Source organism: Shinella sp. AETb1-6, from assembly GCF_009826875.1.
Lineage (GTDB): Bacteria > Pseudomonadota > Alphaproteobacteria > Rhizobiales > Rhizobiaceae > Shinella > Shinella sumterensis.
On sequence record NZ_WUMM01000011.1, the window covers coordinates 1 to 57,320 of the forward strand.

50 protein-coding genes and 5 pseudogenes (1 of these 55 running past the window's edge) are annotated in these 57,320 nt (G+C 60.0%); 34 read left to right on the top strand and 21 right to left on the bottom strand.

What is annotated here, in order from left to right; genetic code table 11:
- The 3 genes from repA to repC all read left to right on the top strand — a co-directional run.
- A partial coding sequence (gene repA, locus GR158_RS18565; protein ID WP_202402354.1) for a plasmid partitioning protein RepA occupies positions 1-1,218 on the top strand: 1,218 nt, incomplete at its 5' end.
- 222 nt (positions 1,219-1,440) lie between these two features.
- A complete protein-coding gene (gene repB / locus GR158_RS18570) occupies positions 1,441-2,454 on the top strand; it encodes a plasmid partitioning protein RepB (protein WP_160872130.1) in 1,014 nt (337 codons plus the stop codon).
- A gap of 209 nt (positions 2,455-2,663) precedes the next feature.
- Complete coding sequence (repC, locus tag GR158_RS18575; RefSeq protein ID WP_160872131.1) at positions 2,664-3,998, top strand: plasmid replication protein RepC; 1,335 nt, start codon at positions 2,664-2,666, stop codon at positions 3,996-3,998.
- A gap of 11 nt (positions 3,999-4,009) precedes the next feature.
- On the opposite strand, the gene GR158_RS18580 is transcribed toward repC, so the two are convergent.
- Entirely contained in the window at positions 4,010-4,936 is a 927-nt protein-coding gene (locus GR158_RS18580; RefSeq protein WP_160872132.1) for a recombinase family protein, read from the bottom strand.
- A gap of 158 nt (positions 4,937-5,094) precedes the next feature.
- Between GR158_RS18580 and GR158_RS18585 the strand changes: the two genes are divergently transcribed.
- Both GR158_RS18585 and GR158_RS18590 read left to right on the top strand, forming a co-directional pair.
- Positions 5,095-5,460 carry a type II toxin-antitoxin system RelE/ParE family toxin gene (locus tag GR158_RS18585; RefSeq protein WP_085421391.1) on the top strand — a complete coding sequence of 122 codons (366 nt, stop codon included), beginning with the start codon at positions 5,095-5,097 and terminating at the stop codon, positions 5,458-5,460.
- The gene (locus tag GR158_RS18590; RefSeq protein ID WP_085421390.1) at positions 5,453-5,779 is read left to right on the top strand and encodes a helix-turn-helix transcriptional regulator; all 327 of its coding nucleotides are present in this window, start codon (positions 5,453-5,455) and stop codon (positions 5,777-5,779) included. The genes GR158_RS18585 and GR158_RS18590 overlap by 8 nt, the downstream gene beginning before the upstream one ends.
- A gap of 22 nt (positions 5,780-5,801) precedes the next feature.
- Here GR158_RS18590 and GR158_RS18595 read toward each other — a convergent pair whose 3' ends face one another.
- Positions 5,802-6,935 carry a tyrosine-type recombinase/integrase gene (locus GR158_RS18595; RefSeq protein WP_160872133.1) on the bottom strand — a complete coding sequence of 378 codons (1,134 nt, stop codon included), beginning with the start codon at positions 6,933-6,935 and terminating at the stop codon, positions 5,802-5,804.
- 124 nt (positions 6,936-7,059) lie between these two features.
- On the opposite strand from GR158_RS18595, the gene GR158_RS18600 reads away from it, so the two are divergent.
- The 5 genes from GR158_RS18600 (at position 7,060) to GR158_RS18620 (ending at position 12,012) form a co-directional block, all read left to right on the top strand.
- Positions 7,060-8,013 (top strand): DUF1403 family protein, encoded by a 954-nt coding sequence (locus tag GR158_RS18600; protein WP_160872134.1) that lies wholly within the window; start codon positions 7,060-7,062, stop codon positions 8,011-8,013.
- Between the two features lie 2 nt (positions 8,014-8,015).
- Positions 8,016-8,726 carry an SMC-Scp complex subunit ScpB gene (locus GR158_RS18605; protein ID WP_160872135.1) on the top strand — a complete coding sequence of 237 codons (711 nt, stop codon included), beginning with the start codon at positions 8,016-8,018 and terminating at the stop codon, positions 8,724-8,726.
- Between the two features lie 78 nt (positions 8,727-8,804).
- Entirely contained in the window at positions 8,805-9,983 is a 1,179-nt protein-coding gene (locus GR158_RS18610) for a DUF262 domain-containing protein (protein ID WP_160872136.1), read from the top strand.
- Complete coding sequence (locus tag GR158_RS18615) at positions 9,980-11,068, top strand: AAA family ATPase (RefSeq protein ID WP_160872137.1); 1,089 nt, start codon at positions 9,980-9,982, stop codon at positions 11,066-11,068. Before GR158_RS18610 ends, GR158_RS18615 begins: the two co-directional genes overlap by 4 nt.
- Positions 11,065-12,012 carry a hypothetical protein gene (locus GR158_RS18620; protein WP_160872138.1) on the top strand — a complete coding sequence of 316 codons (948 nt, stop codon included), beginning with the start codon at positions 11,065-11,067 and terminating at the stop codon, positions 12,010-12,012. Before GR158_RS18615 ends, GR158_RS18620 begins: the two co-directional genes overlap by 4 nt.
- 114 nt (positions 12,013-12,126) lie before the next feature.
- Here the strand turns inward: GR158_RS18620 and GR158_RS18625 are convergent, their stop codons facing one another.
- From GR158_RS18625 to GR158_RS18640, 4 genes are all read right to left on the bottom strand, one after another.
- A complete protein-coding gene (locus GR158_RS18625; protein ID WP_160872139.1) occupies positions 12,127-13,710 on the bottom strand; it encodes a hypothetical protein in 1,584 nt (527 codons plus the stop codon).
- Positions 13,711-13,893: 183 nt separating this feature from the next.
- On the bottom strand, positions 13,894-14,469 hold the full coding sequence (locus GR158_RS18630) for an RES family NAD+ phosphorylase (protein WP_160872140.1): 576 nt from the start codon (positions 14,467-14,469) through the stop codon (positions 13,894-13,896).
- 3 nt (positions 14,470-14,472) lie between these two features.
- Complete coding sequence (locus GR158_RS18635) at positions 14,473-14,811, bottom strand: antitoxin Xre/MbcA/ParS toxin-binding domain-containing protein (protein ID WP_060585355.1); 339 nt, start codon at positions 14,809-14,811, stop codon at positions 14,473-14,475.
- A gap of 5 nt (positions 14,812-14,816) precedes the next feature.
- The gene (locus GR158_RS18640) at positions 14,817-16,166 is read right to left on the bottom strand and encodes a hypothetical protein (protein WP_160872141.1); all 1,350 of its coding nucleotides are present in this window, start codon (positions 16,164-16,166) and stop codon (positions 14,817-14,819) included.
- A 367-nt stretch (positions 16,167-16,533) separates the two neighbouring features.
- Between GR158_RS18640 and GR158_RS18645 the strand changes: the two genes are divergently transcribed.
- A complete protein-coding gene (locus GR158_RS18645) occupies positions 16,534-18,168 on the top strand; it encodes an RNA-directed DNA polymerase (RefSeq protein ID WP_160872142.1) in 1,635 nt (544 codons plus the stop codon).
- Positions 18,169-18,466: 298 nt separating this feature from the next.
- On the opposite strand, the gene catE is transcribed toward GR158_RS18645, so the two are convergent.
- The 4 genes from catE to GR158_RS18665 form a co-directional block, all read right to left on the bottom strand.
- Complete coding sequence (catE, locus tag GR158_RS18650) at positions 18,467-20,614, bottom strand: catalase C (protein WP_160872143.1); 2,148 nt, start codon at positions 20,612-20,614, stop codon at positions 18,467-18,469.
- Between the two features lie 95 nt (positions 20,615-20,709).
- Positions 20,710-21,216, bottom strand: a complete 507-nt coding sequence (locus tag GR158_RS18655) for a ferritin-like domain-containing protein (protein WP_160872144.1) — start codon at positions 21,214-21,216, stop codon at positions 20,710-20,712.
- Between the two features lie 105 nt (positions 21,217-21,321).
- Complete coding sequence (locus tag GR158_RS18660) at positions 21,322-22,407, bottom strand: PHB depolymerase family esterase (protein WP_160872145.1); 1,086 nt, start codon at positions 22,405-22,407, stop codon at positions 21,322-21,324.
- A gap of 137 nt (positions 22,408-22,544) precedes the next feature.
- The gene (locus GR158_RS18665) at positions 22,545-23,447 is read right to left on the bottom strand and encodes a hypothetical protein (RefSeq protein WP_160872146.1); all 903 of its coding nucleotides are present in this window, start codon (positions 23,445-23,447) and stop codon (positions 22,545-22,547) included.
- Positions 23,448-23,710: 263 nt separating this feature from the next.
- On the opposite strand from GR158_RS18665, the gene GR158_RS18670 reads away from it, so the two are divergent.
- Together GR158_RS18670 and GR158_RS18675 are read left to right on the top strand one after the other, a co-directional pair.
- The gene (locus GR158_RS18670; RefSeq protein WP_119258571.1) at positions 23,711-24,028 is read left to right on the top strand and encodes a PepSY domain-containing protein; all 318 of its coding nucleotides are present in this window, start codon (positions 23,711-23,713) and stop codon (positions 24,026-24,028) included.
- 22 nt (positions 24,029-24,050) lie between these two features.
- Entirely contained in the window at positions 24,051-24,644 is a 594-nt protein-coding gene (locus GR158_RS18675) for a general stress protein (protein WP_119258570.1), read from the top strand.
- Positions 24,645-24,757: 113 nt separating this feature from the next.
- On the opposite strand, the gene GR158_RS18680 is transcribed toward GR158_RS18675, so the two are convergent.
- The 3 genes from GR158_RS18680 to GR158_RS18690 form a co-directional block, all read right to left on the bottom strand.
- Positions 24,758-25,045: a hypothetical protein gene (locus GR158_RS18680; protein ID WP_119258626.1), complete on the bottom strand. Its 288-nt coding sequence runs from the start codon at positions 25,043-25,045 to the stop codon at positions 24,758-24,760.
- A gap of 606 nt (positions 25,046-25,651) precedes the next feature.
- The gene (locus GR158_RS18685) at positions 25,652-26,695 is read right to left on the bottom strand and encodes a sensor histidine kinase (protein WP_160872147.1); all 1,044 of its coding nucleotides are present in this window, start codon (positions 26,693-26,695) and stop codon (positions 25,652-25,654) included.
- Between the two features lie 89 nt (positions 26,696-26,784).
- A complete protein-coding gene (locus GR158_RS18690; RefSeq protein WP_160872148.1) occupies positions 26,785-27,138 on the bottom strand; it encodes a response regulator in 354 nt (117 codons plus the stop codon).
- Between the two features lie 286 nt (positions 27,139-27,424).
- On the opposite strand from GR158_RS18690, the gene GR158_RS25530 reads away from it, so the two are divergent.
- The 4 genes from GR158_RS25530 to GR158_RS18705 all read left to right on the top strand — a co-directional run bounded on the left by GR158_RS25530 (position 27,425) and on the right by GR158_RS18705 (position 28,480).
- Entirely contained in the window at positions 27,425-27,547 is a 123-nt protein-coding gene (locus GR158_RS25530) for a hypothetical protein (RefSeq protein ID WP_256365821.1), read from the top strand.
- Positions 27,541-27,831 carry a hypothetical protein gene (locus tag GR158_RS18695; RefSeq protein ID WP_160872149.1) on the top strand — a complete coding sequence of 97 codons (291 nt, stop codon included), beginning with the start codon at positions 27,541-27,543 and terminating at the stop codon, positions 27,829-27,831. The genes GR158_RS25530 and GR158_RS18695 overlap by 7 nt, the downstream gene beginning before the upstream one ends.
- 143 nt (positions 27,832-27,974) lie before the next feature.
- Positions 27,975-28,223 (top strand): acyl carrier protein, encoded by a 249-nt coding sequence (gene acpP, locus GR158_RS18700; RefSeq protein ID WP_119258566.1) that lies wholly within the window; start codon positions 27,975-27,977, stop codon positions 28,221-28,223.
- A 56-nt stretch (positions 28,224-28,279) separates the two neighbouring features.
- On the top strand, positions 28,280-28,480 hold the full coding sequence (locus GR158_RS18705; RefSeq protein WP_119258565.1) for a hypothetical protein: 201 nt from the start codon (positions 28,280-28,282) through the stop codon (positions 28,478-28,480).
- 129 nt (positions 28,481-28,609) lie between these two features.
- On the opposite strand, the gene GR158_RS18710 is transcribed toward GR158_RS18705, so the two are convergent.
- Positions 28,610-28,951 carry a hypothetical protein gene (locus GR158_RS18710; RefSeq protein ID WP_119258564.1) on the bottom strand — a complete coding sequence of 114 codons (342 nt, stop codon included), beginning with the start codon at positions 28,949-28,951 and terminating at the stop codon, positions 28,610-28,612.
- Between the two features lie 410 nt (positions 28,952-29,361).
- On the opposite strand from GR158_RS18710, the gene GR158_RS18715 reads away from it, so the two are divergent.
- The 8 genes and pseudogenes from GR158_RS18715 to GR158_RS25430 form a co-directional block, all read left to right on the top strand.
- Positions 29,362-29,613 carry a DUF1488 family protein gene (locus GR158_RS18715; protein ID WP_119258563.1) on the top strand — a complete coding sequence of 84 codons (252 nt, stop codon included), beginning with the start codon at positions 29,362-29,364 and terminating at the stop codon, positions 29,611-29,613.
- Positions 29,614-29,715: 102 nt separating this feature from the next.
- Complete coding sequence (locus GR158_RS18720) at positions 29,716-38,313, top strand: GH36-type glycosyl hydrolase domain-containing protein (RefSeq protein WP_246665715.1); 8,598 nt, start codon at positions 29,716-29,718, stop codon at positions 38,311-38,313.
- A gap of 423 nt (positions 38,314-38,736) precedes the next feature.
- On the top strand, positions 38,737-39,189 hold the full coding sequence (locus tag GR158_RS18725) for a pyridoxamine 5'-phosphate oxidase family protein (protein ID WP_160872150.1): 453 nt from the start codon (positions 38,737-38,739) through the stop codon (positions 39,187-39,189).
- Positions 39,190-39,403: 214 nt separating this feature from the next.
- A complete protein-coding gene (locus GR158_RS18730; RefSeq protein ID WP_160872228.1) occupies positions 39,404-41,233 on the top strand; it encodes an ABC transporter ATP-binding protein/permease in 1,830 nt (609 codons plus the stop codon).
- 158 nt (positions 41,234-41,391) lie between these two features.
- Positions 41,392-41,763, top strand: a complete 372-nt coding sequence (locus GR158_RS18735) for a hypothetical protein (protein WP_160872151.1) — start codon at positions 41,392-41,394, stop codon at positions 41,761-41,763.
- 323 nt (positions 41,764-42,086) lie between these two features.
- Entirely contained in the window at positions 42,087-42,296 is a 210-nt protein-coding gene (locus GR158_RS18740) for a cold-shock protein (protein ID WP_034806062.1), read from the top strand.
- Positions 42,297-42,416: 120 nt separating this feature from the next.
- Positions 42,417-42,641 (top strand): hypothetical protein, encoded by a 225-nt coding sequence (locus GR158_RS18745; RefSeq protein ID WP_160872152.1) that lies wholly within the window; start codon positions 42,417-42,419, stop codon positions 42,639-42,641.
- 29 nt (positions 42,642-42,670) lie between these two features.
- Positions 42,671-42,814: pseudogene (locus GR158_RS25430) on the top strand (DUF6481 family protein); the annotation flags it as partial.
- Here the strand turns inward: GR158_RS25430 and GR158_RS18750 are convergent.
- The gene (locus tag GR158_RS18750; protein WP_246665716.1) at positions 42,813-43,013 is read right to left on the bottom strand and encodes a hypothetical protein; all 201 of its coding nucleotides are present in this window, start codon (positions 43,011-43,013) and stop codon (positions 42,813-42,815) included. The pseudogene GR158_RS25430 and the gene GR158_RS18750 sit on opposite strands and share 2 nt — an antisense overlap.
- 98 nt (positions 43,014-43,111) lie before the next feature.
- Here GR158_RS18750 and GR158_RS18755 point away from each other — a divergent pair, with 98 nt between their 5' ends.
- Positions 43,112-44,668 carry an ISL3 family transposase gene (locus tag GR158_RS18755; RefSeq protein ID WP_160872153.1) on the top strand — a complete coding sequence of 519 codons (1,557 nt, stop codon included), beginning with the start codon at positions 43,112-43,114 and terminating at the stop codon, positions 44,666-44,668.
- A 183-nt stretch (positions 44,669-44,851) separates the two neighbouring features.
- Here GR158_RS18755 and GR158_RS18760 read toward each other — a convergent pair whose 3' ends face one another.
- Positions 44,852-45,787 carry a LysR family transcriptional regulator gene (locus tag GR158_RS18760; RefSeq protein WP_133037090.1) on the bottom strand — a complete coding sequence of 312 codons (936 nt, stop codon included), beginning with the start codon at positions 45,785-45,787 and terminating at the stop codon, positions 44,852-44,854.
- Positions 45,788-45,888: 101 nt separating this feature from the next.
- Here GR158_RS18760 and ilvD point away from each other — a divergent pair, with 101 nt between their 5' ends.
- Both ilvD and GR158_RS18770 read left to right on the top strand, forming a co-directional pair.
- Positions 45,889-47,562, top strand: a complete 1,674-nt coding sequence (ilvD, locus tag GR158_RS18765; protein ID WP_133037085.1) for a dihydroxy-acid dehydratase — start codon at positions 45,889-45,891, stop codon at positions 47,560-47,562.
- Positions 47,563-47,947: 385 nt separating this feature from the next.
- Positions 47,948-48,280, top strand: a complete 333-nt coding sequence (locus GR158_RS18770; RefSeq protein ID WP_133037086.1) for a hypothetical protein — start codon at positions 47,948-47,950, stop codon at positions 48,278-48,280.
- A 30-nt stretch (positions 48,281-48,310) separates the two neighbouring features.
- Here the strand turns inward: GR158_RS18770 and GR158_RS18775 are convergent, their stop codons facing one another.
- Positions 48,311-48,469, bottom strand: coding sequence for a hypothetical protein (locus GR158_RS18775; protein ID WP_160872154.1), 159 nt, complete (start codon positions 48,467-48,469; stop codon positions 48,311-48,313).
- 321 nt (positions 48,470-48,790) lie between these two features.
- On the opposite strand from GR158_RS18775, the gene GR158_RS18780 reads away from it, so the two are divergent.
- Positions 48,791-49,522 carry a YoaK family protein gene (locus GR158_RS18780; protein ID WP_245507888.1) on the top strand — a complete coding sequence of 244 codons (732 nt, stop codon included), beginning with the start codon at positions 48,791-48,793 and terminating at the stop codon, positions 49,520-49,522.
- An 86-nt stretch (positions 49,523-49,608) separates the two neighbouring features.
- On the opposite strand, the gene GR158_RS18785 is transcribed toward GR158_RS18780, so the two are convergent.
- Positions 49,609-51,024: a GGDEF domain-containing protein gene (locus GR158_RS18785; protein WP_133037087.1), complete on the bottom strand. Its 1,416-nt coding sequence runs from the start codon at positions 51,022-51,024 to the stop codon at positions 49,609-49,611.
- Between the two features lie 190 nt (positions 51,025-51,214).
- Here GR158_RS18785 and GR158_RS18790 point away from each other — a divergent pair, with 190 nt between their 5' ends.
- The 3 genes and pseudogenes from GR158_RS18790 to GR158_RS18800 form a co-directional block, all read left to right on the top strand.
- Positions 51,215-52,156: a sensor domain-containing diguanylate cyclase gene (locus GR158_RS18790; protein WP_133037088.1), complete on the top strand. Its 942-nt coding sequence runs from the start codon at positions 51,215-51,217 to the stop codon at positions 52,154-52,156.
- A 23-nt stretch (positions 52,157-52,179) separates the two neighbouring features.
- Positions 52,180-53,424, top strand: coding sequence for a bifunctional diguanylate cyclase/phosphodiesterase (locus tag GR158_RS25665; RefSeq protein ID WP_133037089.1), 1,245 nt, complete (start codon positions 52,180-52,182; stop codon positions 53,422-53,424).
- Between the two features lie 280 nt (positions 53,425-53,704).
- Positions 53,705-53,898, top strand: a pseudogene (locus GR158_RS18800) (IS66 family transposase); the annotation flags it as partial.
- A 51-nt stretch (positions 53,899-53,949) separates the two neighbouring features.
- Here GR158_RS18800 and GR158_RS18805 read toward each other — a convergent pair.
- Positions 53,950-54,177, bottom strand: a pseudogene (locus tag GR158_RS18805) (ATP-binding protein); the annotation flags it as partial.
- 163 nt (positions 54,178-54,340) lie between these two features.
- On the opposite strand from GR158_RS18805, the pseudogene GR158_RS18810 reads away from it, so the two are divergent.
- Positions 54,341-54,724, top strand: a pseudogene (locus tag GR158_RS18810) (IS21 family transposase); the annotation flags it as partial.
- A 124-nt stretch (positions 54,725-54,848) separates the two neighbouring features.
- Here the strand turns inward: GR158_RS18810 and GR158_RS18815 are convergent.
- Together GR158_RS18815 and GR158_RS18820 are read right to left on the bottom strand one after the other, a co-directional pair.
- Positions 54,849-54,953, bottom strand: a pseudogene (locus GR158_RS18815) (ATP-binding protein); the annotation flags it as partial.
- Between the two features lie 10 nt (positions 54,954-54,963).
- Positions 54,964-56,715 (bottom strand): recombinase family protein, encoded by a 1,752-nt coding sequence (locus tag GR158_RS18820; protein WP_246665717.1) that lies wholly within the window; start codon positions 56,713-56,715, stop codon positions 54,964-54,966.
- A gap of 232 nt (positions 56,716-56,947) precedes the next feature.
- Here GR158_RS18820 and GR158_RS18825 point away from each other — a divergent pair, with 232 nt between their 5' ends.
- Positions 56,948-57,320: the 5' end (the start) of a glucose 1-dehydrogenase gene (locus GR158_RS18825; protein ID WP_160872155.1), read on the top strand. 419 nt of this gene lie beyond the right edge of the window; only the first 373 of its 792 coding nucleotides appear in the window; the start codon lies at positions 56,948-56,950; its stop codon lies off the right edge, out of view.

Here is a 57,320-nt window from a genome sequence, read left to right on the forward strand (position 1 = left end):
GTGAGCAAAGCTGTTGCCATATCCCGAAATGATCGTCCCTCGGTAGATGTCACTATTGGTGATCACGCTGAACAACTGAGCTCTCAGCTCCAGGCTATGAGCGAAGCCCTGTTCCCTCCGACGTCGCACAAGAGTTTGCGCAAATTCACGTCGGGTGAAGCGGCGCGCCTAATGAAAATATCTGATTCGACCCTTCGAAAGATGACTCTGGCGGGTGAAGGTCCTCAACCCGAACTCGCCAGCAACGGAAGGCGCTTCTACACACTCGGTCAGATTAACGAAATCCGGCATATGCTGGCAGGCTCTGCCCGCGGACGCGAGAGTATCGAGTTTGTGCCCCATCGGCGCGGCTCGGAACACTTGCAGGTCATTGCGGTGACCAATTTTAAAGGCGGCTCCGGCAAGACAACAACGTCAGCCCACCTTGCTCAGTATCTTGCATTGCAGGGCTACAGGGTACTTGCTGTAGACCTCGATCCGCAGGCCAGCCTATCGGCACTCCTCGGCGTTCTCCCGGAGACGGATGTAGGTGCCAACGAGACACTGTACGCGGCAATCCGGTACGACGACTCTAGGCGGTCGCTCAAAGAGGTGATCCGCTCAACGTACTTCGATGGTCTGCATCTCGTCCCGGGAAACCTCGAGCTTATGGAGTTCGAGCACACAACCCCAAAGGCCCTGACTGACCGTGGTTCGAGAGATGGGCTTTTCTTCACGCGTGTCGCCCAAGCATTTGACGAAGTCGCTGACGACTATGACGTCGTTGTGATCGACTGCCCTCCCCAGCTCGGTTTCCTGACACTCAGTGGTCTGTGCGCCGCGACATCAATGGTCATTACGGTGCACCCGCAGATGCTCGATATCGCGTCGATGAGTCAGTTTCTGCTTATGACTCGCGATCTTCTCGGTGTCGTGAAGGAGGCCGGAGGGAATCTACAGTTTGATTTCATCCGCTATCTGCTGACCCGGTTCGAACCTCAGGATGCCCCGCAGACGAAGGTCGCGGCGCTGCTGAGGAACATGTTCGATGATCACGTCCTGACTAATCCGATGGTGAAGTCTGCGGCGGTTTCCGACGCCGGCCTTACGAAACAGACGCTCTATGAAATCGGGCGAGAGAATTTAACTCGTTCGACATACGACCGGGCGATGGAAGCTTTGGACGCGGTGAACGCCGAAATCGAAGGATTGATTAAGGCTGCCTGGGGACGCCTATGATTGGAGTATTACAGGATCCCTACGTACTGTTGGGAGCTCCCAACAGACTCCACCAGAGCCGATTTCTGTTTTCGTTGCAGGGATCGTATCCAACAATTTTGAACCAAAAGGTTGGGGGAAGCCGCCGCCCAAGCTGCTTTAGCCGCAGCTTGTTGGGAGCTCCCAACAGGCCGCCTTCCGCCGGATGCGGTGCTTCGAAACTAGCTTGCGGAGATCAACGCCATGAGCCGTAAGGACGCGATCGACTCATTGTTCCTCAAAAAGCCGGTGGTGAGCGAAAAGGCTGCAACGGACAAGTCAGCTGCCCGTGTGCGCACTGGCGCAATCTCCGCGATGGGCTCGTCACTGCAAGAGATGGCGGAGGGAGCGAAAACCGCAGCTCGACTTCAGGATCAGTTGGCTTCGGGCGAGGCGGTCGTTTCCTTGGATCCGTCGATGATTGAAGGATCGACGATTGCCGACCGATTGCCGACCGCTATTGACCCAAAATTCGATCAGCTCAAGGCAAGCATCGCTGAAAACGGACAGCAAGTCCCGATCCTCGTTCGACCTCATCCGGAAAAGACTGGCCGGTATCAAATTGCATACGGACGTCGGCGGCTACGGGCTGCCATAGATCTGGGTCGAGAGGTGTCGGCGATCGTCCGAAGCCTGACCGATCGTGACCTGGTGGTGGCTCAAGGACGAGAGAATCTTGATCGCGCCGACCTTTCATTCATTGAGAAGGCGCTCTTTGCGCTCCGGCTCGAGGATGCGGGTTTTGATCGCGCAACCATTACTGCTGCCCTATCGACCGACAAGTCTGACCTAAGCCGCTATATCGCCGTCGCGCGGAGCATTCCAGAAAAGCTTGCTATCCAGATTGGCCCGGCCGCGAAAGCGGGTAGATCGCGCTGGGCAGCGCTTGCTGAAAGCCTCGGGAAACCAAAGGTCATGGACGCTGTTGAGGCGATTCTGGGGTCTGAACGGTTCTTGGCCGCAGATAGCGACGCTCGTTTCGCTCTCATCTTCGATGTTGCATCGAAGCGGCCGGCCAAGCCTTCCAGGAAAGTAAAAAACTGGAGCACGCCGAAGGGGAAAAAGGCGGCGCGCATCCAGCTAGAGACCGGGAAGACAGCATTAATTTTCGACGAGAAACTGGTGCCATCTTTCGGAGAGTATGTCGCGGACCAGTTGGATCGTTTGTATGTCCAATTTCTTGAAACGAATGAAGGAGAGAAAGCCGACCGAGGGTGAGATTTGCATCAATTCCGAGCCGCGCTCGGTAGAGATGAAAAACTACGAACCGCAAAAGAAAAAGGCCACCGAAACATATTCCGGAAGCCCTTCTCTGTAGTGTCGCAACTAAGAGAATCGCATTTCCGAGAATCACCGTCAAGAGTCTTCTGAGGCTCAACGCCGTTTCGGCGAGCAGATTTATTTTGCCTAGCAAAAGGTAAAAGGAAATGCAGACGCATATCTCGACGACGCCCTTCGGGCGGCGGGCGATGACGCTCGGCCATATCGCAAGTCAAATGACTGCAAAGGCAGTCTCACCTGACGCTGCCGTCCACAAGTGGCAGGTCTTCCAGCATATCCGCGAAGCGCGGGAACTGATTGGTGCTACGGATCGGTCACTCACGATTCTCAACGCATTGCTGTCGTTTCACCCGGACACATCCTTGAGCGGCGACGCGGAGCTTGTAGTCTGGCCGTCCAACGAGCAGCTTGCTGCGCGCGCAAATGGGATGCCGCCGACGACCCTCAGACGGCATATCGCGGTGCTTGTCGATTGCGGCGTGATCATCCGCCGCGACAGCCCCAATGGCAAACGCTTCGCTCGCAAGGGAAGGGGAGGGGAGATCGAACAGGCCTACGGCTTCGACCTGTCGCCGATCGTGGCGCGGGCAGACGAGTTTCGAGACCTGGTTGAGGCACTGCAAGCTGAGAAGAAGGCGTTTCGCGTTGCGAAGGAGCGTCTCACGTTGCTCCGGCGCGACATCGTCAAGATGATTGAAACCGGCATTGAGGAGAACGTTCCGGGGAACTGGGGCAGGTTCACGCAGACCTATCAGCGGATCATCGCGAGGCTCCCACGTTCGGCTCCCCGGCAGCTTGTGGACGACATTGCGCAGGAACTTCACGAACTCTGCGTCGATATCCGTGACGTGTTGGAATCATTCGCGAAAACGCAGAATCTGGACGCCAATGAGTCCCATTCCGGTCGTCACATACAAAATTCAAAACCAGACTCTAATTTTGAATCTGAATACGGCTTTGGAAAAGATGATGAAGTGAGCGGCGGCGTTGCGGAAACCGTCAACGTGCGGAGCCTGCCGAAACGGGAGCTACCATTGGGGATCGTGCTGGATGCCTGCCCCGAAATTCGTGAACTGGCACAAGGAGGGGATATCCGGCATTGGCGAGACTTGCTGGCGGCCGCGGAACTGGCCCGGCCGATGCTGGGGATCAGCCCGAGCGCCTGGCGAGAAGCCTGTGAGGTCATGGGAGAGCAGCATGCCGGGATCACGCTGGCCGCGATCTACCAGAGGGCCGGTCAGATCAGCAACGCCGGCGGCTATTTGCGCAGCCTGACGGACCGCGCCAAGGACGGGAAATTCTCGACCTGGCCGATGATCATGGCCTTGCTCAGGGCAAAGCTCGATGCGCAGAAGTCCGGCGACGATCGCGGTCTGGCTGGGAGCCGATCGAATGATGCGGCCGAAGCCGGAGATCGGCTGCAGGTGTCGGATTCACTGTTGAAGAGCTTGAAGGGCCTGCAGACGCCGAAATCGCGATGAAGGCCGCGCTGCTATCCGGCGCTGGAGATCAGTCCCGATCGGCGGGCACGATCGATGAGGTTCTTCACGGACGAGGGCGACCATTTCGAGCCGCCGCGCGGAGTGCGCTCATGCAACCTTTCGAGTTGGGCCGCGATTTCGCGCAGCGCCAGGTCCGAGTTCGACGAGTGAATGCCGGCGACCAACGTCATCAAGCGATCTTCAGGCGGACGGGGAGGGGACTTGCGAAGCAACGCCGCATCGGCCATGGTCTCCGCGACCATCCACTTCACGGCGCGGCGAAGACGCTCTGGCGTCCAATCGAGGCCGCGTTGGTTCAAAACGCGGGCGATGTCGTCCCAGGTGTGATCCGGCCGCATGCGCCGAACGGTCGGAAGCCATTGATTGGCGGTAGCCTGGATGCGATCGCCGTAAGCCGCTTTCTGCGCCGCGGTCATTTTGGCCAGCGCCTCGGGCCGTTTTTCCCGGATACCCGGGTTGCCGGGCAGTCGGCCCTTCGCTTTTGCGGCCTTGATGCCTGCCTTCGTTCGCTCGGAGATCAGTGCGCGTTCGAGCTGCGCCACGGCGCCAAGCACCTGGAGAGAAAACATTCCCTGCGGCGTCGACGTGTCGATCGGATCGCGGAGCGACCGAAAATGCGCGTTCTTCGCAGTCAGATCCTCGATCACCTTGAGCAAATGACTAACGGAGCGCGCCAGACGATCGAGCCGCACGACCACAAGTGTGTCGCCGGCATTGATCTCTCGAAGCAACTTGGACAGGGCTGGACGGGCGCGCGATGCGCCGGATCCGTGTTCCTGAACGATGACGTCACAGCCGGCCGAGCGGAGCTCAATCTCCTGGGCCTCCGTCATCTGTTCGTCCGTCGAGACGCGCGCATAGCCGATTAGCCGGCCCTGTGGTCGACGGGAAGTGCGATTGCGTGTGTCAGCGGGCATCTGGAGCGCCTAAGAGAGTTGTTCTGGTGCGGATTTCCAATTGTAGAAGATAAGGATAACCGATCGGTTGCTGGCGTCTCCGAAGCAAACGCCACTATTGCCTTGAGGGGAGCCGTGGATTATATATCTCAAAGTATCTATATCATTCAGGATATGAAATGACGGAATGGAAGGTCGTGTTTCATGACCGCTTCAAAGGCGAGATCACAGACCTTCCGGCAGATGTTCGGGTCGAGTTGCTCGCGCACCTGGTGCTGCTTCGCGAGAAAGGCTTTCGACTGGGGCGACCTGAGGTCGATACCCTCGAAGGCTCCAGACACGTGAACATGAAGGAGCTGCGCGTCAAGGTGTTGAAGGTGCAATGGCGGTTCGCCTTTGCCTTCGATCCGGAACGGAAAGCCGTCGTCCTCTGCGGTGGTGCGAAGAGTGGCGTCAGCCAGAAGCTCTTCTACAAGCGGCTGATCGATCTGGCGGACAAACGGTACGACGAGCATTTGAGCGAGTTGGAGAAGAAACATGGATGATCTCGATAAGCTGATACAGACGCTGCCTGAGGATGAACAGCGCGCCGTAGCAAAGCGCGCCGACGAGCTTGTCACGGCGCACAATCTGCGGGAATTGCGGGCCCTTGCCGGACGGACGCAGGAAGACGTGTCTGCCGGGACCGGTTTCAAGCAGACCAACGTCTCGAGACTGGAGAAGCGCGCCGACATGAAGCTGTCGACGCTTCGTGATTATGTTGAATCGCTCGGCGGTACGTTGAAGATCGTCGCGGATGTCGCGGGCAAGAAAGTCGATCTTTCCAGCATCGCGGAGCGCTCTCGACACGGTTCCAAGGCTTAAGGAAGCCACCGGGAGGGGAGGGTTACAGCCCTGCCGCTTTCGTCAGGTTGACGCGGAAACGGTCGCGCCGACGCTGGTAGCGGCGGGTCATCTCGGCGGAGGCATGGCCGAGCTGCTTCTGCACATAGCGCTCATCGACCTCGGCCGACGAGGCAAGGCCGGCGCGCAGCGAGTGCCCTGCAAACTTTTCGGCACGCCCTCCTTCGCTCAGGTCCCCGCGCACACCCGCAGCCAGCGCCGTCTTCTTCACGAGGCGTGCCACCTCCTGATCGTTGAGCCGGTCCGGTCCGACATCCTTGCCCCCACTAGTCACGCGTCGGAAGAGGGGGCCTTTGGCGAGCTTGGCGAATCTGATCCAGGTTTCGACGGCGGCGACCGGGCAGGTGGCGTCGGAGGAGCCGCGACCTATCTCCACCTCGCGCCAGCCGGTCTTGCCGCGCAGCATCACCAGCAGGCCCTTTTCAAAAATCTCGATCCAGCCGCGGCCATCGTCCGTCTGGTCACGCCCCAAGTCGAGTCCGGTGATTTCCGAGCGGCGCAGGCCGCCGGCAAAACCGATCAGCAGCATCGCCCGGTCACGCAAGCCGCGCAGGGTTCCCCTGTCGAGCGTTTCCAGCATGGCGATCAGGTCTTCGGGCAGGATGGCTTCCTTCTGCCGGGGCGGGGCGGCGTGCCTGTTGCGGATGCCGGCCATCACGGTGGCGATCGCACGGTCTCTGCGATCCAGCGGCATGCCACGCTGTGAACAATTCCAGCCGATGGCGGCGAGGCGCCGCTCGATCGTCGAGACGGAATTCGCCTTCCTTCCGCGCTCGGCGGTCCCTGAAGCGCAGGCGGTGATGTAGAGCCCTACGACATGAGGATCCGGGGGGAGGGGGGATAGGTTGGAGCGCCGGCACCAGGCGGCAAAATGCTTCCAGTCGCTCGTATAGGCGCGGCGGGTGTTTTCGGAACTGGCCGCCTCGACGTAGCCGCGGGCGCGATCGGTCAGATCCTGCAGATGGGCCGACTGGCCAGCATTGGACTCGGAAACAGGGGAGGGGAGGTCGGCCGACAGCTCGGCTGCGGAAACAACGGCGGACACCGCTGTGCTGTGCGGCGGCGTAGAGCTGTCCGGAGAGGAAATTTCGCTGTTTTCGTCGGTGATTTGGGGCATTTCTCTATAAAGAACAAAACGAACGATAATGCAAACTTACCCGTCATTATGCAGGAAAGACAAGCCGTGCGGTTATGGCGCACAATGCTGGCATATTCCGCACATCTGGCCTAAGCTGTTGGTCATGGATTCGCCCGTCGCCTCGCCCGGTTCCGACCCGACGTTCACCGCTGCCATGCCCGGCTGGGCCTTGCCGCGCGGCCGTGAGCCTGATGAATTTGCCGCCGCCTTCGCCGCCGGCATCCCGTTGAAATCGCTGGACGATCTCGTCCGCTCCGCCCCCGTCTGGGCTGGCTGCTGGCGCTCCCGCCAGGCCCTCAAATGTGCCGCGGTCGCGGTCCGGCTGACGGGTCGCAGCGAGGACGAGGCCGCGTTGCGTGACGCCGTTCTGCTGACCGCCTCCGGTGACGATCCGGGTCCGGCCGGAAAGGTGTTTTTGGCCAGCAAAAGACTTTCCATCCGAAAACCCGCCTTCTCCTCGAAGGCCCTGGCCGAGCTTGCCGATCTCTTGGGTCTGGCGTGGGACGATCGGCTCGCCCACGCGGTCGATCATGCCGACGATGCGCTACAATCGGGCCGTCCCGCGCCGCTTGCCGCGGCGGACCTGGTCACATCCATTCATGCGGTGCGGCCGGACGCCGAGCCGCTCGCCTGGATGCTCGCCGATCTGCTGATCGCCGCGCTGCTGAAATGGGACTTTGCCGTGCCGCTGCTGACGGCGGAACGCTATGGGCCGGCCTTCAAGACGCTTGGGGGTCGGGGCCGCGTGCGCCCGGGCGAGCCTGCCTTTGCCCGCGCTGTCTGCCTTGCCCTTGTCGAGGCAACGGGTGCGGCCTTGCGCACCGCCGGCGACATCGCCCGCCGCGCCGAGACGCTGCGCGCTGCCGCGCCAAAGGTTCGCACAAAGGGCGCCGGCGCTGTCATCGCAAAATTGCTCGCCGAGGACGCCGTGGCGGCCTCGGCGCCCGGCAGCAAGCTCTCGCGCTGGGCAGCGACCCGGCTGTTCGACCGGCTGGAATGCTTTGGCGCTGTGCGCGAATTGTCCGGCCGCAGCGCGTTCCGGATCTATGGGCTGTGACGATGGCTGAACCGGACGAACGTAGCAGACGACGAACGCCTCGGACGAAGGACGCAAGCGAACGCTTGTTGGACCGGGAGCTGGCGGATCTGCCCCCGGACCTGCGCTGGCGCGAATGGATGCTGCGGGTCGAGGCGGTGATCTTTGCCGCGGCCGAACCGGTCCGCCGCGAGACGCTGGTCCGTGTCGTCGGCAAGGACTGCAGCATCGACCTTCTGATCGATGACCTGCGCGCGGAATTGCGGGACCGGCCCTATGAGATCGTCTTTGTCGCTGGCGGCTGGCAACACCGAACGCGTTCGCGTTTCGCCGTTCCGATTAGGGCTTCGCAGGCCTCAACGCGGAGCGCGGCGCCGGCGCTATCGGACTTCGAAGCCATGGTGCTGATGGCGATCGCGTATTTCCAGCCGATCACCCGCGGCGACCTTTCGAAGATATTCGGCAAGGAGGTCAGCCGTGACACGATCGCCAGCCTGCGAGGCGCCAACCTTCTCGCCTCCGGCCCACGCAGCCCGACGCCGGGCGCCCCATACACCTATGTCACGACGAAACAGTTCCTCACCGCGTTTGGTATGGAGACGCTACGCGATCTGCCCGACATCGAGGCATTGGAGGATGCGGGGTTGCTGAGTCGGAGCCGCGAGGCCGATGCAGGACAGTCGATACTCGGTGGTCACTCTGACGTCGAAGAGGTAGGCGCGAGCGATTTCTAAATCCATCCAAAGGCACAGCGCCTTGTGGGCGTTACCGATCCAGAATACAAAGGGTTAGTAACTGAAAAGAGATTGAATATGAGCGGCGCGCAGCCCGAAAGCGTTAATGACTTGTTTGTGTCCCTGCCGGCTCCGGTGGTTGAGCCAGAGGAAACCGAGTCTGATGTAGTCAAACCGTGGGATCCGAAGCAAATAAGGATCACTACAAAGAATTTTACAATTCGGGAGATTTTCAGTCAGATCCAGGGTGGCGAGCTCGACTTGGCGCCAGACTTCCAGCGGAGCTTCGTATGGAAGGATCGTCAACAGATTAGATTGATTGAGTCGATCCTGCTCGGAATTCCACTTCCCGCATTCTATTTCAATCAGGACAGTCAAGGCGCCCATCAGGTGATCGACGGTGTTCAACGGCTGACGACCGTAAAACTCTTTATGCTAAATGCGCTATCGCTCCAAGATAGTCACCTTGAATATTTGAAGGATCTCAGGGACTTAACTTACGATACGCTCGAAGCGCCAATCCGGCGGAGATTTGCCAGCACGCAGATAGTTGCGCACGTGATCGAGCCCCAAACCCCAGATGAAGTGAAATACGACATCTTCAACCGGGTGAATACGGGAGGCAGCCCGCTGACGCCCCAAGAGATTCGCCATTGCATGAGCAAGACTACCTCTCGCGCCTTCTTGCAGTCGCTTGTCGAGCGCGAGAGCTTTGATCGCGCAACAAGCTTTGCTTTCTGGTCGAAGGCCCCGGATGGACTGGCCGTGCGAGACAACCAGAGGATGGCTGATCGCGAAATGGCGTTGCGATTCTGCGCATTTCGGTCGGTTTCGATCGACGACTACGCCAAGGCAAACAGCTTGGATGGTTTTTTGCTCGACTTCACGCGCCAAATGGATGCGGCGAAGGCCGATCTGCTGTCGTCACTTAATCTGGCAGCTCTTGAAGCAGCCTTCGAGCAATCGATGCAGAATTGTGCGGCGATCTTGGGTGAGGCCGCATTTCGTCGTTGGCCCCCGCAGGCTGCCAGACGCGGCCCCATCAACCGAGCCATTTTCGAGGCACAGGCGCTAGCGCTGGCGGATTACGACCTCCAGGCGTTGCTTCCTTATAGAGACGAGATCGTGGCAGGCTTCCGACGTCTATTTGACAATGCTGCATATGACAGTTCGGTGCGCGCAGGAACAGGCGACGTTCGCAAGGTAGAGCGCCGCCTAGCGATGACCCGAGATTGTGTTCGAGCGATCGTGACATGATTAAATCCATCTCGATTGAGGGTTTCAAGCGCTTCACATCAGAACGTTTGGAATTTCGAAACCTAACGATCCTTGCTGGGCGTAATGGCTCGGGGAAGACGTCCACAATCCACGCTCTGCTTCTCGCGGTTGCGGCGAGCCAACGCGGCGATGGTATTGCTGAACTCAACGGTCCGTTTGGACTGGAGCTCGGGTGGTTCGAAAGTCTGCTGAACGGAAACACCAAAGAAAACTCTTTCTCAGTGACGATCGAAGGAACGGAAGGCGATGCGGCTTGCTGGTCGTTCGAAGAAGGAAATACCGAACTTCACGCGTCCGTGACCCTGCCTTTCGTCGGTGGTGAGGCGTTTTCGCACGGACCGGCACTTGGATTTCAGTATCTAGGCGCTGAGCGTCTAGGCCCTCGGATTGTTCAACACTCCGCCGCTCTTCCTCGCGAAAAGCTTCAGGTCGGTTGGGCAGGGCAGTTCACGGCGCAAGTCATTGAAAAACTCGGCAGTTCTAGAATCGATGAAGGCCGCCTTTTTCCCTCCAGTGACGAAAACCCGCCATTGCTGAAGGCGCAGACTGAGCAGTGGCTATCGTCAATCGTGAGGCCGGTGCAAATCGATACGTCGACATTCGCCGGTACGGGAATCACAAGTATTGCGTTCCGAGTGCCCGGAGGAGAATTCGTAAGGCCTACCAACATGGGTTTTGGCGTAACTTACGCGCTGCCAATCGTTGTGGCGGCTCTGAGTGCGACGACCGGTGGAATCTTGATTGTCGAAAATCCCGAGGCCCATCTACATCCGGCCGGCCAGTCCGACATTGGAATTTTCCTGGCGCGGATGGCACGGGCGGGCGTTCAGGTCATATTGGAAACCCACTCCGACCATGTCCTGAATGGGATCCGGCGTGCAATCGCGGAGTTAAAAATCCTCTCACCAGACGCGGGAATCATTCAGTTTTTTGATGACGCCGACCGCCCCCCGGAGGCGTTGGAATTCACGGAATCAGGAAGTTTCTCGCATTGGCCCTCGGGTTTTTTTGATCAGTATCAGCTTGATATAGCGCGCCTAAACAGAGTTCGCAGGCCACGATGACAATACGTTTCGTTTTGGATGAAACGTCTATACGTCTGGATGGCCTGTCCGCCGCGGCCGGCATCGAAGTGTTGGAGTTGTTTCTCGACCGAATTGACGATGCGATCCTTGCTGAACGCGCCGTCTTTTATTCGAGCGACTTTTTTGAGACAGCCCTTCTTGGGGAACGATGCTTTTGGGATCTATGTGACCCGGACTCTCCCATCGAGCTTCCCAAGGAAGTGCAGGAGCGAGCTGCGGCCGCTTTCGGCACATTGGCGTGTTGGGACGAAACTGAAGAATGGCCAGTCAATTTCGGGGTCGAAGTTGACGGCCAGCCTGTGCGGCACATTCCTTCAGTGGCCTGGGCGCACTTGAACAATGCCAATCCGCAAGCTGAGATCGTCGCGTGCATCTCGTCGGCGACGGCGGGATACACCGGCATCCACAATGTGATGGCCAATGGTGCGGAGCGTCAAGTTTGGTTCCTGGAAACCGCACGCGACACGGAGCTGTTCTATCGATGGATATGCTCGGAACACTCTCGATCTCCGGCAGATATCGCTCTATACGCAGAGCATTCATTCAAGCAGCTGAAGTTTGTGGAGCACTGTTTGCATGGCATCACGGCGATGACAGGTCAGTTCCGCGACCTAGCGCCTGTGATCGCGCGACATCTGGGTTTGCTGTCCGACGAGGGGCAGCGCATTTTCAGCGGCCCATGGCAGCAGGTGCCGGCCGAGTTTGGCTCTCTCGGAATCGAGATTTCCGACGAAAACGGTAATACAAAACAGAACGGAAATGCTCGGCGAGAACGTCGCATCATCGTCGATGGCGCAGAGCGTTGGTTCTGGTGGCATACCAAGCTTCAGCCGCATCAAAACCGCATCCATATTTGTCCCGACGATGCGCCTGCTGGCGGCGCAATTATCGTTGGAATTTTTTGCCGTCACCTGACGACTTGAGAGGTCAGATCCGATTCCGGTGGCCGAGGCGTTCGATACCTACTGCGCTGTTGTCTAGCGAAGCCTGCAGCGGTTCTTGCCCCAGCATCCGGAGAGAAGGCGACCTGACGTGTCTCAGCGATCCCTCTTGGATAGCTCTCCCCACCACCCAATGAACTCTGCGGGGTCAAAAGCATAGCGCTTCTGCTGCGGTAGCTTTTCCACGGCGTTTTGTCTCACGTTGAGCAGCGCCCATCCGTCGTATTCAGGTAAAATGGCTGCTTTCATCCCGTCCAGCAGCTGTTGCTCCGATGAAACGAGGAGGAGATGGTCCAGTTCGTGTAGTGGGCAGAACACGGGAGGGCGCTGGTCCTCGTCGGTGATTGCCGGCTCTTTCTCGGCAACCATCCGTCGCGCTTCCGCAATGACCTCGTTGCGCAGCTCGCTCGACATCAGTGTCCAGGCGTCCAGCGTCAGAACCACGGCAGGGGCATCGTCCGCAACCACAAAATCCAGCAGGTTCCGCCTGACGTGCGAAAAGAACCTCCACATTTGGAAAATTGCTTTCGCAATCTGCGCATACCCGTCCTGGGCGTCTTCAATCGGGTTATCAGCATACTGGGCTTCAAAAGTCAGCTTGCTGGCTTTGCATTCCATGACGGCCACCACCTGACCGTCCAACTGCAGAATGACGTCAGGCGTTTCGACAGGATTGCCCTTGAACTTGTATTTAACCGGCGGAGAGACCTCGAACGCGGGACAATGTGCTTCTATCGACTTGCGGCAGTATTCCTCGAACCGAGCGGCCGCGTCATTTCTGATTTTCGTGCCACCCTTGATGATATCGTAATAGAGGCCAACCGTAGCTCGATGGAGCAGCAGTGTGGGAAGAGGGGCGATGAACACGGGTTGAACCTCCGTGCTAACCTGCACCATCGGACGCATTCTCAGATAGCTCGGTCGATAAACTATCGGGAGGCGCTTTCCTGCGGACTTTTCGTACCGGCTTAGGAGGGCAAGAGATTCTCGCCGTGCATCCGAAATCTCCGCGGCCAAAAGACGCTCGGCCGGACGTGCCTTGGCTCTTACGGCATTAAAGAAGCCGAGATCGTCAACGGCCGTAGTCCACGGCTTCTGGAAGAAGACGGACATATATAGAAAGGCCACGGTGTAGAAATCAACAATCGAGAGGCCGTTCGTCTCCTCGAAATATTGCCCGCTCAGCCCTTGGCCATAGATGAAAAGGCTACGGTATGTCTCCGGTACATTGGCCCACCCTCGCTGCCAAGCGAAGGTTCGGTGAGCGATACGGTGCATTTCCTTCAGGACATTCTCGACCGTCACCCTGTCGTCCGAGTCGTGCTCGTCTGCTGCTCGCAGCAGATTTATCAGGTTCGCGACCGTATTGAACTCCCGCACATTCATTGGTTGCCTTAACCACGGTGGTGAAACCGACTTGGGCATGTTCAACATGATCGTGATCAGCGTTTCAATGTCCCACGGGAACACGGCGAAAGGCGAATCCATACTCGAAGTGTTTGCTTGGGGTAGGAAGTTGAGGTGCTTTTCGGCGGACGCCGATCTGTCGTTTTGCAGCGCGTGGACGGCCCACAACATTGTCAGTGAGTCAGCGTCGTCGGTCTCGCTCAGCATCCTGAGCAGGCGTGATAGCGCCGTTGTTGGGTCTATAAGTTCGCCCTGACCTGTTCCCCTCGCCATACCTTGCCCTGTTGAATTCGTAATCCTATCAGTTGGCACAAAAGGGCGTCCATTTCTGCTGTCCTTGGAGTGCAAGCCGTAATGAACTTTTGCTCCACATGTTAAGATGGGAATTTCAGATAACCGCCTATCTAACACGACGCTGGCGTTCCGCGACTTTTGTGGTATCTGGCCGGGCGCGACCTAACGTTTGTTGGCTTTGATCCACCCGGACCAGTCTATAAGACCGTGGTCCGCGACGATTTCCATGGCGTCAGGAGGCACGCGGTCGCAGAACAGGATAACGTTCATGCAATTCCATCGTGCGCTTGGAACGACGAGGCCGTCGAACTCAAGAAAGTGCGCGGCTTCGGCAATGTCCTGCGATCGTGGGTATTCGTCACCTGCTCGGTCATAGGACAGTTGCCCGTAACGGGAGGTATCGAGGCCAAGACGTTGCAATGCGTCGAGGTCCACGAGCTGGAGCGCACGATCGACCGTTACATCCAGCTCATGCACCCCATACTCCACCCTCGACGGAAATACGGGTTGCCCGCGGCCGAGATGGAAATACATCTCCGCTATGGCTCCATCGCGCTGCTGCGAGGTATAGAGAACGTCGAAAGTCCCGTCGTCCCACCGACCGCCGGCACGTGCGCAATCGACCGGTGATCTTCCCTTACGAACCACCCGCCACACGGTACCCTCGAACCGCACAGGGGTGAGTGCTTCGATTGCATCGATGAGTGCATTGTCCCGGCTTCTACGCGTGTGAACCATGCTTTAAAGGAAAACCTCGTTGTCGAGTCGGTCGATGACCTTCAGCACTTCGATAGCACGGTCTTGATGGATAAGGTCAATCGCCCGCTCGCCATTCAGTTGCGGATGGCGGGCATAAAGCCAGGTCCGGATCTCATCCGACGAGTAATAGTCCGTCAGACGGGTCACGACATAGTGCAAATCAGAAAGGATCAGCTCGTTGCGTGGCTGAGGTTTGATATCGCCCGCGCGCCAACGTGAGACGGTGGCCTTCGACACGTCCATAATATTGGCGATGTCGGTGCCTTTCAGGCCGCCGGCTTCGCCAATCTCGTTAAGAAATCTTGGTACTGCTCCCTGCATGACAATTATCGCATCTGCTGAATGTTATCGGAATGACCTGAAATTCGTGGTCCGGACGTCATTTTTGCACGCGGAGCACCTTTTCCGCGGCTTTCGTGCATCAATGTCAGAGTGTCGCCTAGTTTCACAACGCGGCCATGGTGATCCGTCAGTCGCTTCGCCAAGCTCGCAGCTCCCTTTTCGTCGATACCGAACCGCGCTGCGTCCTTGATGATCGGCCGCAGGTCCTTGATGGTCCTGGCTATGCGTTCGGTCTCACGCAGAGGCTTCTCCAGGAAGAACTGCTCCCTATTATGATCCGGCACGGGAGTAAACACTTCCACCGCGGCAAATGCCTGGCGGGCTGCGTGCTGGCGCGTGTCAGATAGCATATTCGCCACACCATGGGCGCAGCAGATGTCTTGGCAACCGAGCGCGCGTTTACCCCCGCGTGCGTTAGACAGGTATTCCAGTTCGTTGCGCTTGAGAGATTTTGCCAGCCCGGGAATGGGGATATAGGTCGTCTTTCCGAAGCCGATATCCTCATCGCGCGGCTCAGGTTCCTTGTGCCAGGATCGCGCGTCAAATTGATTGCGTTCCATGATACCGTGCGCAAGTCCGGAAGCGGCGCCGAATGCAAGCACGGCCTGACCGAGCAAACCGTCAAGATGGTCGATGATGATCGGGGATCCAAGGTTGTGGATACCTTGCAGCGACAAGAGGAATTGCCGTGTGGTCTGCGGCCGAGCCTCATGGCCGAGACCGGAAAGGCGCAGCCAAAGGTTATCGAAGGGCAGATCATTAAGCGCGCTCATGACCTCACTGCGCTGCGACGCGTCATTGATCGCGACATGCGAATGTATGACGGGGTAATCGATCGCAATATGCTTGCCTCCCTCCCAATCAAGCGCTGCGCGCAAAGCAAGGCAGGAAGCACGATCGATCGATAGCCAATCCGCATGGTCCGGGTCGGCGAGGAAATGTGTAGGGGCAAGCACCGTATCGATATTGTGTGCCACGGCGAAGCGGGCAATTTGCCCTATGACATCGGTCGAGGCGTGTGCTGCAAAATGTCGGGGACCCAACAACTCACCTGCAACGGCCCAGGGCGCATTTCGAACCGCACCTGCAAAGCGCGCCTTCGCGCTCAGTTCGGCGACCTGCGTATCAAGCACGATCTCCACGCCATCGCGACGAAGGTCTGCGATGAAGTCTCTTTGGAAAAGAAAGCGTGATGCCTCGATCACGACCCGTCTAATGGGCAGCCTTCCGGCAGCATAGAGCTCGCCAAATTTCTTATGGGCCTCGCCGATGCGAATAAAATGCGCGATCGAGCTTGCTGGATTGCGGAAGGCAATAATGTTGTTTCCGGCCATGGTCGCGTTCCAAATCGGTTTCACAAAATAAAAGTATGAAACTGGAATGATAAAGTCAATGGCATCGGGTGAGTACGTCTAGGGAATTTATGGTGCAGGCGGTTCGGGTTGTCGAAAGCAGACAGGCCGCAAACGGGCGTTGCGGATGGTATCTAGCCTACACCGGGACCTTCCCATTGCTCGGGCGAGTGAGGGCTGTGTGTCGAGCGCCCAATTGCGCAGAGGGATTGGGTGTTAGTGCCGAACCGCGCGGGAAAGAGCGTTCCAAGCCCGCTGCATGGCATCGAGATAGTGTTTTCAGTTCCGTTCCAGACGAATGCATCCTAGATTGCTCGCAATACGAGCGAGGTCTACGGGGAGGCGGATTTTGGGGGACATCAAGTTGGGTGAGCCGTTCGGTATGGACCTCGCGGGGGTATCGAAGGCCGATTGGGAACTCGCAATGCAGCGCATTATTCACGATTTGCGCTCCGACTTCATCTACGCGCCCCATATAGGGACGATCTACAGAAAAGCTGGTCACGAACTCGTCGAGATTGTGAAAAGAGAACTCCGGGACGGACAGCACAAGCCGGGCCTTCCGCTCACCATGGAGGTCCCAAAATCCCACCGCATGCGAGTCGCGGTGACGCCTCCCAGGCCGGGGCCAGCCTATTCTCGGCCGGGTAGCATCCTGATGCCGAAGGATCGGCTCTTCTACCAGCTCTTGGCCGACAAGGCGGCGCCTGTAGTCGACGCGCGTACTGATCAGACTAGATCTTATAGTCATCGTCTCGAGGGGCGCAGTTCGCCCAACATGTTCAAGCCGACTCGGGCTTGCTGGGGCGAACTTCAGAAGGCACTCGCGAGTCTTACGGCAGACAAAAAGAACAGGTACGTCCTGAAGATCGACGTCGCCAATTTTTTCGGATCGCTCAACCAGCACACCCTGATCAACGTGTTGGCGGATGCTGGATACCCTACCAAGTACCTAACCCGGTTGGAGGCGATCCTGACTGCACACACGGGGGAGAGAAGTTCGCGGGGCATAATCCAAGGAATCTACCCCTCTGACCTGCTCGGCAATTTCTATATGGAGCCAATCGACCGTTTTCTTTCGGATCTCGACATCCCGTCCGCGCGGTACGTCGACGACATGTACATTTTTCTTCCGAGCGTTGATGCGGCCGACCGGTTGATGAGGCAGCTCATTCCGGAACTCCGCGCATACGACCTTGTCCTCAACGAGGCCAAGTCCGTCATCATGCCCAAAGCTGCTCTGAACACAGAGGAGCCGGACCTCGAGGCGTTATTTGAGGAGGCGGTTCAGGAGATATCGGATCAGATTGACGAAGAGGATTTCGACGTCGACTACGGTTTTCAGTCGGAATGGGAGGATGAGGATGCCGAGGGCGATAGTGAGTCCGATGGGCCGGACGAGGATCTTGAGCTTGAGGCGACAATGGTACTTTTCGATGCTATTACCGACCATCCAGGGCACGAGGAAACAATAGAGCGCTTTTGCCTCCCATTGTTTGCGAAAGCCGAGTCGGACTACGCGGTGGCGCACGTCTTGGAAGCCTTTGCGAAGCGTCCGTCAATGACCCAGATTTATGTGTCCTATCTTTCAAAGTTCCTTCCCGATCGAGAGGTCTACGACTTCCTGTGCGAACGACTTGCGGATAGGTCCTTGGCCGATTGGCAGATCATGTGGATACTCGCCGCTCTGATTACACACGCGCCACTGGACGACGCTCCGATCAAGACAGCGCTCTCGCTCCTCCGAGATGGTTCTGTCCACGAGGCGACACGAGCGACGGCGGCCATCTATGTTGGTAGGTATGGCGATGCCGCACGCCGAAGGACCTTGGTTGGAATTTATGGGAATCTGTCACCCTATGTGCAGGCGGCGATCTATTTCTCATCAAGGTTCTGGCCGATAGTCGAGCGCCGAAACGCGAAGGCGCAATGGGGAGCGTTGAGTCCCTTGAATGAATTGCTAACGAAGGCGATGGCGAAGTAGGTTATCTGGCATTGCGGAGAGCAAGTAGCTGGTCCGATTGAGAAACTCGATAAAGCATACCGCTCAGCAACGGTGCCGCAGGTTCAGATCCCTTCAAGAGCAGAAGCCGACCGGAATACATGGACGACTTTTCGTTTCGATGACACGAGGCGTCGATAGCCATATTCCGAGCGATGGAGAAGAATAGGACCCAACGGCGACGGCGCCTCCGTCCTTGAGCATGTGGCGGACGACGCCAGTGCGACTCGGCCGGCGGGGCGCGCCTTCCTAATAGGACGGCGCGCCCCTTTGCCGAGCTCTATTTGGCAGGCTGCGATGCCTTGCCGAGCTTTACGGACGGCTCTCGGCCCCATACGCGCAACTTGCCCAGTTCCGACACGAAACCGGAAAGCCCATCCTCACCGGGAAGGGCAAGTACCCCCTCATCAAGGGCATCGGTGATCCCGGCCTTGTCCAGCAACGGCATGGCCGACTGGTCGTAACCGATAAACTTGCAGTACTGGAAGGCGTCCGCCACGAAGTCGCGCGCGGCCGCCTCCGCCACCAGGTCGTTGATCGCCTCGGCAGAGGTCAGCAATGCGACAGCGTCGAAAAGGACCGACGGCCCGCCATCAATCATGTGGTGGGCTTTGACCAACGATCCGTCCGACGCCGTGACGCCTCCGACCTTCGGGGCGATCAGTTCGCACATGCCCTTTTCCTTGTTGACCGCCGTGATCAGCCCGTTCAGCAGCTTGGCATCGACGCCGTCGGTAACGAGGATGCCGAGCTTACGACCCTCGAAGCGCTTCGGCCCGTTCTCGACGATGCTGAGCGCGGGCGAGACTTCGAGATCCTGGCGGGTCGGAATAGCCGCATCGGCCGACTTCGGCATGGACTGGAGGCCTAGCTTCTGGGCAACGGTCGTCGCGAGCGTTTCATCGATGTTCAAGAGATGGGACACCATGCGTTCGCGGATGGCCGGCGTTTCGACCTTGCTGAGTTCGAAGGTAAGGGCGGCTGCGATATGACGCTGCTCCGGCGGCGTCTGGCTGATGAAGAACTGCCGGGCCTGGCTGTAGTGGTCGGCGAAGCTTTCCGGGCGCAGCCGGGCCTTGATGCCCTGTTCTTCAGCAGCGAAGGGGCGATGGCCACGCATCGGCGATTCACGCGGACCCTCGTTAAACGAGTTTGGCTGGTAGTTCACCCGGCCAGACGGATTGCGCATCGCCATGTGCCCATCCTGCTGGAAGTGCGCGAAAGGACACTTCGGCGCATTGATCGGCAGATGCGTGAAATTCGGGCCACCGAGGCGTTTAAGCTGTGTATCGAGATAGGAGAAGTTGCGACCCTGCAACAAAGGGTCGTTGCTGAAGTCGATGCCGGGCGGCACGTTCTGCGTCATGAAGGCGACCTGTTCGGTCTCGGCGAAGAAATTGTCCGGCATGCGGTCGAGAACGAGGCGGCCAATGGGTTTCGGCGGAAGGATTTCTTCCGGAATAAGCTTGGTCGGATCGAGCACGTCGAAATCGAAGCTGTCGGCGAAATCCTGATCGAAGAGCTGGACCTGCAATTCCCATTCCGGGAAATTGCCGGACTGGATGGCCTGCCAGAGGTCACGGCGGTGAAAGTCAGGGTCGGCGCTGTTGATCTTCACGGCCTCGTTCCAGGCGACGGACTGGAGGCCGAGCTTCGGCTTCCAGTGGAACTTGACGAAGGTCGACTCGTCCTTGGCGTTGACGAAGCGGAACGTATGCACACCGAACCCTTCCATGAAGCGGAAAGAGCGTGGGATGGCGCGGTCGGACATGACCCACATGATCATGTGCATGCTCTCGGGCGTCAGGCTGATGAAATCCCAGAAAGTGTCATGGGCTGACTGCGCCTGCGGAAAGCCTCGGTCGGGTTCGGGTTTTACAGCATGGATGATGTCGGGGAACTTGATGGCATCCTGGATGAAAAAGACCGGAATGTTGTTGCCGACCAGATCCCAATTGCCTTCGTTCGTGTAGATCTTCACGGCAAAACCGCGCACGTCGCGCGCTAGGTCGACAGACCCCTTGCTGCCCGCGACCGTCGAGAAACGGACGAAGGCGGGCGTGCGTTCGCCAGGGCGCTGAAAGAGGTCAGCCTTGGTGTAAGCGGCAAGCGACTCATAGGTTTCGAAGAAGCCGTGCGCGCCATAACCTCGGGCATGTACCACCCGTTCGGGAATGCGCTCGTGGTCGAAATGGAAGATCTTTTCGCGGAAATGGAAGTCGTCGACGACGAGCGGCCCGCGTGGGCCGATGCGCAACGAGTTCTGATCGTCGGCAACCGGCCCGCCCTGGGCTGTCGTCAACACGGGCGTGTCGCCTTCGGCTGTCTGATGCAGTTCACCGCCAGCCCCACGCTTTAGCTTCACATCGTGGATCGTGGCGGTGTTGGTTGCGGGATGCGACGATGCAGCGGTTGTCTTCCTGGCCATGGTGGGCTCCTGATGAACTGGTTTCGACGGGCGCCGATAGCCCGAAAGCAGAAAGGCCGCCCTTTAAGGACGGCCTGATCAGTGCGGCTGGCGATCTAGCTGGCTTTCTTCATCGAGCCTTTGGCGTTCGCCGAGGATTCGCCGAGTGCCGTCAGATTCTGGTCCGCGGCGATCTCCTCCTGTAGATTGGCGTCGAGAAGCGGGATCGCGTCCTTCATACCGAGCTGTTTCGCCCAGGCCTTCAATGTGCCGTAGCGGGCAATCTCATAGTGTTCGACCGCCTGAGCCGATGAGATGAGGCCGGCATCGAGGGCGGCGGTGCCCTTGTAGTCCTCCATGATCTCCTCGCCTTCGGCGATGATGCCCTGGATGGCTTCGCAGGTCTTGCCGCGGGCTGGCTTGCCGAGGAGCTCGAACACCTGTTCGAGGCGCTCGATCTGCCCCTGGGTTTCGTCGCGGTGCTGCAGGAAGCCGGCTTTGCCTTCTTCCGACTGGGCCGCACGCGCCATCTTCGGCAGGGCCTTCAGGATCTGTTTTTCGGCGAAGTAGATATCCTTGAGCGTATCAAGGAAGAGGTCGTTCAAAGTCTTTTCCGTAGCCATTGGAGAATCCGATCAAATTTTCGAGATGAATGGACTCAAACAACCGTGGAACCGAGACGACGTTCCGCTGCTCGGAAAATAAATCGGTACGAACCGAACCCACCCTCACTTCATCAAGCCCGCGGAACGCAGCGCTTTCTCGATGATGGACTGAATACTGTTGTCAGCACCGGCAGGTGAGGGCGGCTGCTTGACCGTTCCTTCTGGGGAGGAGGACGCATGCGGCTGACCGCGGCGCTCGAAGGAGGCGGCAAGGCCCCAGCCTCTCGCTATCTGCACAGTCGAGGAAACACCGACGTCGAGCATGAACGGCGCTGCCCTGCCATATCCGCTGGACGCTTCGATCGGCGTGCCATGACCCATACCTGAAATGGTGTAGAGTTCTATTGCCTCCAGGCCGCGATCGTCGTGCCATACAGATCGCAAATTTCTACCCATCGTCTCGATTTGGGTGGGCTGTTCCGGAACCGCATGCACGCCCCGCCATTGCGCGACGAGCGCGGCTGCGTTGTCAGGGACCACAGTGTTGTCGCTCGTACCCTGCCAGACGGAAATCGTTGGCCAAGCGCCGTCATGGCATGAGGCGGTGCGCAGGCTTTCCTGCAGGCTATTGGTGCCGGGAAGACCCTGCCCGCGCATGCGGTCGAACGCTTCGGGAACAGTCAAGGCGGCGGCGTAGGGCAAGCCGGCGATGATAGCGCCACCGGCAAAGACTTCTGGATAACAGGCCAACATGGCATTTGCCATGGCGCCGCCGGCCGATAGACCGGTGATATAGATTCGGCGCTCATCGACGCCATGTTCGGCGACCACGCTGGCGATCATCTGCCGGATAGACATCACTTCGCCCCGGTCCCGCTGGGTGTCTACGGCATTGAACCAGTTGAAACACAGGTTCGCGTTGTTCTGCCTGTTCTGTTCGGGGAAAAGGACAATGAAGCCGTAGTCCTCGGCGAGCGCGGACCAGCCTGAACCGACATCGTAGCTGGCGGCGGTTTGCGTGCAGCCGTGCAGCACGACCACCAGAGCCGGTGCCGCCGGCAATTGCTTCGGCACATGCTGCCACGCCGCCAAGGCGCCCGGGTTTGCGCCGAAATGATCGAGCTTCTTGAGAATGGAGCCGGGCGGTGTCGTAGGCTTGACTGAGCGCAGTCGCGCGAGCCGTTCGAGTGTATCAGATAGCGATCTCATGAGGAGCTCCAGGTAGCGCGCCGGATTGGCGCATACACTGTAATCCCTCCGCAGCATTAAAGTTGCTGCGCTGCACAATAATTCTTCCGGCGAATGAACGGAAAGAAGCCGCCCCGAGAGGGCGGCTTCCAGATTGCTTATCGTGTAACAATCAAGGCCGCTTCTTCATCGTCACGCTGGCGTCCGCCGAGAGCTGCTGCAGCCGATGCGATAAAGGCGCCGACGAGAAGGGACAGGGCGCCAAGCATCGCCGCCGTCGCGGCGGATTTTCGGGCCTCGTCGGCGGCTTTGAGGGCGGCGTTCTTCGCATCCTCGATCTGAGTCAGCACCTGATCCACCCGGGCGCGCGCCTCTTCGGGTGGGATACCGGCGCGTGACGCAACGATTGATGAGATATAAGCCCGGTCGGCCTCCGGCACGCCGTCATTTACGGCACCTTGCATCAGGATGCGGGAAATTTCGGCCGTGGCCGATGCATTGTCCGCTTGAGCGCGGCTCGCGAGATCCTGCGGGCGCAACAGCATATCCGTGAAGTAGCCGGTCGCAGCATCGGGTGCGGCCGCATCGCTGTTTGCCGCGGCCGCGGTGCCCGCAACCGTGGCGGTGGCTGCCGCCGTCGATACAGCCTGGGCGCCGGCGCCGGCGAGCGAGGTGAATGCAGAGCCTGCCATGCCAACGACAACCACCGTTGCCAGTGCCCAGCTTAGAAAGCCATGCGCGGTGTCGCGAAAGAACACCTCATCCGTATGGACGTTGGCCCACTTGGTGCGCAGGCGGCCGGTCAGATAGCCGCCGAGCGCGGAGGCCAACCACTGGACGACCACGAACCAGATCGCTGCCGTGACGCCGACGGTGGTGAAGGAAGCACTGTCGCCCGACCATGGCGAGACCATCGTCAGGCCGACGCCGGAGCCAAGCAGGAGTAGAATGATCGTGGCGGCCGCCGCGGCCACCGCGCCGCCGATGACCGGCCCCCATGCGAGGGCCGGTGTGCTGGATTCCACACCGACGTCGGAAACACCCGAGCCGTAAAGGGACATGTCCGCCTCCTATCGCAGGAAAAGGACGAGCAGGATAACGATCGGCAGGGGAATACCCAGAAGCCAGAGAAGAATGCCGCGACCCATTTTGAAGACCTCCAGTAATGCGCGAGCGAGTACCCGCACCTGGCGCCCCAACTTTTTGAATCCCCTGAGGTTCCATGAAACGGCGCGGTAATTTCTATTTTTTGACTTGCGGAACCATGCGACAGGCAGGGTGTTCCAATAGGGCCTGATCTCAGGCTCCAACGAGGAACAAGATCATGAAAAAACTTCTCCTAGCCGCCGCCTTGGTGGGCGCATCGACCTTTGGCGCCTTCGCTCAGACGTCAACCACCCCGACAACCGATGGCGACACGCCGGCTGTTGCGACGCCCGACACCAAGAATGCGACTGCTCCGGTCGAAGGCGCGAACAGCTTCACGGAGGACCAGGCGCGGGAACGCATTACCGCAGCCGGCTATGCCGATGTCACCGGCCTCATGCTGGATGACAAGGGTGTCTGGCAGGCCAAGGCGACGAAGGACGGCAAGGCCATGAGCGTCGCGCTCGACTATCAGGGCAACATCGTCGCCAACTAAACTCAGCTTTCAGGAGATTCCTATGAAAACCGTTACAGGACTTTTCGACGATTATTCCGATGCAAGCGCTGCCGTCAGCGCCCTGGAGGCACGCGGCGTGCCGTCCAGCGATATCAGCATCGTTTCCAACAATGCGGACGAACGTCATAACAAGGAAACCAATGCCGCCGAAGGCGCGGGGACAGGTGCAGGCATCGGTGCCGCCGTCGGCGGCGTCGGCGGCCTTCTCACGGGGCTCGGCATCATGGCCATTCCCGGCGTCGGGCCCGTGGTTGCTGCCGGTTGGCTTGCCGCTACCGCGGCGGGCGCAGTAGCAGGCGCCGTAGCCGGTGGCGCCGCGGGTGGGCTGATCGGCGCGCTGACCGAATCCGGCGTCTCCGAAGACGATGCGCACGTCTATGCGGAGGGGGTTCGCCGCGGCGGGACGCTCGTGACGGCGAAGGTTGACGAAAGCCTCCAGGCGGAGGCCGAAGCCATCCTTCGCAAGTCGAACTGGGTTGATCCCGGCCAGCGGCGCGCGGTCTATGCCAACGAGGGCTGGACCCGGTTCGATGACACCCTCGACCCCTACGGGCCGGCGGAAGTCGAACAGGAGCGCCTGCGCTATAGGCGTTGAACCATCTCGGAAAAGGGCGGCAATCGCCGGCTTTTTTACGTCGGGTGGATGATTGATACTCGAAGGACGTAGCGCCCGCTTCGAACATTGGCGATTGGCAATCAATCTTGCGATCAGGAAATGTTAGGTCGACCCACGTCCATGCCAGCTCCATCGCGTGCCAATGCCTTCTCGATCTCGCCCGGCGACACCTGAAGGAATTGGCGCCTGGCCATAGCGACCGAGATCGCGGGAATTTCAAGATGGGTCGCCACCCTCCGATACGCCGTGAAGCTCAGGCCTTCTATCAACTCCTCGTCAACGACAAGGCGATACGTGCCCGCTTCCAGAGGCTCCGAAAGGGACTCCAGATGAAATGGATGCGTGAATGTGATTTCGGTTTCTGTGGTTCTTTCGGTCATCTTGAGCACCACCTTTCCGCCGTCATTGCGCTGAAAACCATCAAAGCCATCGCTCGATCAGGATGTAGACGATTAATGCAAAGCTAGCCGCGGGTAAGGCGTAACCGGCTAACGTCGCGAAATCGTGTTTCTTCGGTAGATGAAATAGGGAAGACATGATGTCCTCCTCGCTTAGGGCCAGGGTAACAAACCCTCAAACAGCAGCGCCCGTAAAATGGCTGCTGGAATAATTACAGTGAACCCATTTCCCTACTTTAGCAACAAATGGTTTCTGTGTTTTAGAGATTCAGCTCATTGTCCTTTTGTAATATTTAATAAGATATGCCGATTGCACTTGTTTTCGACATAATTATTATCTACACCTTGATCGTCAGCATTGCTTATGAGCGCTAGAAAAGCTCTGCCGCTCGCAATTGCTGCCATCGCTTCATGCTTTTGACCACGGATGTACTGGCACTGGTAGACAAGCGATGATGAGGAAGGTCGGTGCGGTTTCGCCCCGGCCTTTTTTGTTGGTTGCTTCTGCAAGTGCCAGGAGGATGGGAGATTCAAATTGTTCCTGAGGGCCAACAGGTTCTGAATATTTAGAGGAGCGACGTGATCGTCTCAGTACGGCGCATTTTCAATTGCCGACAAGTCGTTTTGGAGCTGAAGTTTCGCGAGCGGTAACACGGCAAGGAGGACGAACCCTTCTTGCCGGTAGGAAACGGATGCCTCCCCAAAGGCTTGCAGGCTAGAAACGATGAGGCGCGAACCAAAACCCTTGCGGTCCGGTTCGAAATTGACAATGCGCGGGCCATTTAACTCCCGCCAGCACACGATGAGTGTCTCCATTCCATCGCGGTGCTCTAGGTCCCAAGAGATCTCGACATGCCCCTCTTCGTTTGACAGGGCTCCATACTTTGAAGCGTTCGTCAGAAGCTCGTGAAAAACCATTGCAAACGATAGAGCGGCCTGGGGGCCGAGCCGAACATCAGGCCCGTCTGCCCTGATACGGGCGCTCCCCTCCATCCCGATGTTCATGCTGGCGGCCGTCACGAGATCTGCAAGCGTTGCGCTTACCCAGTCCCTCTGCAACAGGATTTCATGGGCTTTAGCATAGGCTGCAATACGCAACTGAAGCTTGTCGGTTGCATCGTCCAGCGAAACGGCATTCCGCAGGGACTGCGTCACGATCGCCTGGACGACGGACAGCGTGTTCTTCATACGGTGAGCCAACTCGTGCATGAGGAGGCGCTCACGCTCGACCCGCTCACGTTCTCCGGTCCTGTCACGAAGGATTTTGATGAAGCCGATGGTCTTGTCGTCGGGCGCCCGCAACGCCATCATCTCGCCGGAGGCCCAGAACATCGTGCCGTCGGCGCGCAGATGCCATCGCTCGTCGCTGCCTCGGCCGCGGTTAAGGGCGGCGGTCATCTCCTTCTGCGGAATACCATTTTCCCTGTCTTCCTGCGTGAAGAAGACCGTGGCCGGCTTCCCGATCATGTCCTCGGCTTCCCAGCCCAATATCTTTACGGCACCTTCGTTCCAGCTCGTCACGAGGCCGTCGAGGTCCATGGATATGATGGCGTAATCGATCGCGCTTTGCACGATCGCTTCAAGGAAGCGCTCTCGTGAGGAAATCGGTTCGTCATAGCCTGCGATCTTCATGAATGTGTCTCGAACTCGGCCCTGCACGTTATGCCACGGATCATATCGCTTGCGCAGCCACATATATGCATGCGGAGTGTGGCTGAAATCTAGGGGCGATTCATCCCTTTGAAGCACGCGATGATCTCGTCGAAGCCGAATGGTTTTGAAAAGAACTTTGCCGCAGGCGGTAAATCCGTGCTCATCGGCTGTATCCGGCCCGACGCCACGACGATCCCGGCATCGGGAAAACGCTCGAAAACTCTATGGGCGAGATCGAGGCCCGTTAGCTTGCCTGGCAACTGGATGTCTGTGAAAAGCAGATGGATCGTCTGCTCGTTTATGATCTCGATAGCATGCTCTGCCGAGCCGGTATCTAGAACATCGAAGCCCGCCTCTTGCAGCGCGTCAACCAATGTCAAGCGGATCAGCACTTCGTCTTCGACGACCAGAACTTTGCGCACGATATTCTCCTGCCAATGCTCACCAACCCCTGGAACCGCGCAACGTTCCGTCTTTGACCAAGGCCACCGTCATTGGCGCCCGTGGCAAAGTCATCGATTCTGAACAGTACTTCGTCTTCTCATCCGTAGACCGCCTCCTTTGGCGCGCTGCGAGCACGAAACGACCGCAATTGAAGACTTGCCAATGCGAGGTATTGGGCGCAAGGTTCGTATTCCAGCAGCCATTGACAAGGGCGCTGCTGTTTGAGGGGTGGTTACCCTGGCCCTGAAAATGAAGGAGGACTCGATGTCTTCCGCTTTCCGCCACAAACAGCAGCAATATGTATCGGACGCCGCGAGCGGCTATTTGTTTTTTGCAGTCAGCCTGGTGATGATCCTCGTCCTCCTCATGGAGGGTTGGCTGTGGTGATCCTCATCTTCAAAGGTCCCGATACTCCGGGAGCGCATCGCCGAACCGTCCTCCGACAGATTCTCAAAAACGCCGACTACGAGACACGCAGCCTTGCGCAAGGGCAGGGGACCAGCAGCGAAGACGCGGCAAATCTAATCCGCTTGATCAATTCGGCAACGATCGATGCTGGGGACTATCCTCTATCCCGTAAGGCGCGCGCGCAAGAGCAGCGCGCCAGCGTCGAGATTTGGGAAAACGAAGGCGGTTCCACCGCTGGGTGGCCACGATGCCCGATCGCCTGACAGCGATGCTCGTCGCCTTGGTTTTGGCGATCGGCTTTGTTTGGGGCTACCGCCCGGACCAAAGCCGATATGATCGGCTTCACCCCTCTCAATCGCGTCAACCAGCATCGGTGCAGTAATATCCTTCATCAGGACAGATGCCCATGGAAGACGCAAGAGCTGATATAGCCGAGCGTGTAAGGAACATTATCACTGGACAGTTGGCCGTCGAGATAACGAGGGTTGTCGATGATGCTTCGATTATCGATGACTTGGGTGCTGATTCCCTGGAAATGGTCCAGATCGTAATGCTCATCGAGGACGAGTTTGGAATCGCCATTCCCGACCAGCCAGCCGAAGAATTCCTGACGGTTAAGGATGCCATCGACTTCGTCGTTGCAGCACAGTCGTGACAGATAAGCGGACGCCCGGATGACGATCAGTCGTTACGGGATGAAGGAGTTGACGGATGACAGCGAACAGCGAACGGTTTTTCAAGCCGACAAAGACTACTGCAGATAAAAAGGCGTCGGAGACCAACTCGGTCGCCTGGAGGATCATCGACCAGGAGGCAGCAACGCGGGAAAAGAAGACCGAGAAGTTGCGCGCGCTCCGCCTGGCGAAAGAGGTGATCAATCCTGCGCCCTTGCCGAAGTTGAAGCGAAAGTAGCAACGGAGGCAGGTGTGGTTGGAGGATGCATGACAGGAACGGCTGCCTGCTTGAAATTCACGAATTACTCCAACCGAAAGCCGAAGGCGAAAACGCCCTCGGCTTCGCATCTTGTGAATTCAGTGCTCGTCAGGACAATGTGCGCCCGCAATCGAAGGTGACCTTGCTGAGAAGATCCGCCGGCACCTGGATATCGGCCATTGCGGCGGCGACGAGTTCGTCCCGCTTTGCACGGTTTTCGTATCCCTTGACGGTTGCCAGATCGGTGCTCGCGGCCGTGGCTATGCGGCCGGCCGTCGCGGAGCATATGCCCGCAAGGGTCTCTACCCGCGCGGTTCTCACCGCCTCGGCGCGTGCGCTGGTGGTCGAAACCCATCCCGCATTGAAGGCGATGAGCGGCGCAGCCACGAGGCCGAGAACGAAACCCACCATGTAGGGTTTTGCTTTTTCCATGTTCAGACTGAATGACATGACTTTACTCCCTATAATCGATGATTATCGAGATCGATAAGGGCCCGCGCTCGGACCTGGAGCCAATGGCAATCCGGACAGTTTCAGTGTGCGCCTCAACGCGCAGAAAGCAAATGAATTTAAATTTTTTTCTTTGAAGTCCCTCATTGTTTTCCGGTCGCAAAACAAAAACACATGATTTCAATTTTTGTGATATGATGAATGCAATCGAAAAACACATGAACTCATGGGTTGTCGATGAGAATTTACAGTCGTGAGTTACATCCTTTATTTGAGTTTTTGGAATTTTGTGCAGCCTGCATCAGGTTTTTGGATGAAATTCTTTATTAAACAGCGCCGGCGGGACTATTCCGGTGCTCATGGCGGCTTTTCGTATCGAAGAAGCAGCCGTTCACCGCGAGGAACGTTCCATGAGTCTCAGTTTTCCAAACCAAAGCCGAAGCTATGAAGAGGCCGGCAAGCGTATCCGTTTCATTGGTCATGACGGCATGTTCGAGATTCCGTTCTTCGCGGGGGCTGACCTATTCCCGGGAGTGCTATCCGAAGCCGGTTATCTCAGGGCTTTCGACGATGCCCGCGTCTCTGTCTACAAGGCGGCGCGGCGCGCCTATTCCGCTGGCCGAAAGCCGGTTTACGTCCTGACGCGTGCCGATTTCGGCTGAGAGCGCCGCTCCCGGACGAAGCTTCGGCGCCCCACATCCCCAACACGATTGCCGGGTTTCGCCCGGCCGGCTGCCTGGCCGCATCTGGGCAAAGGAATGATTATGGCCAGAGGCCAAGAGCGTGGCGTGCAAGACATCGGCAATTCGGAAACCGCCGTTGCCGAAAGGACCCACCATCCTGAGGTGGGCTCCAAGTCGGCGCCGGAGCCGCAAGTAGTTACGGACGGGAAAGGCGAGGGCAACAGTCCGTCGTCCGGATTCGGTTTCCGCCGGGCACCGGGCATGCCATGGAACGATCCCATGCCCGTGCGGGAGGAACTGTTCGGCATCGAACGGCTCGAGCAGCACGCCGCGACCCTTGCGCTTGCCCAACCGGTAACGAAGCGGCCGCCGTCCGTCCAGTCGCTGCACAAGCGCCTTAAGAGCAACGCGGCGGTCCTGCTTGCCGCCTACCGTGCCAGCGCCCTGGAGGTGGAGAACGAGCGCGGCGTCGTGCCGGCGGCCGAATGGCTGCTGGACAACTACCATCTGGTCGAGGAGCAAATCCGCGAGATACATGACGACCTGCCGCCCAACTATTACAGGCAGCTGCCAAAACTCGCCGAGGGGCCGTTCGCCGGATATCCGCGCGTCTTCGGCATTGCCTGGGCCTTCGTCGCGCACACCGACAGCCATTTCGATCCAGAGACGCTCGTCCGCTTCATCGCCGCCTATCAGAAGGTCCAGCCTCTGACGATCGGCGAATTGTGGGCTGTGGCGATCACCCTGCGCATCGTGCTCGTCGAGAACCTGCGCAGGCTTGCCGACCAGATCACCGCCGGGCGCCGCATGCGTGCCGAGGCGGATGCGCTGGCCGACCGGCTATTGGCGAACGAGGGTCGCGGCAGCGCGCTTGAAAAGGTCTCCGCCGACCCCCTACCCGAGCTCTTCGCGGCCCAGCTTGCCAAACGGCTGCGCGACCAGGACCCCAGCACGACACCGGCGCATGGCTGGCTGGAGGCGCGGCTGGCGAGGCAGGACAGTTCGGTTGACGCTGTGGTGCGGCATGCCCAGCAGCGCCAGGGCGCGTCGAATGTCACGATCAGGAACATCATCACCAGCATGCGGCTGATCAGCGATGTCGACTGGGCCGATCTTTTTGAAAAGGTCAGCCTCGTCGATGCGCGCCTTTCGGCCGACGGCAGCTTCGCCCGCATGGATTTTGCCACGCGCAACCTCTATCGCAGCGCCATCGAAGACCTCGCCCGCGGCTCGGACCTGTCGGAACTCGACATTGCAGGGCAGGCGGTGGAAGCGGCACGGGCGGCACCGGTCACGGGCGACACCGCCTCGCAGGCCGAACGTGTCGGGGATCCGGGCTACCATCTGATCGCGGAAGGGCGGCCGGCCTTCGAGCGCACGATCGGGTTCCGCCCGCCCAAGCATCTGATCGCTCTGAGGCTGGCGGCGCGCACAGGCATTGCCGGCTATGTCGGGGCGATCGGCCTCATGACGGCGATGCTTGTGGCGATGGCGCTATGGCTGCTGTCCATCGCCGGTCTTTCCGTATCCGGCATGGCCGTCTTCGCCGTGCTGGCGCTGCTGCCGGCGAGCGATATAGCGACGGCGCTCGTCAACCGCTTCGTGAACTGGAGCCATGGCGCGACCCGCCTTCCGGGTCTCGAACTCGCGCAGGGTGTCCCATCGTCGTCACGCACGCTGGTCGTCGTGCCGACGCTCCTGAGCAATCGTGCCGACCTGCTGGAGCAGATCGAGCGGCTGGAGGTCCATCATCTCTCGGGCGCTGGCGGCGACCTGAGTTTTGCCCTGCTGACCGACGGGAAGGATGCCTCGCAGGAGACCGTCGAGGGCGATGGTGCGCTTCTCGCGCTCGCTGTCGAGGCCATGGCCGACCTCAATCACCGGCACGGGCCGGGTCCTTCTGGCGACCGCTTCCTGCTTTTGCACCGCAAGCGCCGGTTCAATGCCGGCGAGACCCTCTGGATGGGCTGGGAGCGCAAGCGCGGCAAGCTGCACGAGCTCAACCGCCTGCTGCGCGGCGCCACTGACACCAGCTTCATGGCGCTCGGCGGAAAGTCGCCGTCCGTCCCGCCGGACGTGCGCTATGTCATCACCCTCGACGCGGATACGAAACTGCCGCGCGACACGGTCCTGCGGCTGATCGGCAAGATGGCGCATCCTCTCAACCGGCCGCGCTTCGATATCGGGCAGCAGCGGGTCGTCGATGGTTATGCGATCATCCAGCCGCGTGTCACCCCGTCGCTTCCCATCGGCCGCGAAGGCTCGCTCTACCAGCGGGTCTTTTCCGCGCCCGGCGGCATGGATCCCTATGCGGCGGCCGTTTCCGACGTCTATCAGGATCTGTTCGGTGAGGGTTCCTATACCGGCAAGGGCATTTATGACGTCGATGCCTTCGAGGCGGCGCTGGCCGGGCGCATACCGGAGAATACCCTTCTCAGCCACGACCTTTTCGAGGGCACGTTCGCGCGGGCGGGGCTTGCCTCCGATGTCGAGGTGGTCGACGATTTTCCGTCGCGCTACGACGTCGCCGCCCGGCGCCAGCACCGCTGGACGCGCGGCGACTGGCAGCTGCTGCCCTGGATATTCGGACGGCGGGCGCTTCCCGCACTCGGCCGCTGGAAAATGCTGGACAATCTGCGCCGTACCCTCATTGCACCATCGATATTCGCGGCGCTCGTAGCCTGTTGCGCGATGCCGTTGCAGGCGGGCGTGACAGGTGCGTTGCTCATCGCGGCCTGCATCGCGTTTCCCGCTTTCCTGCCGGTAGCCTTCGCCATCCTGCCGCGCCGCAGCGGCCTGCAACTGAGCAGCCATGCCGTCAGGCTTGTCGGCGACATCAAGCTCGCCGCTATGCAAGCGGCGCTCGGCCTGTCCTTCCTACCCGATCAGGCCTGGCGCAATTGCGATGCCGTGCTCAGAACCGCTGGCCGGCTGCTGATGACGCGGAGGAAACTCTTGGAGTGGACGACCGCCGCGACATCTGGAAACCGGATGCGGCTGACGCTTGCCGGCTTCTACCGTGACATGGCCGGCGGCACCGTCGTCGCGCTGGTCCTTCTTGCCGCTGCCGTCGCGTTATCGCCGGTCGCCTGGGCTTTGGCGCTGTTGTTGGCACTCCTCTGGTCGGCTGCGCCCGCCATCGCGCTCTGGGTCAGCCGATCGCCGACGGCACGGCCGGGCCGGGCGCTTTCGGATGCTGATGCGGTGGAACTCCGGCTCGTTGCGCGGCGCACATGGCGGTTCTTCGAAACCTTCGTCACGTCGCTGGAAAACATGCTGCCACCGGACAATTTCCAGGAAACCCCGCTGCCCGCCATCGCCCACCGGACCTCGCCGACCAATATCGGCCTCTATCTTCTCTCGACGGTCGCTGCGCGCGACTTTGGCTGGGTGGGAACGCTTGAAGCGCTTGAACGGCTGGAAGCGACCTTTTCGACGCTCAAGCGGCTCGACCGGTTCAACGGGCATTTCTTCAACTGGTACGATACACGCGATCTCAGAACCCTCGCTCCCGCCTATGTCTCCTCCGTCGATAGCGGCAATCTCGCCGGCCACCTGATCGCGTTGGCGAATGCCTGCGAGGAGTGGGCCGGGACGCCGCCGGCGGAAGACGGGGAGGGTTTCGGTGATACGCTGGCGCTCGCCCGCATGGCTCTCGGCGAGACGGCCGGCAATCCCGGTGCCAGCCTGACAGCCATTCTCGACGAGGCTGAAGCCCTCGTGCGTGGCCCCCAATCCATCGAGGCCGCAACACCGGCATTGACACGGCTTCTTGACAAGGCCTTGAAACTGGCCGAGCAGGCAGCACCTGCCGATGACGGCACGGCCGCCGATCTTACGTTCTGGATAGGCGCGCTCGCCCGATCCGTCACACAGGCCGCGCGCGACCGGCAGGTCTTCCGCGACGATGCCGCCTCCGTGAAAGCCCGGCTTCAGGCGTTTGCGGACACAGCCCGCACCATGGCGCTCGACATGGATTTCGCCTTCCTGTTCGATCCCGACAGGAAGCTCCTGTCCATCGGCTATTCGCTCGCCGACAACGGGCTCGACCCGAACTGCTACGACCTTCTCGCTTCGGAAGCCCGGCTTGCGAGCTTCTTCGCCATCGCAAAGGGCGATATCAGCACGCGCCATTGGTTCCGTCTCGGTCGGGCGGCGACGCCGCTCGGCAGCGGCTCGGCGCTGATCTCCTGGTCGGGCTCGATGTTCGAATATCTCATGCCGTCGCTCGTGATGCGCGCGCCGGCGGGAAGCCTGCTCGACGACACGAACAGGCTGATCGTCGCGAGGCAGGAGGCCTATGGGCGGTCGCGGCACGTGCCCTGGGGCATATCGGAATCCGCCTTCAATGCGCGCGATATAGAGTTCACTTATCAATATTCCAACTTCGGCGTGCCGGGGCTCGGCCTCAAGCGCGGGCTGTCAGGCAACATGGTCGTCGCCCCCTATGCCACCGGCCTTGCCGCCATGGTCGATCCCCATGCCGCGCTCGACAACTACCGGCATCTCGAATCCCTCGGCGCGCGCGGCGTTCACGGTTTCTACGAGGCGCTGGATTTCACCCGCGCCCGCCTGCCCGAAGATGCCCGCGTCGAGATCATCCGCAGCTACATGGCCCACCATCAGGGCATGACCATCGTTGCCATTGCCGTCCTCCTGCAGGACGGGCGCATGCGGGCGCGGTTCCACCGCGAGCCGATGATCATGGCCAGCGAGCTTCTGCTGTCGGAGCGCATGCCGCGCGACGTGGCGATTGCCCGCCCGCGCGCCGAGGAGGTCAAGGCATCCGCAGGAATTTCACTGAACCCGGCGCCGTCGGTGCGCCGGCTGGCGCTGCCCGTCGCCGGCGCGCCGGTCACGCATCTCCTGTCCAACGGGCGCTATGCGGTGATGCTGACGGCCTCGGGCGGCGGCTACAGCCGCTGGCGCGATATCGCCGTCACGCGCTGGCGCGAGGATGCGACCCGCGACGATTGCGGCGCCTTCATCTTTCTCAGGGACATGCAGACTGGCACAGTCTTTTCACTCACCCCCCTGGCAACGGGCGACAGGGCCGAGGCCTCGGTGGTCTTCGGCGAGGATCACGCGCAATACATTCGCCATGACGAGACGCTGACGACGGAGATGGATGTCATCGTCTCCGGCGAAGATGACGGCGAGGTGCGCCGGATCTGCCTCACCAATAGCGGGCGACGAGTGCGCGAGATCGAGCTGACCTCTTATGCCGAACTGGTGCTTGCCACGCCGGCGACCGACAACGCGCATCCCGCTTTCGCCAAGATGTTCGTCGAGACCGAGTATTTGCCGGAGTACGGCGCGCTCATCGCCACGCGGCGCCGCCGCGCGCCTTCGGAGGCCGAGATCTGGGCCGCCCATTTCGCGGTGTTCGAGGGCGATGCGGTTGCCGATTCGCAATACGAATCCGATCGCGCCCGTTTCCTCGGGCGCGGCCGTTCCATCGCCACCGCCGCGGCCATCCACGACGGGCAGGCGCTGTCCAACACCGCGGGAACCGTTCTCGATCCGATCTTCGCGCTGCGCCGCAGCGTGCGGGTGCTTCCCGGCAAGGTGGCGCGCGTCGCCTTCTGGACGGTCGTCGCCAGCTCGCGGGAAGAGCTCCTCGAACGGATCGACAAGCACCACGACAGGAGCGCCTTCGAGCGGGCGAAGACGCTTGCCTGGACCCAGGCGCAGGTGCAGCTTCACCATCTCGACATGGATCTGGAGGAGGCGGCCGACTTCCAGCGTCTTGCCGCGCCCATCCTCTATGCCGACGCGCGGTTTCGTCCCGCCTCGAATGCCATTCTCGCCGGCGCCGGGCCGCAATCCGGCCTCTGGCCTTACGGCATCTCGGGCGACCTGCCGATCGTGCTGCTGCGCATCGAGGATGCCGAAGACCTTCCGCAGCTGCGCCAGATGCTGCGCGCGCACGAATACTGGCGCATCAAGCGGCTCGCCGTCGATCTGGTGATCGTCAACGAGCGCGCTGCCTCCTATGTGCAGGATCTGCAGAACGCCGTCGAGGCCGCCGTGCGCTCCAGCCAGTCCCGCCCGCGTTTCGGCGACATGCCGGCGCAGGGCGCGGTGCACGTGCTGCGCGCCGATTTCCTGAACCAGGAGACGAAAAACCTCCTGAACGCCACCGCGCGCGTCGTGCTGTCGGCCCATCGTGGCTTGATCGCCGATCAGTTGGCGAGCCTTTCCTCCAGCAGCGAGCGCCCAGCGCCTCTACCGCCGCGCTTTCCGTCGAAGCCCTCGGCCGAGATGGTCGCGCTACCGAAGGACCTGGAGTTTTTCAATGGGCTGGGCGGGTTCGACAGGAACGGCACGGAATATGTGACCGTGCTGGAAAACGGCGCGACGACCCCGATGCCCTGGATCAACGTCATCGCCAATCCCGCCTTCGGTTTCCAGGTGTCGAGCGACGGCAGCGCCTATAGCTGGGCGGAAAACAGCCGTGAAAACCAGATCACGCAATGGTCCAACGACCCGGTCGGCGACCCCTCCGGTGAGGCCCTGTATATCCGCGACGAGGAGACACTCGACCTCTGGAGCCCCACACCCCAGCCGATCCGAGATTCCGGACGGTATGTGGCGCGCCACGGCTTCGGTTACAGCCGTTTCGCGCATCGGGCGCACGGGATCGAAAGCGACCTGCTCTCCTATGTGCCGCTTGCCGATCCCATCCGCATTTCGCGGTTGACGCTGACCAACCATTCGTCGCTGCCGCGCCGCCTGTCGGTCACGAGCTATGCCGAATGGGTGCTCGGCACCCTGCGCGGTGCAAGTGCGCCGTTCATCGCAACATCCCTGGACGCTGAGACGAGGGCGGTCTTCGCCTGCAATCGATCGGCCATGGGTTTTCCCGGTCGCATCGCCTTTACCGATCTCGGCGGACGGCAGACCGCATGGACCGCCGACCGCACGGAATTCCTCGGGCGGGGCGGCAGCTCCGCGCGACCGGCGGCGCTCGCAAGGAGAATGCCGCTCGGCGCCAAGGTCGGTGCAGGCCTCGATCCTTGCGCTGCGCTGCAATGCACGATCGAACTCAATCCGGGCGAAAGCATCGAACTCGTCTCCTTTCTCGGCGAGGCCGCTTCGGCGGAGGAGGCCTGCGCGCTGATCACTCGCTACCGCGCCGCCGATCTCGGCGCGGTTCTTACCGACGTGACGACGCATTGGCAGACGCTTCTGCAGACCGTGCAGGTCAGGACGCCGGACCGGGCGATGGATATCATGCTGAACGGCTGGCTGCTCTACCAGACGCTCGCCTGCCGCATCTGGGCGCGCTCGGCCTTCTACCAGGCCAGCGGCGCCTATGGCTTCCGCGATCAGTTGCAGGACGGCATGGCGCTGGCCTTCGCCCTACCGGAGGAGACGCGGGCGCACATCCTGCGCGCCGCCGGGCGGCAGTTTGCCGAAGGCGACATGCAGCATTGGTGGCTGCCCCATTCGGGCGCGGGTGTTCGCACGCGGATTTCCGACGACCGCGTCTGGCTCGCCTTCGCCGCCGCGACCTATGCCGGAATGGCCGGCGACGCGGCGATCCTCGATGAGGCCATCCCGTTCCTGGATGGACCGGTCCTCGCCGAGGGAGAACACGATGCCTTCTTCCAGCCGACGCCCTCCGGCGAGACGGCCTCTCTCTTCGAGCATTGCGCCCGCGGCCTCGACCAAGCCGTCGCGCTCACCGGCCGGCATGGCCTGCCCTTGATGGGCACCGGCGACTGGAACGACGGCATGAACCGGGTGGGCGAGGGTGGCGAGGGGGAAAGCGTCTGGCTCGGCTGGCTGCTGATCCGCACGATCGAGCTGTTCGCGCTGCTTGCCGAGGGACGCGACCCCGAACGCGCCGCGCGCTGGAAGGCGCATGCGGAGACGCTCAAGGCTTCCATTGAACAGGAAACCTGGGACGGGGCCTGGTATCGGCGTGCCACCTTCGATGACGGCTCATGGCTGGGATCGAAAGACAATGACGAATGCCGGATCGACAGCATCGCCCAGTCCTGGGCGGTCCTGTCCGGCGCTGCCGATCCCGCCCGCGCCGCCGCCGCCATGGCGTCGCTGGAGCGCCACCTGATCCGCAGGGAGGACGGGCTTGCGCTTCTCTTCACGCCGCCTTTCGACGCAACCCCGCGTGATCCGGGCTATGTCAAGGGCTATCCGCCGGGCCTGCGCGAGAACGGCGGCCAGTACAGCCACGCCGCCATGTGGGCGATCCTCGCCTTCGCCCGGCTGGGGGAGGGCGACAAGGCGCACGGTCTCTTCGCGCTCCTCAACCCGATCAACCATGCGGGCACGCCGGAGGCGGCGCTGCGCTACAAGGTCGAGCCCTATGTGGTGGCCGCCGACGTCTATTCGGTCGCGCCGCATATCGGGCGCGGCGGCTGGACATGGTACACCGGCTCCGCCGCCTGGATGTACCGTGCCGGCATCGAGGGCATCCTCGGCCTGCGCCGGCAAGGCGGAGTGCTCGTGATGGAACCCTGCCTGCCGGCATCATGGCCGCAGGTCGAGGTGACGGTCAAATTGGGAGACACTTGCTACAATATCGAGGTCAGACGGGCTTCCGATCGACCACCCTCTGCGACGTTGGACGGCTCTTCATTGCCCCACGCCGGCGGCCCGATACGTTTGCCCGTGGATGGTGACAGGCATGTTCTGGTGCTGGTTGAATGAGCTGTCGATGAAGCTCGAAAGTCGCGTCCGCCTAGAATTTATCACGGTACAAACGGCGAACTTGGTGTTCGAGGCTGGATTGCCCGGCTCGCTAGCGCAGGCCGGGCATAGGGAACGATGTGGCTCAATACCAGCGCCCACGGCCATAAAAGCCGCCGCCCAAGAGAACGACGGCACGGAGGATGATAACAAGGGTGGTGATGTCCATGACAGGCTCCGGTGAGTGCTCGTGATCGTCTTGCCGTAGGTGGCATGTGCGGACGGCACTTCACTTCACCTCAACGCTCCATGACCGCCCTTGTTCCAGAGCAAACCCGCCGTGTTGCCGCTGTTTGCCACAGCGCCTGAAAAGGCGCAAAATCGATTGCAGGCGGCGGACGTCCATCGCCCCGCTTTCCATGGCAGCCATGCCGGGAGGTCGAAATGATTTTGCGGGATATGACAAGGGCGGAATGCGAGGCCACGCTCTCGACGAACTCCATCGGCCATCTGGGATGTATCTCCGGCAACCGGCCCTATGTCGTGCCGATCCGCTACGTCTATCAGAAACACGTCTTCTACAGTTTTTCACTGCCGGGAAAGAAGATCGACAGCCTTCGCTTCAATCCGCGCGTCTGCGTGCAGGTCGAACAGCTGGTGACCTCGGAGGAATGGAAAAGCGTCCTTCTGGAGGGCCTCTATCGGGAATTGCCTAACGACGAAAAGGACCATGGCGAACATATGCGCGCCTGGCAGCTCCTGCAGGAGCGCGGCAACTGGTGGGAACCGGGCGCCTACAAGCCTGAAGGGGTTGCGCATCCGGATGCGCAAACGCGGCCGGTCTTCTATCGCGTGGAGATCGACACATTGTCGGGGCGGCAAGCAACGATGGCCTGACGGCAGGCGGGGGTATTCATGTGAGCGAGCCTCAAGGTCTCGGCGCTCGGCTCGTCGTCTCGATTTGACAACTGCGGCGCCTGCGCCAGATTTCTGCTTGCATCGGTTCGGGGGAGATCAAGTCGCCATGCGCAGTCATGCCCGGCGAATAGGCTCATCCGTCAGAAGGATGATCGGCGGCGAGACGCGCGGCCATACAAGCCCGGTTTCGTCAATGCGCAGCTTCTGGGGCCTGATGCGCGCCTACTGGTTTTCCGAAAGCTGGCGCGAGGCCTGGGGACTGACATGCGCCATCCTTGTGCTGACGGCATTGTCCGCCCAGGCCAGCGTCTGGTTCGCTGTCACCTCGGGCGAACTGATCAACCGGATCGCCAATTTCCACCATCCGACCACACCCACCACGCCCACGGCCCTGTTGACAACAGCGGCAACGCTTGCCGCGATCGCGATCATGAAGGATGTGTGTTTCACGGCAGTCCGCCATTTCTTTTCGACCACGCTCCACCGCAAGTGGCGCGGATGGCTCGACCGACGCTTCAACGAAGCCCTGCTCGATACCAACCACACGCATTTCCATCTTCAGCAATTCGGATCCGACGCGGCCGGATCGGCTACCCCCGCGCCTGACAATGTCGATCAACGCGTCCAGGAATCGATCAAAGGCATGACCGGGGGCGCAATCGGGCTCGCGATGGGCATTGCCGGCGTCGTGCTGTCCCTTGGCTTCGTCGGCAGCAAGCTCATCGAGATGTCGAGCCATGTCAGAGGACTTGCGTTCCTGGGCAGCTATGGTAGCGCGTGCCTGGCCTTTGCGGCGGTCTCGATTTACGTGTCGCTCAACACCGTCGTTGCCGCCAAGCTCGGCGGGATCCTCCAGCGCCTGTCGGTGCGTATGCAATGGGCCGAGGGCAGCTACCGCGCCGAATTGAACACCCTGCTGCATCGCAGCTTCCATGTTGCCGTCCTCCATGGCGAAAGGGCCCAGAAGATCGTCAATGCGCGCCGGTATCTCGACATCGACAAAACCTGGGCCAGCCTGAACCGGGTGACTGCCGGCTATTTAGGGTTCGAGCTCGTCCACAATTTCATCGGCTCGCGGATCGTCGCCTATGCGCCGGGCCTGCTTCCCTACATGGACAACAAGGTCAGCCTGCAGCATTATGTTACGGGTGCCGAGCTGGCCAATGCACTCATCAACGAGTGCTCGTGGTTCATCCACGTCATGCCCGACATTGCGACACTCAGGGCGAATGCCCGCCGCATAACCGATCTCGCGGAGGCGATCGAAACCGTTCAGCGGCCTGAGGCTTTCTATTCGCAAACCGGCTTGTACGAATTCCAGTATACCAAGCAGGAACCCGCGCTCGGCCTCGCTCTTCGGCAGATCGAACTTCTGCATGCGGGCGCCGATCTTCCTTTTCTGGCCGCCGCCGATCTACGGTTCCTGCCGGGCGAGTGGACCTTGGTCGTTGGCGAGTCGGGGAGCGGGAAGACCTCGCTTCTCAAGGCGATCAACGGTCTATGGGCGCATGGTCGCGGCACGATCGCAATGCCGAGGCATGTCAGGACCCTGTATGCCGCCCAGGACGTCAAGCTTCAGGCCGTATCCTTGAAGGATCTCGTCTGTCTTCCGGACTCGTCCGAGGATTACCCGGATACGCGTGTCGCGGTGGCGTTGCACGAGGCGGGGCTCGGCGAACTCATCGACGAACTCCTGAAGGATGGCCGCGACGGCCAAAGCTGGGACCTGCTACTGTCCGGAGGCCAAAAGCAGAAGCTCGTCCTTGCCAGAATCCTTTTGCTCCGGCCCGGCCTCCTGTTTCTCGACGAGGCAACGAGCGCACTCGATACCCAGGCCGTATACACCTTCCATCAGGCGATCAGGGATCATTGCCCGGAGGCGACGGTGATCGCCGTCATGCACGACGTTTCGCCCATGCGATCCGCGAGCGGCGCAGATTTCTTCGACAGCGTGCTCGCCGTCGAAAACGGCAAGGCGGAAAAAACACCCATCGCGGCGTGGCGTCAGGCGTCGGCAGGGTGACGGCGGTCGGGCCGGTTCAAATTTTCAACGCCCGATGCCGTTTTTGATCGGTCCGATTGGGTGATTCCAAATGGAACCTCTTCCACCCTTGTTGGGTTTCTCCTCGTTAGATCGGGCGCTACTGGCATTCCTCCGGCACTCCCGAACGGGAGAATGTCATGAGAACGATGTTGATTGCGATCGGCCTGGTGTCTGCTCTGGGCGGGTCGGCTTTCGCAGCCGAGCCCGCCAAGATGGTCGACACCAAGATGGGCAAGGCTTTGGCCGACGAAAAGGGGATGATCCTTTACACCTTCGACAAGGATGCCAAAGGCAAATCCAACTGCGATGCGGATTGCCTGAAGACATGGCCGGCATTCCACGCCAGTGCGGGCGCCAAGGCGGAAGGAGAATGGTCGCTGGTCAAAGCGGCGGACGGCATGGAGATGTGGGCCTATGAAGGCAAGCCGCTCTACACATATGCCGAGGACAAGAAGGCCGGTGAAGCCAACGGCGACGGCGTCGGGGGCGTTTGGAATCTGGCCAAGTAACCAATTCACGATATCTTGAGCGGGCGGTCTTCGAAACCCAGCGACTTTGATATGGTTACCGCACCCATGTCTTTTTCAGGAATCTGATGCGGCGTTTGATCGGCACAACCTATAGGCGAGATAGCGCCCAGTGAAAACTAATCGTTGACGTGGTAATCTCAATACCCTATAAATGCGTCATCGATCTTTTGCTTGCCGAGCTTTGTCTACCGCGCGATTGGCACCGCGCTCTATTCGAACCTTCTCTCTCAAAAATAGTCGTATCACCGTCCGCGAAGCATCGCTTCCGCGGACCCTAACTCTATGCTTTGAAAGGGTTCATCATGACCACTGGCACAGTAAAATGGTTTAATTCCACCAAAGGCTTCGGCTTCATCCAGCCCGATAACGGCGGCGCTGACGCGTTCGTTCACATCTCGGCCGTCGAACGCGCCGGAATGCGCGAACTCGTCGAAGGCCAGAAGATCGGCTTCGAGCTCGAGCGCGACAACAAGTCGGGCAAGATGTCGGCGACCAATCTGCAGTCGGCATAATTGAGATTCGCTTCCCTTTGACCACGGATGTACTGGCACTGCCGGAAGCTATTTCATCGAGGCCAGGCGTTTTGCCTGGCCTTTTTCGTTTCGGTTGCTAACCGAATTCATTGAGGTTCCATGACAGAAGCACACAGCAAGTCCCGCCAGCAGGCGGAGATCGCCTTCAGCAACGAGCAGACGCAGTTCTTTGCCAAAAACAACGCGGTGGAAGAGCTGGATTCCGTTGCTCAGGCGCGGGATGCCAAGACCTTCAGGCTGCGAGAGGCGCGCCTTGCCAAGGAGTTGGCCGACCGCATGTCGGCGACATCCAATCTCATCGCCAAACGCGCCAAGTCGTGCTGATCGCTACGCCACTCACTATCGGGATAAGAATGAAGAACGCCAGAAACAACGAAGTCGCCGACCGCCGCTCCTCATCCGCTGAGGCCAAAGCCGCTCTGCTCAATGCCTACCGTGCGGCAAAGACCGCGGCAGAACCTGCCAGGATCGCAAGACAGGCGGAACGCACAGCCATTACTTGATGGCGAGGATGTCGAAGTTGTGGACGTTAGCGACCACACCGTCGTCCCACCCGCCAGCGACCAACTCCGCTGCCCGTTCGTTCAGCAGCCCGGCGACTTGACCGGCAAAGTGTGCTTCACGGCCAGCATTGTTGGTGAAGATGTCGAAGATTGCGAAGGATGTTTCGTCAATCTGCAGCGCCGCCCAGAACAATGTGCCGGGTGTGTTTCGGCATGGAATAAGGGCTCTGACTCACTTTTGATGAAATCCGGGCGTCGGCTGGCGTTGATTTTGCAAAAGGAATCAGCGCCATGGTTCATTCGCTTCGCGCCTCCGCACTCGTACCCCGAGGCTTTGTCATCGACGAGACAGCTTCTGCCGGCGACGCGATAATACTCGCTGTCCGATCGGCGGATATGTTCAGCCGTTGTCCAGGCTGCGGAACAAGATCGGAGCGGATACACAGTCGTTATCATCGACGCCTGTCGGATCTTCCCATCGCGGGAAAGTCCGTGCGATTGGTTATTGCCGCACGCCGGTTCTACTGCGACGCAGTGCTGTGTGGCCGAAGGATCTTTACCGAGCGCTTCGAGGCAGATGTCCTGGCGCCGTGGGCGCGGCGTACTGCGCGGCTTGATCATATCGTCCATCATCTCGGACTTGCTTTGGGTGGGCGACCGGCGGCGAGTATCGCCCGCAGACTGATGGTGCCGGTCAGCAACCACACCTTGTTGCGTGTCGTCCGACGGCGCGGCATCCCACGTTTCGTTCCGCCGACGGTGATCGGCATCGACGACTGGGCGTGGCGGCGCAACCAGCGCTACGGGACGATCATCTGCGATCTCGAACGGCGCAAAACCATTGCACTTCTGCCGGACCGAGAGCCGGCAACCGCTCAGGCCTGGCTTTCGGATCAGCAACAGATCAGCATTGTCGCCCGCGCCCGCGGCGGCGCCTACGCCCTTGCTGCAGCCAAGGCGCTACCGGAGGCAACCCAAGTAGCCGATCGGTGGCACTTGATGGAAAACGCCAGTCGGGCATTCCTCGACGCCGTCCGCAAATCCATGCGACAAATCAGAACAGCGATTGGGTCCGCAACGATCAATCCGGACCTGTTGACGGCCGCTGAGCGGATCCAATATCAGGGATATCTTCATCGAGAAGATACAAACGCCGCGATTGTGGACTTGGCAAAGTCCGGTGTTGCAATCAAAGAAATCGTTCGTCGCACCGGGCACAGTCGTGGCCTCGTCAGGCGGGTGCTACGCGGGCAGCGATCCGACGTGTTCCGGGTGCGAGAGCACTCGCTTGAAGTTTATCTGCCATGGCTCGACGCCCAGTGGGGTGCCGGTCACCGCAATGGCACGCAGTTGTGGCGAGAGCTGACGCGCCAGGGATTCCACGGCTGCCTTCGCGTCGTAACCGAATGGGCGACGCGTCGAAGAAGGGCGGAAAAGATGGACTGCGAGGCCTTGAGCCGTACGCCGTCGGCACGGGCTGTCGCACGCCTCATGACACTTGGTCGCGACGATCTCTCAAAGTCTCAGACCGTTACGGTCGCGGCGATTGAAGGCGGTGTGCCGCAACTCGTCGAAGCGCGGGAAGTCGTGGCCGCTTTCCAAGCCATGATCCGCAAGAAATCTCTCGCCGATCTGGAACCGTGGTTGGAACGCGCCCGATCAAGCTTGGTCGAGGCCTTCGCCAATGGTGTCGCCAAAGACCGGGCAGCCGTGAGTGCCGCGATCAGTTCGCCGTGGTCAAATGGACAGACAGAGGGGCAGATTACCAAGCTCAAGCTTGTAAAACGCCAGATGTACGGCCGAGGGAAAATCGACCTCCTTCAGGCTCGCGTCATCGGCGCCGGATAGCCTCTGACCACCAAAATTGCGTCAGAGCCCCGTTTCGATGCCGATTGACAGCGTAATCATTGCAGATGTACGAGCTTCACCGGCGATCGCACCGCGCGCCCGGATGGTAACAACGTCATTCGCGAAGCGTAGATGGCGGGTGATGAAGCCGTGGGGTATGTGTTGGTGCAACGCTTGCGGCTTCTACCGATGAAACGGCCGCTCCGTCTGAAGACGGACAGACATTTCCCCTGTGACCGACAGGAAGTTTTCCAGGGCGGCACTCTTGCCTTTCTCCCGCCAGATGAGCCCGGTCTCGATTTCGGGGACGTTTCCGGCAAGCGGCAGATAGGCGGCGCCTACCCGCTGAAGACGTGTCATCGATTCAGGAACCAATGCTACGCCGAGCCCGGATGCGACCAGACCGATGATCGTCTGCATCTGAATTGCCTCCTGGAAGACGGAGAACGGTGCGCCGTGGGCGTAGAAATAGGCCGAGACCAGATCATGGAACACGGGCGCCGACGACCGCGGAAAGAGGATGAGGGGGGCCGAGAAGAAGATGTCCGGCTGTAGCGTTTTGCCACCGAAGCCTTCGCGACCTTCCTCAATCCATTGTCTGGGGACCGCCGCTACCAGCCTTTCCTGCAGGATCGGACGATAGGTCAGCATGCGGTGGAGCGAGGCCGGCGGCGGGGCGATGACGAAGCCGACATCGACGTCTTCCCCCAGGAGTGCCTCGATCTGCCGGTCGCTCGTCGCCTCGGTGAGCTTGATCTCGACGTCGGGATAGGCTGCACGATAGCGGCCAAGGATGGCCGGCAGCACGCTGTAATCCGCCGTGCTGACGAAGGAAATGCGCAGCCGTCCAAGCTGGCCGGCGGCGAGCTGCCGCGCCACCGCCGGAAGGGCGTCGGCCGTCTCCAGCACGCGCCGGGCATGGGCGAGCCATTCCGCGCCCACGGCCGTCAGCCGCACGGAACGCCTGGTGCGCTCGAAGAGCCGGATGCCGAGGTCGCGCTCCAGCGCCTGGATCGACTGGCTGAGCGGAGGTTGCGTCATGTGCAACCGTTCGGCTGCCCGGCCGAAATGCAATTCTTCTGCCACCGCCACGAACTGACGTATCTGTCTCAGGTTCAATCGCGTCTCTGATATTTTCTGCGACCTAATAATGCCTGAAAAGTATATTTCACAATCATTTCCGCCGCCACTACCTTCCTGCTGCACACAAGGAGGCGGCAATGGCTTACAACGACCGATCCAGGAACATCACGCAGGGCGTTGCCCGTTCGCCGAACCGGGCGATGTATTACGCGCTCGGCTACGAGAAGGCGGATTTCGACAAGCCGATGATCGGCATCGCCAACGGGCATTCCACCATCACGCCCTGCAATGCGGGGCTCCAGCCGCTGGCGGAGGCGGCCGCAGCGGCGATCAGGGAGGCTGGCGCAAACCCGCAGCTTTTCGGAACGCCCACCATTTCCGATGGCATGTCCATGGGCACCGAGGGCATGAAGTATTCCCTCGTCTCGCGCGAGGTGATCGCCGATTGCGTGGAAACGGTCGTGCAGGGGCAGTGGATGGACGGCGTGCTCGTGCTCGGCGGCTGCGACAAGAACATGCCGGGCGGCATGATCGGCATCCTGCGGGCGAACGTGCCGGCGATCTACGTCTATGGCGGTACGATCAGGCCCGGCCGCTGGAAGGGCGAAAGCCTCTCCGTGGTCTCGGCCTTCGAGGCCGTCGGCGCCTTCATGGCGGGCAGGATGAGCAGGGAGGATTTCGAGGGCATAGAGAAGAACGCCTGTCCGAGCACCGGTTCCTGTGGCGGCATGTACACGGCCAACACGATGAGTTCGTCCTTCGAGGCGCTCGGCATGTCGCTTCTCTATTCCTCGAACATGACCAATCCCGATCCCGAAAAGCGTGACAGCACGGCGCAATCCGCCCGCGTGCTGGTAGAGGCGGTGAAACGCGGGATCAGGCCGCGCGACATCGTCACCCGCGCCTCGATCGAGAATGCCGTGGCGCTGATCATGGCGACGGGCGGCTCGACCAATGCGGTGCTGCACTATCTTGCGATCGCCCGCGCGGCCGAGGTCGTGTGGACGCTCGACGATTTCGAGCGGGTGAGGCGGCGGGTCCCCGTCGTCTGTGACTTGAAGCCCTCCGGGCGCTACATGGCTGTCGACCTGCATCGCGCCGGCGGCGTGCCGCAGGTGCTGAAGCTCCTGCTGAATGCCGAGCTTGTCGACGGCAACTGTCTGACGGTCACCGGACGGACGCTCGGCGAGGAGCTTGCGGCCGTGCCTGACACGCCGCCGGCCGATCAGGAGGTGATCCGTCCACTCGACAGACCGCTTTACCGGGAAGGGCACCTTGCAATTCTGCGCGGGAACCTTGCGACCGGCGGCGCGGTGGCGAAGATCAGCGGCCTGAAGAGCCCGGTCATCTCCGGCCCGGCGCGTGTTTTCGACGATGAGCCGTCGGCGATGGAAGCCATCCTCTCCGACAGAATCCGGCCGGGCGACATCCTCGTGCTACGCTATCTCGGCCCGAAAGGCGGCCCCGGCATGCCGGAGATGCTCGCTCCGACCTCCGCCATAATCGGGCGCGGACTGGGCGAGAGCGTCGGATTGGTCACCGATGGCCGCTTTTCCGGCGGCACCTGGGGCATGGTCGTTGGTCATGTTACGCCAGAGGCCTTCGAGGGTGGATTGATCGCGCTTGTCGAGGAGGGAGACCGTATCACCATCGATGCGCATCGCCAGAGCCTGGAACTCGATGTCAACGAGACGGAAATCGAGCGCCGCCGGGCGTTGTGGATCCGGCCGGAGCCGCGCTACAAACGCGGCGTTCTCGCCAAGTTTGCCGCCCTGGCGGGGCCAGCAAACGAGGGGGCTGCGACTGGGTAGGTGTTGACGACGGACGGAATTGCTACTGAGATCGGCTCAGTGCCCCCGAGAAACCGCCATACATAACCTACGTTAGGTGGCTGCCTTGGCCCGGAAAATATCGAGAATTTCTCTCGCATCGGTTCGCTGCATGCCTGTCACCTGCCGGCTCCCCATATCGACTGGTCTGCCTGTTCGAGTGTCAACGACCGACCATGTACCATCCGCATGTTGCTGCTTCACATATCGCTGGTCTTGATTCGAGTTCATACAATCTCCTAGCGTGTGTTACGAATCGTACATTACTCCATTCTTGCTGCGATGCACAAACGGCACGGACGTCGCCACGTCATGGTCAGAGGGGCGCAGCGTAACCATGCGATGAAGATAAGGAATGAAACGCGCTATGAAATACACTGCCCTTTCTGTTGCTGTCGCGCTTGGTCTTGCTACACCGGCGCAGTCGGCGGTATCGGGCTTCTTCGATGCGGCTGAGCAGGTTCAAGCCATCGTTGCGAGCACGATGGTATCGTCGGCTATGAAGGAGATGCCGTTTGATACCCTCGAGCAAGTCCGCACTCGCGACAACGGCGACGTGGAATGGCGCGTCCAGAATTCCGAATGCTATGTCATCGTCACCTTGAAGCCCATTCGTCCGGCGGCGTTGGGAAAAACCACCTATGAGGTCGAGGGCGTGTCGACCTGTGAGGGGAGCGATATAGAAGACGAGGCCGAATAGGCTCACGGTTAGCGCACGGTGGGTCGAGGATCAACGCGGTTGATCGCTCTTCATCTGGCACTCGAAATCCCGGAAGGATTGCTCGATCCACGGCTCAGTGTAACCCGCACTGAAATCGATTTCGTCGTTGCCCTCTTTTCGGCAAAGCCAGGAGAAGACGATGGTCTTGATAAACACCAGTATGTTCATTGCCCTCGCCCTTCATTGAAAGACCCGGCCCATCGTCCTCGTAGTGTCCGCCGCGCCGGGTCTCCAGCCGCATTTGGCGGTGCGGCGTAATGAACGTGGAATCCGCCCGATGAACGGCGGATGAACAACTCCTGAAATTGTAGGGGATATCGGGCGTCAGACGACATGCCGGAATAGGTGAGTCGGGCGAACGGTTGCCAACGCGACGGATTCGCTTTCATCAAATGTGCAGTTCGCGATATGAGCGGACAAAGCCGATAGTTTGCGGCGTCCCTCCCGCTGACGGGGATTTTGACGGAATTCATGATGCACCGATATTTTATGAGACTCGCTGACCGCGATCGCAGCGAGGAGGCAGATACGCATCTCGCCTATCTATTGGCCTTCGTTGCGGGGGGAGCAAATGCCGGCGGCTTCATGGTAGTTCACCAGTATACTTCCCATATGTCCGGTATTGTGTCGGGCATGGCTGACAGTCTGGTTCTCGGGCAAATCGACATTGCCGTGTTGGGAGCCGGTTCTCTCGTCGCGTTCGTGTGTGGGGCAGCAACGTCGGCTTTTGCGGTCAATTGGGCGAGACGGCGCGGCCTTCGCTCGGTTTACGCTCTCCCGCTTGCCTGGGAAGGCATTCTATTGCTCCTTTTTTCTATCATTTCCTCACAGGCCCAACAGAACACGACCCACTTTACGATCCAGGTGATCTTGCTTCTATGTTATGTCATGGGGCTACAGAATGCCGTTATTACCAAACTGTCGGGTGCTCGAATCCGCACGACGCACGTCACAGGTATGGTGACCGATCTCGGCATCGAAATCGGCAAGCTGATTTATCTGAACAGAGACTCAACGTCAGAGGTCCATCCGCGTGTCCGCGCGGACAGGCGGAAGATTCGTGTGCTGGCGCAACTGATTGGACAGTTCTTCTTTGGGGGGCTGATAGGAGCGTGGCTCTTCAAAACAGTTGGATTGCCAGCGACCCTTGCCTTTGCGCTTCCGTTGTTGGGCATTTCGGCATCGCCGTTAATTTGCGACATAAAAAATCGCAGCCGTTGACTGACGGAACCTGCACTGGCCAGACGAATTCGCGCAAATCACCGCTTTTCCTGGCGGGCCTATCGTGGTCGCGATTTGTAAACATGTCATGCCTGATGCGGTGTGATAACCCTGTTCCGGCCCTGCCTCTTGGCCGCGTAAAGTGCCTCGTCTGCCATGGCGAGGAGGGGTTCGATACCGATTGAGGGAGAGGCCGCAGCGACCATTCCGATGCTGACGGTTGCGGATATCGCGCTTCCATCTTCAAGACACACTGGCGTTGCTGCAAACACGGTATTGATCCGCGTCGCAATCACCTGGGCCTCCCTGGCCGTGCATTCGCTGAGAATGGCTGCGAACTCTTCCCCGCCCATCCGGCCAACAATATCGTTCTTGCGGACATTGCGTTTCAGAAGTTCCGCGAAGGCGATAATCACACGGTCTCCTGCTGCATGACCGTACTGGTCATTTATCGCCTTGAAATGATCGATGTCGAGCATGAGAACGAAAGTCGCAAAGTCGTGAGACCTGCCACCACGCAGTCTTCGCGCGGCATTCTCCAGAAACGCCGATCGGTTGAACAACCCGGTCATCTGGTCGTGGTTCGAAAGGAACATCAGGCGCTGGAGCAATTCCTCGCGTGCCGCCATGACGCTTGCAACAACCAAAGGCGCAACGCCCGTCAGGGAAACGGCAAAACGGATGGAAAGAAGCGTGGCCCGGTCGGCTGTATTGTCGGCGACAGGAAGATAGCCTGTGGCAATAGCAAGAAGCGTCCAGGCAACAAATGCAAAGGCAAGGCATGCCGTTGCGAACAGGCTATACGTTACGGCACACCACAGAAGGGCGAGAACGGGGAACGCGATCGCGCCCGGGCCTCCCACCACGGCGCCTGCAACAGCGGTGCCGGCAAGCGCGAGCAGCGGTAGGAGTTTCATGATATCGAGCGGCGTATCTATGATCCGCTGAAGCCTGTTCAGTGGGTCGTCCGGTAGCGTGAGGATCATGGGCAGAAACGCAACATAGTTCACCATTTCGGTCGCCGACCAATAGAGTAATGCGTCGAGCGGGGCGCCCCCGAAGAGAAAGGGATCGGCAACAGTACCAATCACACCCGCCGTTAACGCGGCAACGCCAATCGCCACAAGCATGAACAGGACCGACGCCGGGCGCGCCAATCGCCGGTCGGCGGGTTCAAGCCGCTGGAAAACGATATAGCCGGCGCTGATTGCCGTCAGGTTCCCAAGGTTGAGAACGACGGTATTCAGGATCGTGCTGCCGGTAATGAGGTCCGCGGCGGCGAAGCCGACAGCACAGCAAATCCAAGACAGGGGATTGGCAAGGCTCGGGAAGCGGACAAGCATACCAAGCATAAAGGCATTTGCCGGCCAGAAACTTGCAAGATCGGCGCCCGGCCTGGTGAAAATTCCCAACAGGCAAAACCCGAACAGCCCAAGCCCGAGCAAAGCGCTGTTGATGACGCCTGTCGTCTTTCGGTCCAAAACTATCAATGAGGCCTGCATTGACGGCTCCTCCTGGCGGGCATGATTTTAGTGCCAGCGCTTTAAGGAAGTGACAAACAGGTCATTTGAAGAAGGAGGTATATCGTCAAGCTTTGTTAACGCCACTTGATTGAAACTGGCAGCCTCTCTTGTCGATTATCTATTCTGGACCCATCTGTGGTTGTCGAAGCCGTTTGAGAGGAGGGGTTGAATGAAGGAGTTTCTCGAGCGGGCGGCCCGCGCCGATAGCCTGAGCCCACAGGAACTCCATGTCATTCTCGATGCCTTGCCCCTTGCGCTGTCATGGGCATCTTTGCCCGATGGTGAGATCAAGTTCGTCAACCGGGCATTTCGAACCACCTTCGGCTATGAGGAGGGTGAGCACGCAACTGTCGATGCCTGGATCGAGAGCGTCTACCCGCGGAAGAATGATCGCGATGAGGCAAGACGGCGTTGGGATGAGCTGTGGCGAGATCCTTCATCAGGTATCGCCGAGATCGAACCCTTCGAGATCGAAGTGCTCTGTCGTGACGGAACCGTGAAAACCATCCAGCACCGCGGCATCGTTCTTCACGAGTTGCATATCGGCATGGCGGTTTTCGATGATGTCTCCGACCGGCGTGCAGCCGAGAAGGCTCTACGACGGTTTGCATTCGAGGATCCGCTGACCGGGCTTGCCAATCGACGCATGCTGCAGGAGCGTTGGGGGCACTTGCTCGAAACGTCGTCAGGCAAAGCGATGACGGCTGTCCTGCTGATCGATCTCGATGGCTTCAAGGCCATTAACGACACGATAGGCCACGATGCTGGTGACGAGACGCTCAAAGTGGTGGCGCAGCGGCTGCGCGACAGCGTTCGCAACGGCGACCTCGTCTGCCGCATGGGTGGTGACGAATTTGCGGTACTCATGCCGGATATCGGCACACCCGAGACGGTACAGAGAATATGTTGGCGTATCGGCGCCGCCCTCACGTTGCCGATCAAGCTCGCCAGCCAATCCGTGACTGTTGGGGCGAGCATCGGCGCGAGCCTTTATCCGCAGGACAGTCATGACCTCCAGAAGTTGTTGCATCGAGCCGACGAGGCACTTTATCGTAGAAAGGCCGATCGAAAAGGAGGATGGGAATGGTTCTCAAATCCGAGGGCTGCCTGATCGGATACTAAGGAGGAACGGTCGTGCCTGGGTCCAATCGCCATGGGGTATCTGCTTTCATTAAGAGAGTGGAGGAGTTGGTTGCATCTTCACCGGAAGCATATGCAATCCTCTCGGTCGATATCGATCACTTCCGGCAAATCAGCGTGTCCCTCAGCGATGAACAGGCCGATCACTTGTTCCGGCAGCTCATCGGGCGACTGAGGCTGGAGGTTCGGGCGCACGATATCGTCGAGCGGACAGGGCGCGACGGTTTTGCCATCTTTGTAAGCGGCGTCGGTTCAGGGAACCGAGTGGCTCGCCTTTGTGAGCGTCTTTTGGCGGCCGCGCACGAGCCATTTCCCGTTGATGGAAATGCAGTCCTTATAAAGCTGAGCATTGGTGTTGCGCGACAGGAAAGCCCCTCTGTGGCTATTGCGGAACTGATGCGGAGGGCGGACGTGGCGCTTCAGTTCCAGAAGGCGTCAGGCGGCTCAGGGTTCAGTGCTTTTACGCAAACCCTGGACGATGAACTTAAGCGGCAGCAATCGATCGTGGGAGATCTCGCTGCCGCGCTCGACAGCGAGCGAGAGATCGTCGTCCATTACCAGCCCCTCTTCTCGCGAGAGGATCTGTCGCTTGTCGGGCATGAAGCTCTGGTCCGTTGGTCGCATCCGAGGGATGGTTGGCGCAGCCCTGCCGAGTTCCTGCCGCAGGCTGAGGCGACCGGCCTCATCCACCCCCTCGGCCAGATTATCCTTGATAGGGCCGCCCGGGCAGCTCACGACCACCCGGACGGGTTCATGGCGATAAACGTTTCGCCTCTCCAATGCCGTACGGCCATATTTGCCCAACAGGCGGAGGCGAGGGTTCGGGCGTTGGGCTGCCGTCCGGAGCAGTTCGAGATCGAGGTGACAGAGCATGTCCTTCTCGATGACGAGCAAAGCGCTGCAACCCTCCAGGATCTGCGAAGCCGCGGTTTCCGGATTGTGCTGGATGACTTCGGCTCTGGCTATTGCAGCCTTGCCTATCTTCGGCGTTTCCCGGTCGATAAGCTCAAGATCGATCGACAGTTCATTTCCGGGCTGGGGGAAGATGAAAAGTCGTTGAAAATCGTGCGGGCCGTCGTTGACCTCGCGCACGCGCTCGGCATTCGAACGACGGCCGAAGGCATAGAGACGCAACGGCAACTTGATCTTCTGAGAGATACAGATTGCGATGAATTGCAAGGCTATCTGCTTGGAAGGCCGTCGCCTATGAGTGGTACCATGTCGGCCTTTGGGGCATAGTCGGGAGGCTCGCGCGTTACCGAGATATCGCCCGGCTTCGTCGACACGAGTTTTGCAGATGCCACCATCGACGATCCCGCCGTTAAAGCCGCCATACTGGAGCGCAAGGAAGAACTGGCCATCTCTCCCGAGGCCATTGCGCGGGCCATAGCCTTTGCAATCGATCAACCAGAAGATGTCGAGATCGGCAGCATTGTCGAGGGCCGGCCTACTCACAGACCGAGCTCAGAAGTAGGTCATCTGTGCTATATTGCAGGTTCGTTGCGCGCTCTGAACCTGACTGCGGGCAGAGCGGGCGAAGCTCTCACGCAGTTTCCGGTCGCCGAGGCGATCGATTACATGCTCAAACGCCGGGAGGGCTTTAATACCGCCGAACGAGCATTGCGTGGCTTTGCCGTCGGGCACAAATCATGGTTCTTCGCCGGCTCCGATCATGGTACAGATCGTGCCGCCTTCATGGCAACGCTCATCATGTGTCAATGCCGCGTGAATTTTCCTCAGAAGCGCCGAAGTAAAATTCCCCAGTTATGCCGACGTGGTTGGCAGGGCGAAGTGGCCATTTTTGGGTGGCCGTCCGCGCGGTTTTGGTGGCGCGAAGGCGGGCGGTGTGATGAGGGCCTTGGAGCGGACATGTTCCGGCATGAGCTCGGCGTGCTGACGCAGGCGGTAGCTTGACCCCTCGATCTGCACGACGACGGCGTGATGCAGTAGCCTGTCCAAGAGTGCGGTGGCGACGACGGGATCGCCGAAGACTGAGAACGGCGGTGGAAAACTAGACCACGGTAGCGGCGGGATAGTCCGGCTGCGGGCGGCGTAAAATCCGGCCACCTATTTCCCTTCTGCGTGGCGCAGGGAGGGACGAGGGATCTACACCGTGGAATTGTATCTGAAGGTTCGCGTAGCTTGCGACGGGGGCATGAGCCAGCGCGAGGCATCCAGGCATTTTGGCATATCGCGCGACACGGTTCGCAAGATGATGGCGTATTCGGTTCCGCCCGGCTATCGGCGGCAGGCTCCGGTGCGACGCCCGAAGCTGGACGCGTTCATTGCGATCATCGATCAGTGGCTTGAGGCGGACCGTGCGGTCCCGCGCAAGCAGCGTCATACTGCCAAACGGGTGTTCGACCGGCTGCGCGACGAGCACGGGTTTACCGGCGGCTACACGATCATCAAGGACTACATGCGCGACCGGGCGCGGCGCGGCCAGGAGATGTTCGTGCCGCTGGCGCACCCGGCCGGGCACGCACAGGCCGATTTTGGCGAGGCTATGGTTGTGATCGGCGGCGTGTGTCAACCGGCGCGGAATATTGACCCCTTATCGGCGTCCAATCTTCACCCCCCTGTAGGCGATCAGCGCTTGGCCTGCCCGGCGCTGGCCGGGGTTGCAGAGGGTAGGCCAAGTGCGGGTGATGGGTATCTTCGGCTTAGCTTTGAGAGCGGTTTTTGAAGCGCCAGGATTCGTTTCCGGTTTCCACGATCTCGCAGTGATGTGTCAGGCGGTCGAGCAGCGCTGTCGTCATCTTGGCATCACAGAAGATGTCATAATGCCTCCTTCCTTGATCGCCTGTTGCGTGCGATCCGTTCCCGCAGCGCGCTGATCTGGCTGTCCGAGAGTTCGATTTGCCATGGCTGGCCCTTCGTGAGTTGGCGCCCCTTGAGCCATCCGCGGGCAAGGTAGTCGAAGATGACCTGCGGCGTGATGCCCAGAGCTGCGGCTGCCCCTTGGACGGAGTAGGTCCCGTCCGGCCACTGGATGGGATTGGAACTTTTCCCGTTGATCTTGACGGTTGGAAGGCCCCAGCGTTTGCGCAGAAGCCAGACATTCTCACCCGTGAAGGCGCAATTTCGTGCCGCAAGGAAGCCTTCCGCGTTCAACGCCGAGGCGATTTCCTTGTCCATTTTGCCCGCGGCGTTCAGCTCCGTCACGCGTACCCGCAATTTGTCGATATCGATATAGTCGCCATAGGTGTGAACGCGCCTCTGGACAGAGTGTTCGCTCGTCGCGCCCGTTTGCCACAGGATTTTGAACCAGACCTGTCCGTGCAGGCGTTTCTGGTCGAGGACGACTTCACAGATGATGAGACGCAGGATGCTCTTCCGCTCGGCCGGCGTGGTCGACAGGGCATGCCAGAGGCCGGGCAAATCTTCCCCGAGCACCAGCAAACTCTCGCGATCGACTTCGCTGAGGACCAAGGGTTCGTCTCGTCGCCACCGTTCATAATCCTGCTCGATGGCCTCGGCCGCACGCAGCTTTTCTTCCCATCCACGTTCCAGCGAGCGGGCCACCAGACGGTTTTCCGGTTCGACCGCATCATATTGCCGTCGTGCCCGCTCAGCCTCATAGCGCGCCCGTTCGCGCCGTAGGGCCCACTGTCGCTCAAGCTGGCGGGTTTCTTCTTCGATCTCGCCCAGGGCCGCAACGGCAATGGCGATCCTGTCCGGCGTCAGGGCCTCGAGCAGGATGCGTTCAATACGCGCATCCACCGGCAATGCACGTATTTCCTGGCATAAAGGCCCTCCGTCGTGACCGCGGTCAGCGCGACATGTATAGACGGGATAGTTCGCCGCGGGACCGCTATAGCGCAGGCTCATCCGGCGACCGCACCGACCGCAGACGGCGATGCCCTGCAGCAGTGCGGCACCCTTGCGCGGCGCACCGGAATGCCCGGCTTCGTAGCGGTTGATGTTGTTTTCCAATCGCCTCTGGTTCTCCATGAACTCCTCCCAGCCGATGTAACCAGGATGAGCCGCTTGCAAACAGACCTCCCAGTCTTCGATGGGGACCTTGACTGTCCGCGGACGATAAACGTCCTGGCGAAGACGCCCGCCATGGAGCCGTCGCCGACCATAAACATAGGCCCCAGCATAGCCGGGATTATGGAGAATGCTGAGCACCCGAGGGTTGCTGGCCTCTTGCCAGACGACTTCGTGCGGCGCTGGACCACGCAGAGGGCGCATAGGCAATGGCAAATTCTCTTTTTGGAGATAGCGCATCACCGCCCGCGCGCTTCCCAGTTCGCGGAACTTGCTGAAGACCAGGCTGAGCCTTGCCTGCACTTCCTCATCGGGATTGAGAATGATCTGGCCCGCGGGGCCATGAGCTAAACCGGCGGGAAGGCAAAGACGCAGTTCGCCGCGTGCCGCTTTCTGGCGCTCACCCTGATGAAGGCGCTGCTTGATCTGGTGCAGCTCCGCCTCGCTCATGATGCCGGACAAACCCAGCAACAAGCGGTCGTGGTAAGCGCAGGGGTCGTAGAGCCGCTCGCCGTCAGCGATGATGACGCCGAACAATGCGCACAGATCGAGGAGTTGATGCCGGACAAACCCAGCAACAAGCGGTCGTGGTAAGCGCAGGGGTCGTAGAGCCGCTCGCCGTCAGCGATGATGACGCCGAACAATGCGCACAGATCGAGGAGTTGATGCCAATCACGATTGTTGCGAGCCAACCGGGAGGCGTCGAGGCTGATAACCAACACCTCCCCAACCGGAGCGGCAGCAGTCTCCGCCGGGTCTGACGAATGAGATGAAGCCGATTCCTGACCACGGCGAGAAGAGTTACACCGGGGCAGGGCGCCTCAGTGGGAAAGTGGCGCTGATCACGGGCGCGGATTCTGGTATCGGCCGGGCAGTCGCCATCGCTTTCGCCCGCGAGGGCGCCGATATCGTGATTTCCTATTTGAGCGAGGAGCAGGACGCCAATGAGACCGCGCGCTGGGTCGAGGACGCGGGACGCAAAGCCATGGTCCTTCCAGGGGACATCACAAGCGAGGAACATTGCCGTCACCTCGTGCGTCAGTGTCTGGAAGCCTTCGGCCAGCTCGATATCCTCGTGAACAATGCCGCTTTTCAGCGGACCTATGCGGATATCGGCGATATCAGCACCGAGGAATGGGACC

What these genes read in the sequence shown, in the direction of transcription:
- GR158_RS18655 (WP_160872144.1), bottom strand. Translation starts at nt 21,216, where the DNA reads ATGGCTACGGAAAAGACTTTGAACGACCTCTTCCTTGATACGCTCAAG.
- GR158_RS25530 (WP_256365821.1), top strand. Translation starts at nt 27,425, where the DNA reads ATGTCTTCCGCTTTCCGCCACAAACAGCAGCAATATGTATCGGACGCC.
- GR158_RS18740 (WP_034806062.1), top strand. Translation starts at nt 42,087, where the DNA reads ATGACCACTGGCACAGTAAAATGGTTTAATTCCACCAAAGGCTTCGGC.
- GR158_RS18745 (WP_160872152.1), top strand. Translation starts at nt 42,417, where the DNA reads ATGACAGAAGCACACAGCAAGTCCCGCCAGCAGGCGGAGATCGCCTTC.
- GR158_RS18735 (WP_160872151.1), top strand. Translation starts at nt 41,392, where the DNA reads ATGAGAACGATGTTGATTGCGATCGGCCTGGTGTCTGCTCTGGGCGGG.
- GR158_RS18585 (WP_085421391.1), top strand. Translation starts at nt 5,095, where the DNA reads ATGACGGAATGGAAGGTCGTGTTTCATGACCGCTTCAAAGGCGAGATC.
- GR158_RS18775 (WP_160872154.1), bottom strand. Translation starts at nt 48,469, where the DNA reads ATGAACATACTGGTGTTTATCAAGACCATCGTCTTCTCCTGGCTTTGC.
- GR158_RS18600 (WP_160872134.1), top strand. Translation starts at nt 7,060, where the DNA reads ATGGATTCGCCCGTCGCCTCGCCCGGTTCCGACCCGACGTTCACCGCT.
- GR158_RS18705 (WP_119258565.1), top strand. Translation starts at nt 28,280, where the DNA reads ATGACAGCGAACAGCGAACGGTTTTTCAAGCCGACAAAGACTACTGCA.
- GR158_RS18590 (WP_085421390.1), top strand. Translation starts at nt 5,453, where the DNA reads ATGGATGATCTCGATAAGCTGATACAGACGCTGCCTGAGGATGAACAG.
- GR158_RS18610 (WP_160872136.1), top strand. Translation starts at nt 8,805, where the DNA reads ATGAGCGGCGCGCAGCCCGAAAGCGTTAATGACTTGTTTGTGTCCCTG.
- GR158_RS18665 (WP_160872146.1), bottom strand. Translation starts at nt 23,447, where the DNA reads ATGTCCCTTTACGGCTCGGGTGTTTCCGACGTCGGTGTGGAATCCAGC.
- GR158_RS18755 (WP_160872153.1), top strand. Translation starts at nt 43,112, where the DNA reads ATGGTTCATTCGCTTCGCGCCTCCGCACTCGTACCCCGAGGCTTTGTC.
- GR158_RS18620 (WP_160872138.1), top strand. Translation starts at nt 11,065, where the DNA reads ATGACAATACGTTTCGTTTTGGATGAAACGTCTATACGTCTGGATGGC.
- acpP (WP_119258566.1), top strand. Translation starts at nt 27,975, where the DNA reads ATGGAAGACGCAAGAGCTGATATAGCCGAGCGTGTAAGGAACATTATC.
- GR158_RS18635 (WP_060585355.1), bottom strand. Translation starts at nt 14,811, where the DNA reads ATGCAGGGAGCAGTACCAAGATTTCTTAACGAGATTGGCGAAGCCGGC.
- GR158_RS18725 (WP_160872150.1), top strand. Translation starts at nt 38,737, where the DNA reads ATGATTTTGCGGGATATGACAAGGGCGGAATGCGAGGCCACGCTCTCG.
- GR158_RS18625 (WP_160872139.1), bottom strand. Translation starts at nt 13,710, where the DNA reads ATGGCGAGGGGAACAGGTCAGGGCGAACTTATAGACCCAACAACGGCG.
- GR158_RS18685 (WP_160872147.1), bottom strand. Translation starts at nt 26,695, where the DNA reads ATGAAGATCGCAGGCTATGACGAACCGATTTCCTCACGAGAGCGCTTC.
- GR158_RS18730 (WP_160872228.1), top strand. Translation starts at nt 39,404, where the DNA reads ATGCGCAGCTTCTGGGGCCTGATGCGCGCCTACTGGTTTTCCGAAAGC.
- GR158_RS18615 (WP_160872137.1), top strand. Translation starts at nt 9,980, where the DNA reads ATGATTAAATCCATCTCGATTGAGGGTTTCAAGCGCTTCACATCAGAA.
- repB (WP_160872130.1), top strand. Translation starts at nt 1,441, where the DNA reads ATGAGCCGTAAGGACGCGATCGACTCATTGTTCCTCAAAAAGCCGGTG.
- GR158_RS18780 (WP_245507888.1), top strand. Translation starts at nt 48,791, where the DNA reads ATGAGACTCGCTGACCGCGATCGCAGCGAGGAGGCAGATACGCATCTC.
- GR158_RS18710 (WP_119258564.1), bottom strand. Translation starts at nt 28,951, where the DNA reads ATGTCATTCAGTCTGAACATGGAAAAAGCAAAACCCTACATGGTGGGT.
- GR158_RS18790 (WP_133037088.1), top strand. Translation starts at nt 51,215, where the DNA reads ATGAAGGAGTTTCTCGAGCGGGCGGCCCGCGCCGATAGCCTGAGCCCA.
- GR158_RS18605 (WP_160872135.1), top strand. Translation starts at nt 8,016, where the DNA reads ATGGCTGAACCGGACGAACGTAGCAGACGACGAACGCCTCGGACGAAG.
- GR158_RS18580 (WP_160872132.1), bottom strand. Translation starts at nt 4,936, where the DNA reads ATGCCCGCTGACACACGCAATCGCACTTCCCGTCGACCACAGGGCCGG.
- catE (WP_160872143.1), bottom strand. Translation starts at nt 20,614, where the DNA reads ATGGCCAGGAAGACAACCGCTGCATCGTCGCATCCCGCAACCAACACC.
- GR158_RS18720 (WP_246665715.1), top strand. Translation starts at nt 29,716, where the DNA reads ATGGCCAGAGGCCAAGAGCGTGGCGTGCAAGACATCGGCAATTCGGAA.
- GR158_RS18680 (WP_119258626.1), bottom strand. Translation starts at nt 25,045, where the DNA reads ATGACCGAAAGAACCACAGAAACCGAAATCACATTCACGCATCCATTT.
- GR158_RS18595 (WP_160872133.1), bottom strand. Translation starts at nt 6,935, where the DNA reads ATGCCCCAAATCACCGACGAAAACAGCGAAATTTCCTCTCCGGACAGC.
- GR158_RS18770 (WP_133037086.1), top strand. Translation starts at nt 47,948, where the DNA reads ATGAAATACACTGCCCTTTCTGTTGCTGTCGCGCTTGGTCTTGCTACA.
- ilvD (WP_133037085.1), top strand. Translation starts at nt 45,889, where the DNA reads ATGGCTTACAACGACCGATCCAGGAACATCACGCAGGGCGTTGCCCGT.
- GR158_RS18675 (WP_119258570.1), top strand. Translation starts at nt 24,051, where the DNA reads ATGAAAACCGTTACAGGACTTTTCGACGATTATTCCGATGCAAGCGCT.
- repC (WP_160872131.1), top strand. Translation starts at nt 2,664, where the DNA reads ATGCAGACGCATATCTCGACGACGCCCTTCGGGCGGCGGGCGATGACG.
- GR158_RS18785 (WP_133037087.1), bottom strand. Translation starts at nt 51,024, where the DNA reads ATGCAGGCCTCATTGATAGTTTTGGACCGAAAGACGACAGGCGTCATC.
- GR158_RS18660 (WP_160872145.1), bottom strand. Translation starts at nt 22,407, where the DNA reads ATGAGATCGCTATCTGATACACTCGAACGGCTCGCGCGACTGCGCTCA.
- GR158_RS18715 (WP_119258563.1), top strand. Translation starts at nt 29,362, where the DNA reads ATGAGTCTCAGTTTTCCAAACCAAAGCCGAAGCTATGAAGAGGCCGGC.
- GR158_RS18670 (WP_119258571.1), top strand. Translation starts at nt 23,711, where the DNA reads ATGAAAAAACTTCTCCTAGCCGCCGCCTTGGTGGGCGCATCGACCTTT.
- GR158_RS18630 (WP_160872140.1), bottom strand. Translation starts at nt 14,469, where the DNA reads ATGGTTCACACGCGTAGAAGCCGGGACAATGCACTCATCGATGCAATC.
- GR158_RS18640 (WP_160872141.1), bottom strand. Translation starts at nt 16,166, where the DNA reads ATGGCCGGAAACAACATTATTGCCTTCCGCAATCCAGCAAGCTCGATC.